A 46,158-nucleotide genomic window follows, 5' to 3' on the forward strand; every position below is an offset into this window, starting at 1 on the left:
CCACAACATGCTCAGCATCGAGGTCGCTCCGGGCGGCCCGGCCCCGACCGGCACCCCGGTCATGTCGGTCGGCTACCCCGGCGCCCGGGACGACGCGATGGACCCGAGCATGACGCCCACCTGGAAGGAGGGCGCGGTCAGCTCGCAGCAGACCCAGGACGGCATCGCCTACACCGAGGTGACCACCGAGATGGGCCACGGCATGAGTGGTGGTCCGACGGTCGACCAGCAGGGTCGGGCCATCGGCATCAACAGCCAGGCCGTCGGCGACGGCGGCAACTCCTTCAACTTCGTCGCCCCGACGTCCCGCCTCGCCGAGATGATGGCCCGCCACGGGGTCCCGACCGCGCCGAGCCCCGTCGACGCCGCGTACCGCTCCGGGATGGACCTCTACTACCAGGGCTACTACTCCGACGCGGTCGAGCAGTTCGACCAGGTCCTCGCGCTCGCGCCGGGCAACAAGGCCGCCGTGGACTACAAGAACAAGGCCGTCCAGGCGCACGACCAGTTCGGTGACACCGGCCTGGGCCTGCTCGGCTGGGGCCTGATCGGTGGCGGCACGGTGCTCGTGCTGGTCATCGGCGGGTGCGTCGTGGGCGTCGTCGTCAGCCGCCGGCGCCGCGCCGTGCCGACCGGCCCGCAGGTCGACGTGGCCCAGCCCGGCTTCGGGCTGCCCACCGGCTACCAGGTCCCGCTGCAGTACGCCCCGGCCGCCACGCCGCAGTACCAGCAGCAGTACGGCCCGACGGTCCCGCAGCAGGCCCCGGCCGGCTTCGGTGCCGCCCCGTTCGGCCAGACCGGCTCCGTGCCGGCCGCGCCCGCCTCGCCCCCCGTCGGGTTCCCGGCGCCGAGCGCCCCGGCGGCGCCGAGCACCCCGCGGCACGAGGCGACCACCGTCGCCCCGGAGGCCCCCGCGGTCGCCGTCGCGACCCCGCCGTCGGGCTACCCGGCCCCGCTGAGCGACGCCCCGGTGACTCCCGTCGCCGACGCCCCGACCGGCCCGGGCCACTGCCCGAACTGCGGCGCCGCCCGCGCCGGCGGCGCCCGCTTCTGCGGGGGCTGCGGGGTGGGGCTCGCCTGATCCACCGCACGACGACGGGCCGTCCGGCTGCTGCCGGGCGGCCCGTCCACGTGTCCGGCGAGGCGCCTACCCCGCGAGCTCGTCGCGCAGGGCGAGGATGCGGTCGACCGAGCGGTCGATGTCCTCCGGGGTGGTCGACCAGTTCGACACCGAGAACCGCAGCGCCGGGGCGTCGTCCCACACCGTGGTGCCCACCCAGCAGGTGCCGTCCGCCGCCACCGCGCGGGCGAGGTCCGCGACGTCCACCCCGCGGACCCGCACCAGGACCTGGTTGAGCACCACGTCGTTGAGGACCTCCGCGCCACCGGCCGCGAACCGGTCGGCGGCGCGGCGGGCGAGATCGCAGCACCGGTCGACGAGGTCGGCCACGCCACGGCGGCCCAGGGCCCGCAGCGCCGCGTACACCGGCACGCCCCGGGCGCGGCGGGAGTTCTCGAGCGTGCGCGTCGACGGGTCGAGCTCCCCGAGCGGCAGGTAGGGCGACGACACCGACAGGGCCGTCGTCAGGGCCGTGGCGTCCCGGACCACGGCGAGCGCCGAGTCGTACGGGAGGTTGAGCCACTTGTGCCCGTCGACCGCCCACGAGTCGGCCCGCTCCGCACCGGCGACCAGGTGGCGCCGCGAGGGCGACGCGGCCGCCCACAGCCCGAAGGCCCCGTCGACGTGCAGCCAGGCGGCCCGGTGCCCGGAGAGAACGGTGGCGATCTCGTCGAGCGGATCGCACGCCCCGGTGTTGACGTGCCCCGCCTGGGCGCACACCAGCACCGGGCCCGGCACGGCCGCGAGCGCCGACGCCAGCGCGGCGGGGAGCATCCGGCCCTGCGCGTCGGCCGCGACGCGGACGGCCCGCCGGGCCCCGAAGCCGAGCAGCCGCAGCGCCTGCACCACGGTGGCGTGCGCCCCCGCCCCGAGCAGCACCGTCACCGCCGGCGCGCCCGCCAGCCCGTCCGCCTCGACGTCCCACCCGGCGGCGGCGAGCAGCGCGTGCCGGGCGGCGGCGAGACAGGCGATGTTCGCGGTCTGCGCACCGGTCGCGAACCCGACCGCGGCGTCCGCGGGCAGGCCGAGCAGCTCGAGCGCCCAGCGCCCGGCGACCTCCTCCACGACGGCCGCACCCGGCGACATCACCGCCACGGCCGCGTCCTGGTCGGCCGCCGACACCAGCCAGTCCGCCGCGAGGGCCACCGGCAGCGACCCGCCCGTGACGAACCCGAAGTAGCGCGGGCCACCACTGGCGACCAGGCCGGGCTCGATCGCCGCGGTGAGGTGCTCGAGCACCTCGACCGCGCCGACCCCGTCGTCGGGAAGGTCCCCGAGCCGGGCCCGCAGGGCCGCGGGGTCGGCCGGGACGCCGACCGGGCGGGTGGGCAGCGAGGCGAGCCAGCGGTCGGCGAACGCGCGGGCGGCGTCGAGCGCGGGACCGTGGAGATCCACGGTCACACCGCCGAGAACACCCGGTCCACCACCGCGCGGGCGTGGCGGGTGATGCGGCGGTACTCGTCGATGCACTCGCCCGGGTCGTCCTCCGGGAAGCCGAGCGCCGAGGCGATCCCGGCCAGCTCGCGGCCCGAGCGCGGCAACTGGTCGGTCGGCTTGCCGCGGACGAGCGTGGCGATCCCGCGGGCGCGGGTCGCGGTCCGCCAGCCCGCCGCGAGCGCCTCCGCGTCCTCGGCGGTGAGCAGGTCGGCGGCCTGCAGGGCGTCGAGCGCGTCGAGGGTCGACGGCGTCCGCAACGACGGGATCGCGCCGGCGTGCTGGAGCTGCAGCAGCTGCACCGTCCACTCGACGTCGGCGAGGCCGCCGGTGCCGAGCTTGGTGTGCAGCGCGCGGTCGGCGCCGCGTGGGAGGCGCTCGGCGTCGACGCGGGCCTTCATCCGCCGGATCTCCGTCGCCTGCTCCTCTCCCAGCCCGCCCTCGGGGTAGCGGTAGGGCGCGATCATCTCGGTGAAGCGGCGGCCGAGGTCCTCGTCGCCGGCGACGGGGCGGGCGCGCAGCAGGGCCTGGCACTCCCAGGTCTGAGCCCAGCGGCGCAGGTAGTCCGCGTACGACGACAGGGTGCGCACCAGCGGACCGCTGCGGCCCTCGGGCCGCAGCTTGGTGTCCACCTCGAGGGCCGGGTCCGGGCTCGGCGCGCCGAGCGCGGCGATCGCCGACTCGACGACGCCGCGCGCGTAGGTCGTCGCCTCCTGGTCGCTCGCGCCCGGTGCGGGCTCGCAGACCGCGACGACGTCGGCGTCGGACCCGTACCCGAGCTCCCCGCCGCCGAGCCGGCCCATGCCGACGATCGCGATCGTGGCGGGCGGCGGGGTGTCGCCCGCCCGCTCCCGGACCGCCGCGTCGAGGGCGGCCTGCAGCACCGCCGCCCAGACGCTCGTCAGTGCCCGGCACACGCTCGGGACGTCGGTGAGCCCGAGCAGGTCCGCGCAGGCCACGCGCAGCAGCTCCACGCGCCGCAGCGAGCGGGCCACGTTGCCGGCCGAGCGCGGGTCGGTGTGCCGGGCGACGGCCGCGCGCAACGACTGGGCGACCTCACCGGGATCGCGGGCCACGAGGTCAGCGGACGGGCCGTCGCCGCCGAGCAGGCGCAGCACCTCCGGCGAGCGCGGCATCATCTCGGCCACCCAGCGGGAGGTGCCGAGCACGTACATCAGCCGGTCCGCCGCCAGGCCCTCGTCGCGCAGCAGGGCGAGGAACCACGGCGTGGACGCGAGCGCCTCGGAGACCTTGCGGTAGGCGAGCAGCCCGTGGTCGGGGTCGGCGGTGTGGCCGAGCTGGTCGAGCAGCACGGGCAGCAGCGCCCGCTGGATGCGGGCCGCGCGGCTGGTGCCGGCCGTCAGCGCGGCGACGTGCTTCAGCGCCCCCGCCGGCGAGCTCCAGCCCAGGGCCGCGAGCCGCCGGGTCGCGGACGCCTCGGTGAGCACGAGGTCCGAGCCGGCCACCCGGGCCACCGACTCCAGCAGCGGCCGGTAGAAGAGCTTCTCGTGGAGCCGCCGCACCCGCACGGTGGTGCGCGAGCGCTCGGCCTGCAGCACGCCGACCGCGTCCCGGCGCCCGTCCGGGCGCAACTTCGCCGCGCGGGCGAGCCAGCGCAGGCCCGCGGTGTCGTCGTCGGACGGGAAGAGGTGCGTGCGGCGCAGCCGCTGCAGCTGCACCCGGTGCTCGAGCAGGCGCAGGAAGCGGTACGAGGCGGCGAGGTTCGCGGCGTCGTCCCGGCCGATGTAGCCGCCCTCGCCGAGCGCCGCGAGCGTCTCCAGGGTGTTCTGCCCGCGTAGCGACTCGTCGCCGCGACCGTGCACCAGCTGCAGCAGCTGCACGGCGAACTCGACGTCGCGCAGGCCCCCGCGGCCGAGCTTGAGCTCGCGGTCGGCGACGTCGTGGCGGATGTGGTCCTCGACCCGCTTGCGCATGGCCCGGACGTCGGCCACGAAGTCGTCGCGCTCGGCCGCGCTCCACACCATCGGGGCCAGCGCCTCGCAGTACTCCCGGCCCAGCTCGAGGTCGCCGGCGACCGGCCGGGCCTTGAGCAGCGCCTGGAACTCCCAGGTCCGCGCCCACCGGCGGTAGTAGGAGACGTGCCCGTCGAGAGTCCGCGTGAGCTGTCCCTGCCGGCCCTCCGGGCGCAGGTTCGCGTCGACCTCGAGGAACGCCTCGGTGGCGACCCGCATCATCGTCGCGGCGAGCCGCGTCGCGACGTCCCCGGGCCCGTCGTGCACGAAGATGACGTCGATGTCGGAGACGTAGTTCAGCTCCCGCCCGCCGCACTTGCCCATGCCGATGACGGCGAGGCGGACGTCCGCGGCGCGCTCCGCCCCGACCTCGGCGCGGGCCACCGCGAGCGCCGCGGCCAGCCCCGCCGACGCCACGTCGGCGAGCTGCCCGGAGATGACGTCGACCGGCCAGAACGGCAGTTCCGGCTCGCACACCGACTGCAGGTCGGCGGCGGCGAGCAGCAGCACGTCGTCGCGCCACGCCAGGCGCAGCAGCTCCACGGCCGCCGGTCCGGTGACGCCCGCGACCGGGGCGTGGGCGTCGGGCTCCGCGCCGACCGCGTCGAGGTGGGTGCGGCAGCGGTCGGCCGCGCTGGGCAGCCGGGAGGCGTCGTGCACCCGGCCCGGGGCGAGGACGGTCCGCAGCAGCCGCCACCGCTCCGGCTGCGACACCAGGTGGTCCCCCAGCGCCGTCGATCCCCCGAGCACCCCGAACAACCGGCCGCGCAGCCCCTGGTCGACCCGCAGCGCCGCCTCGAGCTCGGACCACGACTCCCCCAGCGCGTCCCGCATCCGCTCCACGACGGAGAGCGCGAGGTCCGGGTCCGCGGCCCGCGCCAGGGCCCAGACGACGAGGGCCGCGGCCGGCACGGCGTCGTCGCCGTCCCACCAGCCCAGGTCGGCCAGGCGCTGGCCGGCGTCGGGCTCGGTGAACCCGAGACGGGCCGGCGCGCGAGCAGGACGGCGGTCGCGCGCGACGGGAGGGGTCGTCACTCCGGCGAGCCTAGTCCGGCCGGTTCCCGACGACGGGTCGCAGGACGTGCGCGTGGCGCCGTCCTGACGTCCGGTGTCAGCCGTGTGCCACGGCTGACACCGCCCGGCCGGTGCTCAGAGCGTCGGCAGGTACGTGGCCAGCTCGTAGGGCGTGACGTTGCGGCGGTAGGCGTCCCACTCGCTGCGCTTGTTGCGCAGGAAGAAGTCGTAGACGTGCTCGCCGAGGATCTCCGCCATGAGGTCGGACTGCTCGAAGGCCTGGAGCGCGCCGTCGAGGTTCTGCGGCAGCGTCTGGTAGCCCATCGCGCGGCGCTCGCCCTCGGTGAGCGACCAGACGTTGTCCTCGGCGGCGGGCGGCAGCTCGTAGCCCTCCGCGATCCCCTTGAGGCCGGCGCCGAGGATCACGGCGTAGGCGAGGTAGGGGTTGGCGGCGGAGTCCAGCGAGCGCACCTCGACGCGGCGCGACGACGCCTTGCCGGGCGAGTACATCGGCACGCGGACCAGCGCGGAGCGGTTCGCGTGGCCCCAGCACACGGCGGTCGGGGCCTCGCCGCCCACCACGAGGCGCTTGTAGGAGTTCACGAACTGGTTGGTCACCGCGGACATCTCGCGTGCGTGGCGCAGGACCCCGGCGACGAACGCCTTGCCCGTCTTGGACAGCTCGTAGGGCTCGGAGGCGTCGTGGAACGCGTTCTGGTCGCCCTCGAAGAGGCTGACGTGGGTGTGCATCGCCGACCCGGGGTGCTGGGTGAACGGCTTGGGCATGAACGAGGCCCGCACGCCCTGCGTGATCGCCACCTCCTTCACCAGGTAGCGGAACGTCATGATGTTGTCCGCCATCGTCAGGGCGTCGGCGTAGCGCAGGTCGATCTCCTGCTGCCCGGGACCGCCCTCGTGGTGGGAGAACTCGACGGAGATGCCCATCGCCTCGAGCGAGTCGATGGCACGGCGCCGGAAGTGGGGCGCGATGTCGTGGCTGGCCTGGTCGAAGTACCCGCCGGTGTCGGCGGGGACCGGCGCCGACCCGTCGTCGGGAAGGTCGCGGAGCAGGTAGAACTCGATCTCGGGGTGCACGTAGCAGGTGAAGCCGGCCTCGGCGGCGCGCGAGAGCGCGCGCCGCAGCACGTGGCGCGGGTCGGCCCACGACGGCGAGCCGTCGGGCATCGTGATGTCGCAGAGCATCCGCGCCGAGTAGTGGTCGCCGTCGGCGTCCTCCCAGGGCAGCACCTGGAAGGTCGACGGGTCGGGCTTCGCGACCATGTCCGACTCGTAGACGCGGCTGAAGCCCTCGATCGACGAACCGTCGAACCCGATGCCCTCCGCGAACGCGCCCTCCAGTTCGGCAGGAGCGATCGCGACGGACTTGAGGTACCCGAGGACGTCGGTGAACCACAGCCGCACGAAGCGGATGTCGCGCTCGTCCAGCGTCCGCAGGACGAACTCCTGTTGCCGATCCATGCTCGCGACCCTAAGGAGACGGTGTTACAGGGACGTCACAGGGGTCCCCGTCGGGACCGTGATCACCCGGTCTCGCCACACCGGGCGTTCGGCGGGGCCGGTGTCCCGTCGACGAGGTAGCGCGTGACGATGGCGTCGACGCACGGGAAGTTCTGGAACGTGGCCGTGTGCTGGTCGCCGACCTTCGTCAGCAGCGAGCCGTTCAACGCCTTCGCGAGGTCCACCCCCGCCTGGTACGGCGTCGCCGGGTCGCCCGTCGTCGAGACGACCAGCGGCGGCGCGAGCCCGGGCACCTGCGGGGTGTGGGGGCCGCCGGTGACGGGGGCCTGCGGTGGCCAGAAAGCGCACGAGTCGAGGGCGGCGCTCGCCCCCCGGCCGGAGTCGAGGAAGGGCGCGGCCGCGTTGTAGCGCTGCGCCCGGTCGAGGGCCTGGGCCGGGTCGGTCACCCGCGGGTCGTCCACGCAGCGGATCGCGGTGAAGGCGTCCTGCTGCGGGGAGTACGTGCCGTTCGGGGCGCGGTCGTAGTACTGGTCCGCGAGCCCCATGAGCGTCTGCCCCCGACCCTGCGCGAGCTCGCTGAGGCCCTGGCGCAGGTCCGGCCACAACGACGTGGCGTAGAGCGACTGGATGGTGCCCTGCTGGGCGTCGTTGTAGGAGAGCACCCGGCCGTCCGGCAGCCGGACCGGCGTTCCGATCAGCGGGCGGGTCATGGCCTGGAAGCGGGCGGTGGCCTGCGTCGGGTCGGTGCCGAGCGCGCAGCCGGGCTTGCTCGCGCAGTCCTTCGCGAACGCCTCGAACGCCCCCTGGAAGCCGCGGCCCTGGTTGACGACCTCCACGGTCGGATCCAGGTTCGGGTCGAGCGCGCCGTCGAGGACCAGGGCGCGCACGTTGCGCGGGAACTGCTCGGCGTAGGTGTAGCCGATGCGGGTGCCGTAGGAGTAGCCGAGGTAGGTCAGCTGCCGGTCGCCGAGCACGGCGCGCAGCACGTCCATGTCCTTGACGACGTCGCGGGTGCCGACGTTCGCGAGCAGGTCCGCCCCGCTGCGCTGGGTACAGCCGTCGGCGGTCTGGCGCGCGAGGTCGTTCGCGCGCTGGACGCCCGCCGGCGAGGGGTCGGTGATGTCCGCTGCGCGCTGCGCGTCCTGCTGCGCGCCGGTGAGGCACCTGATGGTCGGGGTGCTCGCCCCGATGCCGCGCGGGTCGAAGCCGACGAGGTCGAAGCGCCGGGCGACCTCGTCGCCGCGGGTGAGGAGCGCGAGCTGCGAGGACAGGCTGACCCCGGACGCGCCGGGGCCGCCCGGGTTGACCACCAGCGAGCCGATGCGCCGCGCCTGGTCGGTCGCCCGCACCCGGGACACCGCGATCTGCGCGGTCCGCCCCGACGGGTTCGCGTAGTCGACCGGCACCTCGAGCTTCGAGCACTCGAACCCGGGCTGGCCGTAGTACAGGCGGTCCTCGTCGGTGGTCGCGAACGGCAGGCACGACCCCCACGTGAGCTGCTGGGAGTAGAACCGTTCGAGCCCGGCCGGGACCGCGTCGGCGGGGGCCGTGACCGACGACGAGGCGGTCCCGGGGGCGGTCGCCGTGCCCGGGACCGCGTCGGCGCAGGCCGCCGCAGCGAGCACCACCGCGAGCAGGGCCCCCAGGCGCCACACACGTCGTCGGGAACTCCTCGGACGGATGGACCTGCTCCCCGGACGCACCCGGCCATCCTCGCAACCCCCCGGTGAGGGCCCCGTCCGGGTCCCGACCGGCGCCCGTCCTGTGAGGCTGACGACAGGATCGCCGCAGCGCAGCGCCGTGGGTGCACGCTTCCGGCGCACTGTTCCCTCTCACGTGCCCGGGGACCCGCAGCGGCGGGCCTCGAGGCAGGAGGACACGACGATGACGTCACCCGCAGAGCTGCCCAAGCGCGTCCGCATCCACCACCTGCAGCAGTGGAAGGACGCCGGCGAGCGCTGGCCGATGCTCACGGCCTACGACTTCCCGACGGCGAAGGTGTTCGACGCCGCCGGCATCCCCGTCCTGCTGGTCGGCGACTCCGCCGCCAACAACGTGCTCGGCTATGACTCCACCGTCCCGGTCTCGGTCGACGAGCTGCTCATGCTGTGCAAGGCCGTGGTGCGGGGCGCGTCGCGCTCGCTCATCGTGGCCGACCTGCCCTTCGGCTCCTACCAGGTCTCCGCCGCCCAGGCCCTCGAGACCGCGGTGCGGTTCATGAAGGAGGCCGGGGCGGCGGCGGTCAAGCTCGAGGGCGGAGCCCACTACGCGCCGCAGATCCGCGCGCTCGTCGACGCCGGCATCCCCGTGATGGCCCACCTCGGCTTCACCCCGCAGAGCGAGCACGCCCTCGGCGGCTTCCGGGTGCAGGGCCGCGGCGCCGGGGCGGACAAGCTGCTCGCCGACGCGGTCGCCGTCCAGGAGGCCGGGGCGTTCGCGACGGTGCTCGAGATGGTCCCCGCCGACGTCGCCAAGAAGGTGACCGGCGAGCTGCGCATCCCCACGGTCGGGATCGGCGCGGGCCCCGACTGCGACGCCCAGGTGCTCGTGTGGCCGGACATGGCGGGCCTCAACACCGGGCGCGTACCGCGCTTCGTCAAACGCTACGGCGATCTGGCGGGGGCGCTGACCGGCGCGGCCGAGCAGTTCTCCCGCGAGGTCCGCGAGGGCGTCTACCCGGCGGAGGAGCACTCCTTCCGGTGAGCACGGGTCGTCGGCCGTGCGGCGGGTACGCCCCCGCATGGCCGACGACACCGACACCGTCCGCTCCGAGTTCGACGACGCCGTCAACATGACGCCGAAGGAACTCGACGACTGGCTCGGCACCGACGAGTCGCAGTCCGTGGGCAACTCCTCGGGCGACGAGGAGTCCACCGGGCACTACATGGGCCGCCGGATCGTCGAGATCCAGCGCAAGAAGGTCGACGACCTCGACGACGACGACATCGCCGCCATGAAGAAGGTCAAGGGGTACGTGGCCCGGCACCTGAAGCAGAAGCCGTCGAAGGAGGACGTCGAGACCTCCACGTGGCGCTACTCGCTGATGAACTGGGGCCACGACCCCCTGAAGTGAGCCCTCAGTCCCCCAGGGCGCGCAGCTTCGGGAGCAGGTCCTCGGCGACCTGCTCCAGGAAGCGGGGTTGGTCGTCGCCCGGCCCGTGCAGCACCAGGTGGTTGAGCCCGGCGTCGACGTAGGGGCGGACCATCGCCGCCGCCTCGTCGGGGTCGGAGGTGACGATCCAGCGCTTCGCGACCTGCTCGATGGGCAGCTCGTCGGCGAGCTGCTCCATCTCCTGGGCGGTGGTCACCGACTGCTTCTGCTCGGCGGTGAGCGACAGCGGCGCCCAGAAGCGGGTGTTCTCCAGCGCGCGGTCGGCGTCGCGGTCGTAGGAGATCTTGATCTCGATCATCCGGTCGACCCCGTCGATCCCCGGGGTGCCCGCCTTCTCGCGGCCCTCGGCGAGGGCCGGCATGAGCTTGTCGGTGTAGAGCTCCATGCCCTTGCCCGACGTGCAGATCATGCCGTCGGCGGCGCGCCCGGCGAAGCGCGCCATCTGCGGCCCACCGGCGGCGACGAAGATCGGGACCGGCTGCTCCGGACGGTCGTAGATCGAGGCGTCGACGGTGGTGTAGTACTCGCCCTCGAAGTTCACCGTCTCCTCGGTCCACAGCGCCCGGATGAGGCGCACGGACTCCCGCAGCCGGGCGAACCGCTCCTTGAACTCGGGCCACTCCCGCCCGGAGACCGCGACCTCGTTGAGGGCCTCGCCGGTGCCGGCGCCGAGAATGACGCGGTTCCCGGTGAGCAGGGCCATCGTCGCGAACGTCTGCGCGATGACCGCCGGGTTGTAGCGGAAGGTGGGGGTGAGCACGCTGGTGCCGAGCTGGACCCGGGAGGTGCGCTCGCCCGCGGCGGCCATCCACGTCAGCGCGGACGGCGCGTGGCCGCCCTCGTGCCGCCAGGGCAGGAAGTGGTCCGACACCCACGCGCTGTCGAGCCCCGCCTGCTCGGCGAGGACGGCGTACTCCACCAGATCCCGCGGACCGAACTGCTCGGCAGAGGCCTTGTATCCGATCTTCACCGTCACGGTCGCGAGCGTAGTCGCCCGTCCGGAGGCTCTCAGGAGATCAGCGCGGCGAACTCCCGGTGCAGCGCGGCGACGGCCTCGTCCGCGGCCGGGACCGCGCCGGTGAACCCGACGAACCCGTGCACCAGCGTCGGGTGCTCGCGCAGCCGCGCGTCCACCCCCGCCGCGGTGAGCGCCTCGGCGAACGCCCGACCGGCGTCGCGCAGCGGGTCCAGTCCCGCGGTCGCGACGATCGTCGGCCCGAGCCCGGCCAGGTCGGCCCGCAGCGGGGAGAGCCGGATGTCGCCGCGCGGGTTCGCGGAGCCCAGGTACAGCTTCGAGCACGCGACGACGTCGCCCGCCGTCAGGAAGAAGCCCTCGCCGTTCTCCCGCACCGAGGGGTAGCGGCCCTCGAAGTCCGGCGGCGGGTAGACCAGGAGGGTCCCGACGACGGACTGGCGCCGGTCCCGACGCGCGAGCGCCGCCCCCGCGACGAGGTTGGCCCCCGCCGAGTCCCCCGCGAGGGCGACCCGGTGCGGGTCGACGTCCCAGTCCGCCGCGTGGTCGACGGCCCAGGCGAGTCCGCCGAGGACGTCGTGGAGCGGCTTCGGGAACCGGTGCTCCGGGGCGAGGCGGTAGTCCACGGCGACGACGACCGCGCCGGTGTCGTCGGCGAGCCGCGCCGCGATCGGGTCGTACACGTCGCCGCCGCCGAGCACCCAGCCGCCGCCGTGGGCGTGCACGACGAGCGCGTCCGTCCGCCGCTCCGCGGGACGGTGCACCCGCACCGGCACCGGCCCGTCGTCGCGGACCTCGGGGGCGGCGTCCGCGGGGCGGACCGTCTCGCGGACCAGGGCGGCGAAGCGGTCGCGGGCCGCGGCGATGCCCTCGTCGGTGTCGGTCCCGGCGAACATCGCCGGCTCACCGCGCTCGGCCCAGCGCGCGAGCAGGGCGGCGACGTCGGGGTCCGCGGCGGTCACGACCGCACCCTAGGGGGTGGTCCGGCGTTGCCGAATCGAGACCTGACCGACGAGCAACGCGGCGTGGGGTACGACGTCTGTGGGCATGCCGGGCTCGATCGATTCACGGACGGGCCCGGTGTCCGTCGTCCGTCTAGTGCCGATTCCCCGTGTCCGCCCGCGATCTCGAAGGACCTTGCGCTCCCGATGGCTCTGCCCTGGCCCCAGAACACCCCGACCCTCCCCCGCATCGCCGCCGTCGGCTCCGCCGAGCGGTCGCGGACCTCGTCCCTCGATCTCAGCCGGCTGCGCGCCGTGATCACCTCGCCGGTGACCGCGCTCGTCGTCATGGCCCTCGGTCTCCTCGGCCTGTTCGCCCTGCCGATGGTGGGCCTGCCCTTCGTCGCGCTCGTGGTGCTGCCGGTGGTCGTCCACCAGCTGCGCGCCGAGCAGCGCCGGAACCTGCGCCGCCCGCGTCGCTGAGGAGACACGACACCGCCCCCGGTCCCTGTGCGGGACCGGGGGCGGTGCTGTGTCCGGGGTGGGTCAGTACGTGCCGCTGGACCCGGCCGCGGCGACGAACACGACGATGAAGAACACGATGAACAGCACGAACAGGCCGATGAAGATGTAGCCGATGATCAGGCCGGCCAGCGCGAGGCCGTCCCCGCCCTCGCCCCGTTCGCGGATCTGGCGCCGGGCGATGTGCCCGCAGATGACGCCGCCGATCGCGGTGATGCCGAAGACGAACGACAACAGTGAGAGGACGAGCGAGGCGATCGCGAGCCCGTTGGTCGGCGCCGGGTACCCCTGTGCCGCGGGCGGGTACGCGCCGGTCTGCCCGTAGCCCGGCTGCCCGTACCCGGTCTGCCCGTAGCCCTGCTGGTCGTACGCGGGCTGGCCGTAACCCTGCTGCCCGTAGTTCTGTTGGCCAGAGCCCTGCTGGCCGTACCCCTGCTGGCCGTAGTTCTGTTGCTCGTAGCCCTGCCGGCCGTGGCTCGGCGGCTCCGTGTCGCTTCCCGACGGTGCGGCGGTCGGCTGGGAGGACGGCCCGGAGTAGGACGTGGGCGGCGGGTAGCCGGTGCTGCCCGACCCGGTCTGTTCACCCTGCGGCCGGGCGAACGGGTCGGCGTCCTGCGGCTCGCGGTTCGACTCGCTCATGGTCCCGTCCCGAGTGGTGCGCGGCCCCCTCGGGCCCGGCGTGATGCGGCATCATCGCAGATCGCGGGCCCGAGGACCCGACGAACGGGGCGAAACACCGGCCGTTCGGGCGGTGGCCGGTGATCACCGCACGACCCGGCGGTCGCCGACGATCACCTCAGGGCGGCTCCGGACGGCCTCGCCACGGTCGGCGCCTTCGGCGAGGGCGTCTCCACCGACGGCGGCCTCGGGGACGGCGGCTTCGGGGACGGCGGGGACGGCGCCTTCGGCGTCGGCTCGCCCGCCGACGGCTTCCCGGGCGACGGCGCCGGTGACGACGAGCCCGACGACGAGCCGGGCGACGACGTCTCAGCGGGCGGCGGCGGCGACGGGGTCGTGCTCGACGGCGGGGCGCTGGAGGTCGTGCCCGACGGGCGGGTCGTGGTCGACCCGGGCGACGACGGACGAGAGCCGTGGTCACCCGAGCCGCCGCCCGCGCCGCCGCCCGACCCGCCACCCATCGGGGACGCCGGCGCGCCCCCGGCGCGGTCTCCCCCGCCGACGGCGGCACCGCCCGTCGCGGGGGCGGGCCGCGTCGCGTCGGGGAGTTCACCCGGCCCGGCCAGCGGACCCTGCTGCGAGCGCAGCGCCACCTCGGGTGCCGGCGGGACGACGGGGGCCGGGCCCGGCAGGCCGAGGTCGGTGATCACGGGCGCGGCCGGGGCGACGGGGCCGACCCCGGGGCCCTGCGGCGTGGGCATCGAGGTCGCCCCGAGGAACGCGCTGAGGCCGTTGGTCATCGCGAGGCTGGTGGAGGTGCCGGTGACGGTCTGGAAGACGGCGGTGCTGACGGCGGCCGCGCCCATCAGCGACACGCCGGCCACGGCGAGCCGACGGCGTCGGGCCTGCGCCGCCTCGGTGTGCGTGTCCGCCGGCGCGCTGACGCGGGTCGCGACGACGCTCGGCCCGACGCCTCCGAAGAGCGCGGGCACCCCCTGCACCGACACCGTGCTCGGGTCCACCGTCCGGTCCTCCGTTCCCACTGACTCCGTCGGTCTCCGGGCCCGGCGCACCGCACGTCGGGCCGCGGCGTCCGGGCGTCTGCCCTCGTCCGGATGCCGCGTCGACAAGTCAAACGGACGGACCATGTAGTCGTCCTTCTGACGATCAGGCGGGATGTCATGCGTCCGTGTGGGCCCGGTGTCACTCCGTGCAGTGGGCAATCGACACAGCGTCAACCTGCGTCGATGTCGACCGACCGTGGCCGAACGACCGCTCGCAGCGTCACCCTTCGCCACCGCCGGGGTACTCCGACCGCCGGACCTCCCCCGATCGGCCCTACGATCCCGCCGTGTCCAGCGCGCGTACGCCCGTCCCGGCCGGCGACCCCGACCCCACCCCGACGGTGCTCGACGCCGCGTTGCGGGAGGCGGGCTCGGTGGTGGGCCGCGTGTCCTCGGCGCTGGAGAACGTGTGGGACCGCCTCTGGGAGGGCCATCTCGCCGACACCACGCGGTGGCCGCGCACCGCGCTCACGGGCGGCCGCGGCTGGACCCTCCACCGCTACACCGCCATGCCCGACGCACCCGTCGTCGGGAACCCGGTGTTGCTGGTGCCGCCGCTCGGGGCGCCGGACCTCGCGTTCGACCTGCGCCGCGGGAACAGCCTCGTGGAGTTCCTGCTCGAGCACGGCCGGACGGTCTACATGGTCACCTACGACGCCGCCTTCTGGCGCGGGCGGCGGCGCGGCCTGGAGACGTGGGTGGACGACGTGCTGCCCGCGGCGGTCGAGGCCGCGCACGCCGACGCGGACGGCGCGGGCGACCTGCACCTGGCGGGGTGGAGCCTCGGCGGGCTGTTCGTGCTGCTCACCCTGGCCGCGCACGATCTCCCGGTGGCGTCGGGGACCGCGTTCGCGGCGCCGGTCGACGTCGACAAGGTGCCGATCGTGGCGCCGTTCCGGTCGATCGCCGAGTACACCGGCGGCGCCATCTTCACCACGGCCTACCGCGTGCTGGGCGGGTTCCCCGCGTCGGCCGTCCGTGCGGCGTTCCAGCTGGTGAGCGCCGACCGCTTCATCACGAAGCCGATCACGGTGCTGACCCACCTCGACGACCGCGAGCTGCTCGAGCAGATGGAGGCGGTCGACGTGCTGATGCACAACATGGTGGCCTACCCCGGCCGGGCGTTCGGGCAGGTCTTCCACCACGTGATCCGCGGCAACGAGATCGCCCGCGACGCCGTGCGGATCGACGGGCGGCGGGTGCGGCTGGCCGACGTCGAGGACCCGATCCTGCTCATCGCCGGCGCCGACGACGGGATCGCCCCGGTGGCGAGCGTGCGCAAGGGCGTCGAGCTCCTGACGAAGGCCGCCGACCTGCGGTTCGAGGTCGAACCCGGCGGCCATCTCGGGGTGCTCACCGGCCGCCGCGCGAAGACCCACTCCTGGCCGGTGTTCCTCGACTTCATCACCGACCACGACGACTAGAACCACACCGGTGTGATTCATGCGCCGGGGCGTTCGCCGGGCGCTCGCAGGCGTGTCGTACCGTCACCGCGGCCCTGCTCCCCCGTGGAAGGACACCCAGCGTGGCCGTCACCCTCAAGGCAGCACTGCTCGACTCCGACAAGCGCGGTTTCGTGGTCACCGACCTCGAGGCGCTCGTCGACGACGAGGTCAAGGACAAGAGCGGCCTGTCCGGCGGCGTGATCAAGACCGGGTACGCCGCCGTCAAGAAGATCAAGCCGGGCATCATCTGGGGCGTCATCGACACCCTGCTCGACGAGTTCGTCGAGGCCCTCGAGCCGCACTGGACCGCCTACAACGCGTCCCCGACGGGCGACTTCGGCGCCTACCTCGCCGCGCACCCGCAGCCGGTGTCGGAGGCCCTGCTCGGTGTCACCGACCGGCGCGCGGAGAAGTCGAACCGCGCCGCGATCACGTCGGTCTACTCCAAGCTGCGCGGCAAGGCGCAGGAGAACGTCATCGAGGCGCTGCCGCGTCTCGGCGCCGTGGTGGAGAAGCACGCGGTGTGAGCTTCGCTCATGTGAGCACTTTCCGTGGCTCCAGCCACGGAAAGTGCTCACATGGCGGCTACGCCACCCCCTGCGGCAGCCGCCGAATCGTCCCGGGACCCCGCAGGTCGGCCAGCGTCGGGTAGCCGTCGACGGCCATGACGAGGTCGGTCTCGGCGAGCACCGAGCGCAGGTGGTGCACCACCCCGTCCTCGCCGCCCAGCGCCAGCGCGTACGCGTAGGGCCGGCCGAGCCCGACGGCCGTCGCGCCCAGCGCCAGCGCCTTCGCGACGTCGGCCCCGCTGCGCACGCCGGAGTCGAACAGCACCGGCACGTCACCCGCGGCCGCGACCACGTCGGGCAGCGTCTCCAGCGCCGGGAGCCCGCCGTTGGCCTGGCGGCCGCCGTGGTTGGAGCAGTAGAGGCCGTCGACCCCGAGCTCGACGGCACGCCGGGCGTCGTCGGGGTGGCTGATGCCCTTGAGCAGGATCGGCAGGTCGGTCGCCTCGCGCATCCACGTGAGGTCGTCCCAGCCGACGCTGTGCCCGAACATCCGCGACCACAGCCCGATCGCCGTCCGCGGGTCCTCCTCGGGGCTGTCGGTGAGCAGCGCGCGGAACGCCGGGTCGGAGAAGTAGTTCGCGAGGCAGTGTCCCCGCAGCTGCGGGAAGTTCGCGGTGTTGAGGTCGCGCGGGCGCCAGCCGGTCACCCAGGTGTCGAGGGTGACGACGATGCCGCGGAAGCCCGCCTTGTCCGCGCGCTGGATGAGGGAGACCGCCACGTCGCGGTCCTTCGGCGTGTAGAGCTGGAAGAACCCGGGCGTCTCGCCGAGGGCCTCGGCCACGTCCTCCAACGGATCGTTCGTCAGCGTCGACATCACCATCGGCACGCCGGTCCGGGCGCACGCGCGAGCGACGGCGAGGTCGCCGTGGAAGTCCTGGGAGCAGAGGCCGATCACGCCCACCGGGGCGCAGAACAGCGGCGTCGGGAGGTCGACCCCGCAGAACGACGTCGTGAGGTCGCGCTCGTAGGCGCCCCGCATCATCCGCGGCACGATCCCCCACCAGCCGAACGCCTCGGCGTTGCCGCGCTGCGTCCGCTCGTCGCCGGAGCCGCCGGCGACGTAGTTCAGGATCCAGTCGGGCAGGGCCGCGCCGGCCGCCGCCTCCAGATCCGCGAAGTCGACCGGCCAGCGCGGGAGCACGCCCTTGAGGCCCGCGCCGTAGATCTCGAGCTGGTAGTCCCCGTACTGAGCCACACCCCAGATGCCACCACGGCGACGGCCGTACCACCACCCGTCCTACGGTGGGGCCCGTGGACCTGGTGGCCCGGCTCCGCGCCGCCGGGTGCGTGTTCGCCGAGGAGGAGGCAGAACTCCTGCGCGACGCGACCGAGGAGCAGGTCGCCCGCCGGGTCGCCGGGGAGCCGCTGGAGCACGTCCTCGGGTGGGCGGAGTTCCGGGGCCTGCGGATCGCCGTGGCGCCGGGAGTGTTCGTGCCGCGACACCGCAGCGAACTGCTCGTCGACCTCGCGGTGGCCCGGGTCCGGCCCGGCGCCGTCGTCGTGGACCTGTGCTGCGGGTCCGGGGCGCTCGGGGCGGCCGTCGCCCGTGGCAGGAAAGCGTCGTTGCTGGCGTCCAGTGGCAGCAACGACGCTTTCCTGCCACGGGTGGAGCTCCACGCCGTCGACCACGACCCGGCCGCGGTCGCGTGCGCGCGCCGCAACGTCCCCGGCACGGTCTACACGGGTGACCTCGACGAGCCGCTGCCCGCGTCGCTGCGCGGCCGGGTCGACGTCCTGCTCGCCTCCCCGCCGTACGTGCCGACCGTCGAGATCGACCACATGCCGCCCGAGGCCCGGGAGCACGAGCCGCTCGCCACGCTCGACGGCGGCCCGGACGGTCTCGCCCTCGCCCGGCGGATCGCTGCCCTCGCCCCGGGCTGGCTCGCCCCCGACGGGGCCCTGCTCGTGGAGTGCGCCACGCACCAGGCCCCGGAGCTCGCCGCCGCCGTGCGCGGGGCCGGGCTGGCGGCCACCGTGCACACCGACGACGACGCCACCACCGTGGAGGGCCGATGGCCGACGCACTGACCGTCCTGAGCCGTCGTCGGGAGACGCAGCGCAGCGGAGCTCGACCAGCGGATCGTCGGGAAGGCCTTCCCGACGACGGGGAGAAGGTCGCGTTGGTCGTCGAGGGCGGCGGGAGCCGCGCGACGTACTCGGCGGGCATGGCCGCGGCGCTGGAGGACCAGGGCTTCGGCGGGTGCTTCGACGCGGTGTACGGGGTGTCGGCGGGGTCGCTCAACGCGGCGTGGTTCACGGCGGGGATGGCGCGCGCGGCGATGGCGCCGTGGGTCGACGCGTCGGTGATGCGCGGGACGATCTCGACCCGCCGGCTGCTGCGCGGCGGGCCGGTGGTCGACCTCGCGCACCTCGTCGAGCAGGTCTACGTCCACGAGTTCCCGATGCCGTTCGACCGGGTGCTCGCGGGCCCGTTCCACCCGATGGCCACCGACGCGGCGACCGGCGCCTCGACGGATCTGCGGCCGCTGCTCACCGGGCCGGAGGACGTCCCGCGGGCGCTGCGGGCGAGCTCGACGCTGCCCGTGCTGGCCGGCCCGCCCGTCGCGCTGCACGGTCGGCGGTTCGTCGACGGCGGGCTCGCGGAGCCGGTCGCGGTCCACACCGCGCTGGCGGCCGGGATCACGCACCTGGTCGTGCTGCGGACGCACGCGGCCGATCACGTGCCCGCGGAGCCGCCGAGCGTCGTCGACGCGATCGTGCGGCGCTGGCTGCGGCGCCACGCCCCGGGCGTCGAGGGCCCGTGGCGCGACCGGGTGACCGAGGCGGGCCGGACCGAGGCGCTGCTCGCGGAGCTGGGCGAGCGGGTGCTGCACGTCCGCCCTCCCGCCGACGCACCCGCCGTCTCCCGGACCTCGACCGACCTCGGGCTGCTCGGCGAGGCGCTGGAGGTGGGCTACGCCCAGGTGAGCACTAACTGGGGCTATGGCCCCATTGAGTGCTCACCAGGCGCAGCCACAGCGCCCGCTCGGTCGGCGAGTCCGGCTCCACGGTGTAGACGACGAGCCGCTGCTCCGGGTCGTGCGGGACCGACACCGCCTCGATCCCGAACTCGAGCCGCCCCGCCGTCGGGTGGTCGATGAGCTTCGCGACCGAGGTCCGGTCGGCGACGCCGCGGTCGTCCCACCACCGCGCCACGTCGGGGTCCGCGGCCCGGAGCTCGTCGACGAGCGCGAGGAGCCGCCGGTCGCGCGGGTGGCGCCCGACCTCGTAGCGCAGCGCACCGACGGCGGCCGCCGCGAAGTCGGGCCAGTTCACGATCCGCGCGCGAGCGTCCGCATCCAGGAAGAGCCACCGGACGAACGACTCCCCCGATTGCAGGTCCACGCCCAGCACCGGAGCCAGCAGCGGACCGGCGGCGAGGACCTCGCCCCGCCGTCCCAGCAGCAGCGTCGGCACGTGCGTGAGCGCGGTCATGAGGCGCAGCAGCCCGGGATCGGCCCGCTGCGGCGCCTCCCACCCGGCGTCCCACCGACGGGACGGGGCCGCCAGGTCGCGCAGGTGCGCCCGCTCGACGTCGTCGAGCCGCAGCGCCCGCGCGAGCGCCTCCACGACGTCGTCGGGCATGGTGCGCTGCCGACCCTGCTCGACGCGGCTGTAGTGGTCCGGGCTCAGCCCGACGAGCCGCGCGAGCTCCTCCTTGCGCAGCCCCGGGACCCGTCGTGGGCCCGGGACCGGCGTGATCCCGGCCTGCGCCGGGGTCAGCCGGTCGCGGCGGGACCGCAGGAAGGCGCCGAGTTCGGAGGGCACGGGGTCGACCCTACGGAGCAGCCGCCCGCGGAACGTGGTCATCGGATGCCCTGGCTGCGTCCCGACGTCGGGTGTGGTCTCGACGCCATGACCCGTCACGCCCTCGTCACCGGTTCCACCAGCGGGATCGGTGCCGCCACCGCCCGTGCCCTCACCGCCGCCGGCCTGCGCGTCCTCGTCACCGGCCGCGACAAGAACCGCGGCGACGCCCTCGCCGCCGAGCTCGGGACGACGTTCCTCCCCTCCGACCTCACCGGCTCCCCCGACGAGCTGCGCACCTTCGCCGCCGCCGCGACCGACGCCCTCGACGGACACGTCGACGTGCTCGTCCACAACGCGGCGGTGTGCCCGCCGGTGGACACCCCGTCGCTCTCCGACGCCGATCTCGAGGCCGCCCTCGGGGTGAACGTCCGCGCCCCGCACGTGCTCACCGCCGCGCTCGCCCCCGCGATGGCGGAGCGGGGCGAGGGCGCGATCGTCGTCATCGGGTCGTGGATGGCGCACGTCGGCCACCCGTTCGTCGGGCTGTACTCCGCGACGAAGGCCGCCGAGCTGCAGCTGGCGCGCAGCTGGGCGGCCGAGTTCGGGCCCCGCGGGGTGCGGGTGAACAGCGTGTCGCCGGGCGCCACGCGGACCCCGATCAACGACGCCGACGACGCGGTCGTCGCGGCGATGACCGCCCGCACCCCCGCCGGGCGCCCCGGTCGGCCCGAGGAGATCGCCGACGCCGTCACGTGGGTGCTGTCCGACGCCGCGCGCTACCTGCACGGCGCGGAGATCGCCGTCGACGGCGGGATCACCCCCACCAGCCTCGGCTGACGGGGCACGCGTGACCCGACCCGTCGTCGGGAACGCTCGGACCATGCGTCCCCTCGCCCTCGTCACCGGCGGCTCCTCCGGCATCGGTTTCGAGCTCGCCCAGCAGCTCGCGCAGCACGGCCACGACGTCGTGGTCTCCGGCCGCGCCGACCGCGTCCACGAGTCCGCGGCCGCGCTGCGTGGGCACGGTGGGGAGGCGTGGGGCGTCCAGGTCGACATGGGCACCCACGACGGCGTCGAGGAGTTCTGGTCGTTCGTCGCCGGCCTGGAGCGGCCGCTCGAGGTCGCGTGCCTCAACGTCGGGATCGGGATCGGCGGCGCCTTCGCCGACACCGACCTCGACGCCGAGCTCGAGCTCATCGCGATCAACGTGACCGGAACCGTGCACCTGGCCAAGCGCGTCGTCCACGCGATGCTCCCCCAGGGCCGCGGCCGGATCCTCGTCACCTCCTCGATCTCCGCGTTGCAGCCGACGCCCTACGAGACGGTGTACGGGCCGAGCAAGGCGTTCGGATTCTCCTTCGCCGAGTCGCTGCGCGAGGAGCTGCGCGAGTCGGGCATCGTCGTCACCGCGCTGCTCCCCGGGGCCACGAACAGCGAGTTCCACCACTCCGCCGGCATGGACGACACCGTCTTCGGCGACGACTCCTGGAAGAACGACCAGGCCGAGGTCGCCCGCCTGGGCTACGAGGCGCTGATGCGCGGCGACGACCACGTCATCGGCGGCGACGACGCGACCCGCCAGCAGGTCGAGGACAACAGGAAGCTCACCGAGGTGGAGAAGGCCGAGAAGCACGCGGCGATGGCGCGCCCTTCCTGAACACCGCCAGGTGGTCGGCGACCGGACCGAAGGTCAGCAGCCCGGAGTTCGCGCCGGCCACCTCCCCGGCGGCCGGTGAGCGTCGCGAGGTTCGGCCGGGAGGGGTGCGACGCGCCGGTCAGGTGTCGAGCAGGTCCGGGGCGAAGACCTCGTCGACGGTGAAGCGGTGCGCGGACAGGCCCTGCTCGTGCTGGTAGCGCAGGAAGGTGTCGAGCTCCGCGCGGTTCGCCCCGATGCCGTAGGGCCACCAGTCCTCGCCGAGGAGCGCGAGGTCGTCCTCCACGAGCCGGCTCATCCACGGCAGCATCGTGTGCACCTGGTAGAGCCGGCGGCCGGCACCGAGGTAGTGGTCGCGGGCCGCGTCCTTCGCCGCGAGGAAGCCCTCGTACGCGGCGCGGGCGAGGTCGGGGTGGTCCGCGAGGGCATCGGCGCGGACGACGACGGCGTGCATCATCGGGAACATCCCGGTCCGCCGGTGCCAGTCCTGCTCGACCGGCACGTAGTCCTCGAACAGCCGGCGCACCCCGGGCCCGCCGTACGTGGCGGGCACGTTGGCGCTGAACAGCGCGTCGATCTCGCCCGCGGCGAGCAGGTCGGACAGGGCCCGGTCGGGCTCCGCGACGATCTCGACGCCGTCCGGCGAGCGCGGCGGGACGAAGTCGAACGGGGCCATCGGGGTGTCGAGGCCGCCGATGACCCAGCGGTTGGCGGCCGGGTCGACGCCGTACTCGTCGGCGAGGATGCCCTTGGCCCAGACCCCCGAGTCCTGCCCGTACATCCCGAACTCGCCGATCGTGCGGCCGACCAGGTCCGCCGGCGTGTGGATGTCGGAGTCGGCGTGGACGTAGACGCAGGAGTGCCGGAAGACCCGGTTGGGGAAGGCGGGGACGCCGACGAACGCGCCTGGCTCCTCCTCGAGGACGCGGAGGAGGAACCCGAGGCCGAGCTCGGCGACGTCGAACTCCCGGTCGCGCAGCATCCGGGCGAAGACCTCCGGCACGATGCTCCCCGTCCGCATCTCGATCTCGTGGCCGGCGAAGCCCGCCGTGCCCTCGAACAGGGCGGCGGTCGTGTCGTAGCGCATGGACCCGACGGTGATCATGCGTCCACCATGCGCCCGCGCACACTCAGACGTCCAAGACCGTGTTGCGCTCGGATCGATCGCGCTCGACGCTGAATCGCGTGGAACTGCGGCAACTCACCTACTTCGAGGCGGTCGTGCGCTGCGGCGGGTTCACGCGGGCGGCCGAGGACCTCCTGGTCGCCCAACCGGCGATCTCCGCGCAGGTGCGGCGGCTCGAGTCGGAGCTGGGCGTCGCGCTGCTGACGCGCACCACCCGGCGGGTCGCGCTGACCGAGGCGGGCGAGCTGGTCCTGGCACGGGCCCGTCGCGTGCTCGCCGAGGTGGCGGCGGCGCGGGACGAGGCGGCGCAGGTGGCGCAGGTCGTGCGCGGTGCCGTCGCGGTCGGGACCACGGGCGTGCTGGGCGGCTTCGACCTGCCGGCGGTGCTCGCCGGGTTCGCCCGTCGTCATCCGGGGGTGACGCTGTCGCTGCGGACCGGGCTCGTCGACGCGCTGACCGACGACCTGGTCGCGGGGGCGCTCGACCTCGTGCTCGGCCCGATCCATCCGGAGCTCCCGCCGGGCACGGCGGCCACCCCGCTGGCGCCGGACCGGCTCGTGCTGCTGACCCCACCCGGACGCGAGGGCGGGGACCTCGCGGACCTCGACGGCCAGCCGTTCGTGTGCCTGCCGTCCGGGAGCGGGCTGCGCGACGTGCTCGACGGCCTGGCGGCCCGGCTGGGCGTCGACCTGCCCGTGCGGTTCGAGGCGTCGACGCCGGACGGGGTGCGCGACCTCGTGGCGGCCGGGCTCGGCGTCGCCCTGCTCGCCGGGTCGGCCGTCGACCGGCCGGGACCCACGGTCGGGGTGCACGAGGTGGTGCCCGCGACCGCGCACCCGCCGTTCGGCGTGTTGCACCGCACCCCGATGTCCCCCGCCGCCCGGGCACTGCACCTCGCGATGATCGGCGCCGGCGCACCCTGAGCCGGCGTCAGCGACCTGCGGGAGCGAGAACGAACCGGGGTCCGTCGTCGTCGGGGACGACGTCGAGCACGTGGTGGCCGGGCGGCACCAGGTCGGCGTCCACCAGGACCGTCAGGCCGTCGGCCGCGACGACGAGATCACCGGGCCGGTGGGTCGCGCCGGTCGCAAGGTCGACCGGAGCCGGACGGCCGGCGTGGACCGCGCGGACCCGCACGGTCGCGGTCGCGCTCGGCGTGGAGGGCACGGACGGCGTGGTCGGTGAGGGTGATCATGCGGCCTCCTCGTCGTCGGTCCGGACGCCGTGGTCAGGGGTCGGGCCGGTCGGCCTCGCGCCGCGCCTCCCGGGCCTCGTCGCGCTCCTCCCGCGCGGTGTCGCGCTCGCGCACGGCGACGTCGCGTTCCCGCCGGGCGTCGTCCCGTTCGGTGCGGGCGTCGTCCCGTTCGGTGCGGGCCGCGTCGAGGCTGCTGCGGAGGTCGAGGATCTCGGACGCGCTGGCGAGCGTGTGCCCGCCGTCGGCCAGGAGCCGCAGGGCGGCGACCCGGTCGAGCTGGCGCCGGGAGTAGCGCCGGTGGCCGCCGACGGAGCGGGCGGGACTCACCAGGCCCGCCGTGTCGAGGCTGCGCAGGAACGCGGGCGGGACGTCGAGCAGGTCGGCCGCCTGCCCCATTCCGTACGTGGGGTGGTCGGGATCGTCGAGGCGGTCGAGGGCCACGCGGCCGATCCTCTCCCATGCCGACCGCTGCGCCCGGACGTGCCGGACGGGGCGGGCCGTGCTGCACCCGCCCCGCCCGGTCTCGGACAGGGTCACTGATGTCTCGTCGTGGTGGTCATGGAGCTGCGGGGAGCACACCACCTCCTCCGGTCACGGCCGTCACGGACCGGTCAGGACGACGAGGCCGGGGCCTCGTGATCGGCGTGGTCGGCGTCGATCGACCGGGGCGCGGCCGCGTGCTCCACGGAGATCTGACGGGGCTTCGCCCGCTCCGCGACGGGGATCGTCAGGGACAACACCCCGTCGACGTAGGTGGCGTGGAGCCGCTCGACGTCGAGATCCCGGCCGAGGCTCAGCTGACGGCTGTAGCGCCCGCGCGGACGTTCCGCGACCAGCCACTCGCCGGAGTCGGCCGGTGCCGTGCGCTCGGCCTTCACCGTGACCGTCTGCCCCTCCGCGGTGATCTCGATCGACCCGGGATCGACGCCCGGGACGTCGAAGGCGGCGACGACGTGGTCGCCGGCGCGGTAGAGGTCCATCGGCATGCCGGTGCCGGGCTGGCCGCGCCACCCGGTGAGCCGGTCGAGGGAGCGGAAGGCGTCCACGGGGTCGTAGTTCAGCAGCACGATCGGTCATCCCCTTTCTGAGCCGCACTGCTATCTCCAGCTGACTGACGGTCATAGTTATAGGTAGATCTGCAGGTTCTGTCAACACCTTCGCTCCGGTATTGGGCGGGACCGGCGCGGGGCATCCGTGGGCATGCAGACGGCGAGACTGGGTGACCTCAAGGTGGGCCGCATCGGGCTGGGCGCGATGGGCATGTCCCACGGCTACTCGGGGGCGGGGCAGGACGACGACGAGTCGATCCGCACCATCCACCGGGCGCTCGACCTCGGTGTCACGCTCATCGACACCGCCGAGGTCTACGGGCCCTACGTGAACGAGGAGCTGGTGGGGCGCGCGCTCGCGGGCCGGCGGGAGCAGGCCGTCGTCGCGACGAAGTACGGCATGATCTCCCACACCGGCCGTGACGGTGCCGACTCCTCCCCGGAGAGCGTGCGGCAGGCCGTCGAGGGATCGCTGCGCCGCCTCGGCACGGACCACGTCGACCTGCTCTATCAGCACCGGGTGGACCCGCGGACGCCGATCGAGGAGACCATCGGCGCGGCGGCGGAGCTGGTGAGGGCGGGCAAGGTCCGCTACCTGGGGCTGTCCGAGGCGTGGATCGACACGATCCGCCGCGCGCACGCCACATACCCGATCACGGCGCTGCAGTCGGAGTACTCCCTGTGGACCCGCGAGCAGGACGAGGTGCTCCCGGTGCTGCGCGAGCTCGGGATCGGGCTGGTCCCCTACTCGCCGCTCGGCCGCGGTTTCCTCACCGGCACGATCCGCTCGGTCGCCGACTTCGACGACGGCGACATGCGCCGCAACAACCCCCGCTTCGCCGAGGAGAACTTCCGCGCGAACCTGGCCGCGGCCGACGAGGTCCGCGCGGTGGCCGACGACGCCGGGTGCACCCCCGCCCAGGCCGCCCTCGCGTGGGTGCTCTCGAAGGGCACCGACATCGCGCCGATCCCGGGGACGAAGCGCGTGTCGCGCCTGGAGGAGAACGTCGGCGCGGACGCGGTCACGCTCACCTCCGAGCAGCTCGCCCGTCTCGACGCGGCCACCCCCGCCGTCGGGGGGCACCACTCCGCCTCGCAGATGACGCTGATCGAGAGGTGACCTGCGGTCCTGTGAGTACTTTTCCGTGTCGGGGCACGGAAAAGTACTCACAGGCGCGCAGCGCACCTCCTACGAGAACGCGTCCTTCACCTTCGAGGCGCGCTCCTTCACCTCACCCTTCGCCATGTCGGCCTGGCCGCTGCGCTCGAGCTTCTTGTTGCCGGTGAGCTTCCCGGCCTGCTCCTTCGCCTTGCCCTTGACCTGCTGGGTGCGGTTCTTCGCCGTGTCGTCGACCGTCATGGTCACGACGGCACCACGCCGTCCGCCCGATCGCACCGGTACCGGACGGTAGGACGACGGGTGCCCGAGCGGCCTGGGCCGGGTGCGTCGGCGCCGCTCCGGCGTCCGCGTCGCTCCGTTTCGCCGCGCGCGGGCGTCGGGCACCTGCCGGTATGTCGCGCGCGGGATGGTTCGGACTGGGGGCGGCCGCCGCGGCGGGCGTGGCGCTGGGACGCACGGTGGTGGGGAGCGCCGCGGTCGGCGCGGGCCATCCGTGGAGGCACCGGGTGCTGGACGCGGCCTCGGGCGTGATGCAGCAGAAGTATCCGGTGGACGCGATGAGCACCTACCTCAACGGCTTCCACTTCTACGCCGACGACATGGGCCGCCAGGTCGAGGCCAGCCACTTCTGCATCCACCTGCGGCACGACCTGCACCAGTGCGTCATCTTCGACCGCAACGCCCACGACGCCCGCCTGATCGGCATCGAGTACATCGTCAGCGCGGAGCGGTTCCGGGCCCTGCCCGAGGACGAGAAGCGGCTCTGGCACAGCCAACACCACGAGGTGTCCTCGGGCGTCCTCGTCGCCCCGGGCATCCCCGAGATCGCGGAGCGGGCCTACTTCTCCGACCTGATCACCACCTACGGCAAGACCTTCCACACCTGGCAGTACGACCGCGACGACTTCCCCTACGGCATCCCCCGGCTGATGATGGCGTTCACCGCGGAGGGGCAGGCCGACGAGGCGGCGGTCCGCGACCGGGACCGCCGCCTCGGGGTGTCGGCCCCGGAGCGGCAGCGCAAGCGCTCGGGCATCCCCCGTCCCGACGTCGAGGCGGGCGCCAACGCCTGGGAGTCCGGCCGGACCGTGCAGACGCGGCTCGAGGAACTGCCCGTCCGCTCCGGTTAGTCCTGCAGCAGGCCGAGCACGTTGCCGTCCGCGTCGGTGACGGTGGCCGTGAGGCGCCCGCCCCCGACGTCCTTCGCGGGCTGGGTGACCACCGCGCCGGCGGCCGTGACCGCCGCGAGGGTCGCTTCGATGTCGTCGACGTGCCAGTAGCCGACCGGGCCGGTCATCCCGCTGTTCGGGACGAGCCCGATGTGCTGGCCAGCGACGTCGTAGCCCACGTAGTACGGGGCGTCGGCGGTCGGCTCGACGCCGAGCAGCGCGGTGTAGAGCGGCTCGGCCTTCTCCAGGTCGCTCACGGGGTGCAGCACGGTGCGGATGCCCTGGTTCGCCATGGTGTCCTCCTCGGGGTTCCGGTGTCCTTCGTGATGCTGACCCGTGCCGGCGCGCAGGTGTGACTCAGCCCCGTGGCACGTACCGCGTCGCCACCACGCCGCCGTCGAACTCCTCGCGGCTCACCGGCACGAGGTCGAGCTGCCCGTCGAGCCCGGCGAACAGCGTCGGCCCCCGGCCCACCAGGCACGGGTGCACCACGAACTCGTACTCGTCGATCAGGCCGAGCTTCGCCAACGCGAGTGGGAGCTGCACGCCGCCGCAGTACAGCCCCTCGCCCGGCTCCTCCTTCAGCCGCCGCACGGTCGACTCCAGCGCGGCGGGGCGCACCAGCTCCGCGTCCCGGTCGACGTCGTCGAGGGTGTCCGACACGACGTACTTCCGCGCCGCGTTCATCACCTTCGCGAACGGCTCCGCGGCGACCGACGGCTCGCGCCAGAACTCCATCAGCTGGTACGTCACGCGCCCGAAGAGCAGGGCGTCGGCGCGTGCGATCGTCGCCGCCGCGTGGTCGTGCAGGTCCGCGCTCGGCCGGAACGCGTCGTGACCCACGCACCCGTCGAGCGAGACGTTGATCGAGTAGCGGAGCGGTCGCATCGCAGGACGGTAGCGTCCTTCTGCAGGACCGCGAAGCGCCCGATCAGTCGATCCGCTCGGGCGGCCAGGGATCGGCCGCGTGATCACCAGTCCCTGAGCGGGCCCACGGGCGCCGCGCCAGGCCCGTCAGGGACTGTTGATCATCAGGCGGGGCCGCCCGACGCCGGACGGCCCGCGTTCGTAGGGGCGGACGAGTCGGCCTGTAAGCCGGATCCTGTGCCCACGGCCCCTCACGGGATCGTGGGTGGCGACCATCCATCTCGGCCCGTCGTCGCCGACGGGCTCCAGCGGTCTACCCGCAGGTCTCGGGCGGGCAGCCCTCGAACGACCTGCGCGACGGGCACGCCCGTCTTCTTGACCTTGCTCCGGGTGGGGTTTACCGAGCCGTCCTGGTCACCCAGGACGCTGGTGGTCTCTTACACCACCGTTTCACCCTCACCGCCGGTTCGAACCGATGGCTCGCGCCGACGGCGGTCTGTTCTCTGTGGCACTGTCCCGCGGGTCACCCCGGGTTGCTGTTGGCAACCACCCTGCCCTGTGGAGTCCGGACTTTCCTCGACGGGGACCTCGTGGGTCCCCGACGCGGCCGCCCGGCCGGCTCGTCCGCCGCCTGGAGTCTACCGACCCGGGCCCGGAGCCCCCGCCGTCCGCACGCCCGGGCCTCAGGAATGTGCCACCGACGACGCGAGGCCCCGCAGAACCGCCCGAACCGGACGCCCGCGAAAGCTCGCTGCGCCCCCGCCACCGGGCCCCGCTACCGTCCCGCCCCGTGCCGGAGACGCAGCGACGCGGAGCTCGACCATGACCGACCCGTCCGTGCTGCAGATCGTGCTGCTCGTCGTCCTCGGCCTGATCGCCGGTGCCGTCAACGCCATCGCGGGCGGCGGCTCGCTGATCGTCTTCCCGATCCTGCTGGCGGTCGGGCTGCCGCCGCTGCAGGCGAACGTGACGAACTCGGTCGCACAGTGGCCGGGGTACGCGGGCTCGACGATCAGTGCGCGGGACGACCTGGCCGGGCAACGGCGGCGCGCCGCCCTGACCTCGGCCGTCGCCGTCCTCGGGTCGGCGCTCGGCTGCACCCTGCTCCTGGTGCTGCCCGCGTCGGTGTTCGACGCGATCGTGCCGGTGCTGGTCCTGCTCGCCAGCCTCACGCTCGGGTTCCAGCCGCAGCTCAAGCGGGCCAGCGCGGCGGCCGCCCGCCGTCGTCGGGACCGGCAGGGCACCGCCCACGAGGCGGTCCCCGACCAGCGCTACCCCGTCCTGCTGCCGGTCACGTTCGTCGCGTGCGTCTACGGCGGCTACTTCGGTGGCGCGCTCGGGGTCATCCTCATCGCGGTGCTGTCGCTGCTCGTGAACGACTCGCTGCAGCGCCTCAACGCGCTCAAGGTCCTGTTGTCGCTGGTCACGGCGTCGGCGACCGTGGTCATCTTCGCGCTGTTCGCGCCGGTGAACTGGTTCGCGGTGCTCCTGCTGGCGCCGAGCACGCTCGTCGGCGGCTACCTCGGCATCCTCGTGGCGAAGCGGATGCCCGATGCGGTGCTGCGCTGGTCGGTGGTGGTGCTCGGCGTCGCGGTCGCGATCTACCTGTTCCTGAAGGGATGACCGCGCTCGCGATCGTCCTGCTGGTAGCGGTCCTCGTCGTCGCCGTCGTCCGGCCCGCCGGGCTGCCCGAGGCGACGGCGGCGATCCCGGCGGCCGCGGTCGTCGTCGGGATCGGACTCCTCAGCCCGGCGGCGGCCTGGAGCGAGATCGAGAGACTCGGCCCCACCGTCGGCTTCCTCGCCGCCGTCCTCGTCCTCTCCCACCTCGCGGACGCCGAGGGCGTGTTCACGTGGGCGGGCTCGCTGCTGCGCCGGGAGGGGCTGTTCGGCCGCGTCTTCGTCATCGCGGCGGTCACCACGGCCGTCCTCTCCCTCGACGCCACCGTCGTCCTGCTCACACCCGTCGTCGTGCGGGCGGCGAAGCGCCTGCGGGTGGCGGCGGCGCCCGCCGCCTACGCCTGCGCGCACCTGGCCAACTCCGCGTCGCTCCTGCTGCCCGTGTCGAACCTGACCAACCTGCTCGCGGTCGGCGCCACCGACCTGTCGTTCCTGCGCTTCGCCGCGCTCATGGCACTCCCCTGGCTCGCCGTCCTGCTCGTCGAGTACGTCGGCCTGCGGTGGGTCTTCCGCCACGACCTGCGGACCGAGGAGCCCGTTCCCGACGACGGGGCGGAGCCGGTCGGGGTCCCGACCTTCGCCCTCGTCGTGCTCGCCCTGACCCTCGTCGGGTTCGGCGTCGCGTCGCCGCTCGGGGTGGAACCGGTGTGGGTCGCGGTCGGCGGGGCGCTCGTCCTCGGGGCCCGGTCGCTGACGAAGCGGCGGACCACCGTCCGGAGGCTGATCGGCGCCGCCTCGCCCCTGTTCTGCCTGTTCGTGCTGGCACTCGGCATCGTCGTGGCCGCCGTCGGACGCCAGGGGCTGTCCGGACTCCTCGGCGACCTGCTCGGCGGTCTGGGTACCGGGTTCGGCGGGCTGCTCGCCGTCGCCGCGATCGCGGCCGTGCTGGCCAACGTCGTCAACAACCTGCCCGCGACGCTGCTGCTACTCGCCGCGCTGGGACCGACGGCCGCACCCGTCGTCGTGTTGGCGATGCTCATCGGCGTCGGGGTGGGCCCGAACCTGACCTACGTCGGGTCGCTCGCGACCCTGCTGTGGCGCCGCGTGATGCTCGCCGAGGGCGAGGAGCCGTCGATCGGGCGCTTCACCGTCGCCGGTCTGGTGACGACCCCGGCGGGGCTGGTGCTCGGCGTGTGCGCCCTCTGGGCGGGCGCGAACGTCCTGGGCCTCTAGGGCCGCGACGCGCACACCGCGTACATCCCCACCTTCTCGACGCCGGGTCGCGCGGCCGGCCAGTCGACGACGTCGACCATCCCGGGCGCCGCGATCGTCAGCCCGTCGAACGCGTTCAGGAGCTCGGCCCGCGAGCGCAGCGTCACCGGGTTCGCGCTGCCCCGGAACACCTCGGCGGCGGCCCGGATCCGGGAGTGCGCCACCGCCACCGCCTCGTGGTCGACGTACGCCACCCGGGCCGCCGGGGCGATCTCGTGGACGTTCCCGACCGTCGGCACCCCCGAGCCGAGGTCCAGGAACTGGTCGATCCCCCGCTCCACGCACCACTGCACGACGTGGCAAAGGTAGGCCCGGCTCGACCGCGCCGCGTGGCGGGCCGTGCGGTTGGAGGCCTCGATCCGGTTGGCGTGCTCCCGGTCCACCGCGACGTTGTGGGCGCCGCCGAGCCAGTAGTCGTACATGCGCGCGACGTTGGCCCGCTCGACGTCGACGCCGGGCGGCACGGCGGGATCGGTCACGGCAGGTAGGACGTCTCGTTGACCAGGCGCACGCTCGCGCCGCCGTCCGACCAGAAGTCCACGACCGACAGGCACGCCAGGTCCAGGTGCATCCGGAACAGCAGCGACGGGCCCGCGTCGAGGGCCAGCTTGAGCACCGTCTTGATCGGCGTCACGTGGCTGACCAGCACCACCGTCGACCCGGCGTAGCGCCCGAGCAGTCCCTGCAGCGCGCCCGACACCCGGGTCTCGACGTCGGCGAACGACTCCCCCTGCGGCGGTGCCAGTGACGGGTCGGCGAGCCACGCGGCGTGCACCTCGGGGTCCTGCTCGGCCGCCTCGCGGAACGTCAGGCCCTCCCACGTGCCGAAGTCGGTCTCGATGAACCCGTCGTCGACCTCGACCGGCAGCCCGAGCGCGGTGCCGACCGCACCCGCCGTCGCGAACGCCCGGGCGAGCGGCGAGCTGACGACCGCAGCCGCCTCCGGGTAGCGCCCGGCGACCGCCTTCGCCGCCGCGGCGGCCTGGGCACGGCCGAGCTCGGTCAGCTCCGGGTTGCCGCGACCGGAGTAGCGGCGCTCCACCGACAGCGGCGACTGGCCGTGCCGGAGCAGCACGATCCGGGTCGGCACCGCCGTCCCGCGCCCCGTCCAGGCGCCGGCCGGGTTCGCGGCGCTGGTCCCCGTCGCTCCGCCCGCCCCGGTCACTTCCCCGTCCGCACGACGATCGCCCCGCAGTTCTCGCAGCGCACGACGTCGTCGGGCGCCGCGCCCTGGATCTCCCGCAGCTCGCTGCGGTCCATCTCCAGCCGGCACGCGCCGCAGCGGTTCCCCACCAGCTCCCCCGCGCCCGCGCCGCCCCGCGCCCGGAGCTTCTCGTAGAGGGCGACGAGGTCCTCGGGGAGTTCCTGCAGCAGGGCGGTGCGCTCCTCGCCGCGGCGGACCTCGACGACGTCGATGTCGCCGAGCACGCCGTCGCGGCGCTCGACGGCGTCCGCGAGCGCGGTCCGCGCGGCGTCGTGGGCCTCGGTCTCGTGCTTCAGGTTCACCCCCGCCGCCTCCTGGCGCTCCATCACCTCGAGCTGCTCCTCCTCGAGCACCGCGCGGCGGCGCTCGAGGGACGCGAGCTCGTGCTGCAGGTCGCTCGCCTGCTTGGCCGAGACCGAGCCGTTCGCCAGCAGCTGCTGGTCCCGGGTCTCGCGGGTGCGCACCTGCTCGACCTCGCGGTCGAGCTTGGCGACGTCGCGGTCCAGGTCGGAGAGGGCGGTCTGCGCGACCACGACGGCGTCCTGGGCCGCGCGCAGGGTGCGCTCGGCCTCCTCGACCGCGGCCTGCTCCGGCAGCGTCCGGCGCCGGTGCTCGGCGCGGGAGAGCTCGGCGTCGACCGCGGCCAGGTCGAGCAGACGGCGCTGGGCGCTGGGATCGGCCTTCACGGGCCCTCCTTCACGACGTCGGGGGTGGTGGCGGCGTGTCCGCCGAGGGTCCAGGGGTCGGTGCGCCGTGTCGAGACCGTCACGGTGACGCCGGGAAGCGCGCGTCGCAGGACGTCGGCCGCCTGCTCGCACCACGGGTGCTCCGAGGCCCAGTGCGCGACGTCGACCAGCGCGGGCGCCCCGGCCCGCTGCAGGTGCTCGTCGGCGGGGTGGTGGCGCAGGTCGCCGGTGACGTAGGCGTCGACCCCGGCCGCCCGCGCGAGGTGCAGCATCGAATCGCCGGCGCCGCCCGAGACGGCGACCCGCTCGATCGTGCGGGCCGGGTCGCCGGCTCCCCGGACACCCCAGGCCGTCGTCGGGAGGGCCGCCCCGACCCGCGCGACGAACGCCTCGAAGGTCTCCGGGGCGGGCAGCGTGCCGATCCGGCCGATGCCCGACGACGGGTCCAGCTGCCCGTCCACGACGACGCCGAGGGCGGCCGCGAGCGCATCGGACACGCCGGGCGTCGCGGCGTCGGCGTTCGTGTGCGCGGCGAACAGCCCGACGCCGGCGCGGATGAGGCGGTGGACCACCGCGCCCTTGGGCTGGTCGGCCGGCACGCCGTGGACGCCGCGCAGCAGCAGCGGGTGGTGGGTGACCAGCAGGTCTGCGCCGGCCGCGATCGCGTCGTCGACCACCGCGGCGGTGGGGTCGACCGCGACGTGGACCCGGGTGACCGGCTCGTCGGGGTCACCGCAGACGAGGCCGACCGCGTCCCAGTCCTGGGCCAGGTCGGGCGGGTAGGCGGCCTCGAGGGCGGCGACGGCGTGGGAGACGCAGCGGAGCGGAGCTCGACCGGTCTGCTCGGCGAGGGGAACAGGCATGGCGGCGCCATTGTGGTCCACACCGGGACGCGCCGGGGTGATCGGGATCAGGAGAACGCGTCCCGACACGTCAGGAGGTCGGTCAGCAGCCGCCGGCGCCCGTCGTCGTCGAACCCCGCGAGCATCCGGTGCTCCACCGCGGCCACCGCCCGGCTCGCCTGCGCCAGCACGCGCCGCCCCTCGTCGGTGAGCTCCGTCGGCCGGGAGCGGCCGTGGGAGGCCTCCGCGGGACGGGTGAGCAGGTCCCGCTCCTGGAGGCCGCGCAGCACCTGGTTCATGGCCTGGCGGGTCACGAAGGTCGCGCGGGCGAGCTCGGAGTTGGACAGCCCGGGGCGCTGCCCCAGCACCTCGAGGCACGAGTACTGGGAGACCGTGAGTTCGAGGGGGCGCAGGGCGTCGTCCATCGCGCCGCGCAGGGCCGCGGCGGCCTGCTTCAGCACGTACCCCACCGACATCCCCAGGTCCCCGACTTGACGCATGTCAACATCCTGACACACACTCCGCAGTGTCAATCCAGCTGACATCGAGGAGTCGACATGGCCGTCTCCGGCCCCAGCTTCATCGCCCTGCAGGTCCGCGACCTCGAGCGCGCCGCCGCCTTCTACGCGGACACGCTCGGCCTTATCCGCGCGCCCGTCGCCCCGCCCGGGGCGGTCGTCTTCGCCACCCGCCCGATCGCGTTCGCGGTCCGCGAGCCGCTCCCCGGCGTCGACCTCGACGCCGTCGTCCCGCGACCCGGCCACGGCGTGGCGCTGTGGCTGCACGCCGACGACGCGCAGGGCCTGCACGATCACCTCGCCGCCGCGGGGGTGGCCGTACTCGCCGCGCCGACCGACGGCCCCTTCGGCCGCCAGTTCACGTTCGCCGACCCCGACGGCTACGCCGTCACGGTCCACGACGGGGCCTGAGGCGGGACACTGGGCGCCGTGATCCGACTCGTCACCGTCTGCACCGGCAACATCTGCCGTTCCCCGATGGCCGAGCAGGTGCTGCGCGTCGCCCTCGCCGACGCGGGCCTGTCCGACCGCGTGGAGGTGAGCAGCGTCGGGATCGGCCCGTGGCACGTCGGGGAGCCGATGGACCGGCGGGCCGCAGCGACGCTCTCGGCCCACGGCTACACCTCCGAGCACGTGGCGCGGCAGGTGGCCGACGACGTCATCGACGCCGACCTCCTGCTCGCCGCCACCGCCGACCACGCCCGGGACCTGCGCCGCGCGGGGGCCGACCCGGAGGCCGTCCGCCTGCTCCGCTCGTTCGACCCGGCGGCCTCGGACGGCGCGGAGGTGCCCGACCCGTACTACGGCGGTGACGAGGGCTTCGACGAGGTCCTCGCGATGATCGAGGCGGCCGCGCCGGGTGTGGTGGCGTGGGTGCGGGAGACGGAACGCATCGGAGCTCGACCCGTCGGGGAGGAGCGGTCGTGACCCGTCTCCTCGGGCGCGACGTCGTGGCGGCCCGCTCCCTCGGGTCGGTCGAGGTCTGCAGCCTCGACGACGGGCGCGAGGTGGTGGTCAAGCGTGGCGACGTCGCCGCCGAGGCCGCGGGGCTGCGCTGGCTGGCCGAGCCCGGCGTCGTCGCGGTGCCCGAGGTGCTCGACGCCGACGACGCGACTCTGCTGACGACGGTCGTGCCGCGCGGCGCGGCGTCGCGGACGGCCGCGGCGGACTTCGGGCGGTCGCTCGCGGCGCTGCACGCGGCCGGCGCGCCGGCCTTCGGGGCGCCGCCCCCGGACGGGCCGGCCGACGCGTGGATCGGGGAAGCGCCGATGCGGAACGACCCGCACGACGGGCCGTGGCTCGACTGGTACCTCGCCGACCGGGTGCAGCCCTACCTGCGGATGGCGGTCGACCGGGGCGCGCTGTCGGCATCGGCCGCGTCGAGCATCGAGGGGGCGTCGCTGCGGCCCGGGCCCGAGGAGGCGCCCGCGCGCCTGCACGGCGACCTGTGGAGCGGGAACGTCCTGTGGTCGGACGACCGGGCCTGGGTGATCGACCCCGCCGCCCACGGCGGGCACCGCGAGACCGACCTCGCCATGCTCGCCCTCTTCGGCTGCCCGCACCTCGACACGGTGCTCGCGGCCTACGACGAGGCCGCCCCGCTCGCCGACGGCTGGCGCGACCGCGTGGGGCTCCACCAGCTCTTCCCGCTGCTCGTGCACGCGGCGTTGTTCGGCGGCGGGTACGGCGACGCCGCGCTCCGAGCGGTGACCTGACACGACGGCGTCATACTGGGGAGGTGCGCTTCCTGCTCCGCCCCGGCTGGATCGCCCTGACGTTGGCGGTCGCCGGGTTCGCCTTCGGCTGCTACTACCTGCTCGCGCCCTGGCAGTTCCACCGCAGCGACGAGCGCGACGGCGCGAACGCCGCCCTCGTCCGGGCCGTGTCCACCGCGCCGGTGCCCCGCGCCGAGCTCGTGCCGCGGGGCGCGGAGCCCGACGCGGACGCGGCCTGGCGGCAGGTGGTCGTCACCGGCTCCTACCAGGGCACCGACGTCCTGGCCCGGCTCCGCTCGGTCGACGGCAGCGCGGCGAGCGAGGTCCTCACGCCGTTCCGGACGACGGACGGCGACACCCTCCTCGTCGACCGCGGCTACGTCCGCCCCGACGGTGTCGTGCTCCCGCCGGTCGCGCCGGCGCCCGGAGGCGTGGTCACGCTCGTCGCCTACCAACGCCCCGACGAGAGCCCGACCGACCGCGCCCCGATCGACCAGGCCGGCTTCCGGCAGTTCTACGCGATCGACGCCGCCCAGATCGGGCCCGTGGTCGGCGCGCCGCTGAGCCCGGGCTACCTGCAGCTGCTCCCCGACCAGCCCGGCACCGTCACCGCCGTCCCCCTCCCCCCGCCCGACCCGAACTCGTCGTACTCCTACGCCTGGCAGTGGTTGATCTTCGGGGTCATGGCGATGGGCGGCTGGGTGTACTTCGTGCGCCTCGAGTACCGCACGCGCCAGGAGCAGGAGAGCGTTCCCGACGCCGGGTCGGGGCCGGCTCCGGAGCCCGCACCTCGGACCACCGCCGACGTCCTCGCCGACCGGTACGGCCGCTGAGGGCCGACCCGAGCCGCTGGTCCGCCTGCGAGAGTCACACCACGCAGGATTCGTCGCGCCCGGGGCTGCCCCACGTCACCCCCGCGGGCCGGACCCGAGAGTCGCGGCGACGCCCGCCGTGACGAGCGCCGACGCCACGGTGACCACCCGGGAGAGCCGGACGGCCCGGCCGAGGTCGGCGACCCCGGGCGGCGGACCGGAGCCGAGGGTCGGGCGGTCCTGCACGCCGTAGGGGTAGACGGTCCGCCCGCCGAGGCGACGGTCGAGGGCGCCTGCGAAGGCCGCCTCGACGGGGCCGGCGTTGGGACTGGGGTGCCGCGCGGCGTCGGCGCGCCACGCCCGCAGCGCGCGCGCCGGGCGTCCCCCGACCACCGGCGCCGCACCCGCCGTCAGGAACGCGGCGAGGCGGGCCGGGACGCCGTTGAGCACGTCGTCGAACCGGGCGCTCGCCCACCCGAAGCGGCGGTGGCGGTCCGACAGGTGCCCGACCATGGCGTCGAGCGTGTTCGCCGCCCGGTAGCCGAGCAGTCCGGGCGCCCCCGCGACGGCGCCCCAGACCAGGGGCGCGACGACGGCGTCCGAGGTGTTCTCCGCCACCGACTCCAGCGCGGCGCGCGCCAGCCCGTCCGCGTCGAGGGACGACGGGTCCCGCCCGCACAGCGACGGCAGGCGGCGGCGGGCGGCGGCGAGGTCGTCGGCGGTGAGCTCCGCGGCGAGCGCCGACCCCTCCCCCGCGAGCGACCGCCCGCCCAGCACGGCCCAGGTGGCGACCCCCGTGACCAGCACGCGCCCGGTCCACGAACGCGCCACGGCCCGCTCGACGAGCGCGCCGCCGACCACGGTCGCCCCGACCAGGACCGCGGTGTACGCCACCCCGCGCGGTCGCGAGTCGGCCCACCACGCCCGTTCGAGACGCCCCGCGACGGCGCCGAACACAGCGACCGGGTGTCCGCGTCGGGGGTCACCGAGCACCGCGTCGGCGGCGACGCCCAGGAGCAGACCCACGGCACGCGACGACACGGCACCGATCATGACAGTGTCGGTGCCCGTGACCTTCAGCGACGAGCTCTGGGACTCCGCGGCCGACGTCTACGACGCCGTGCGCGCCCACCCGTTCCTCACCGGCCTGACCGACGGGACGCTGCCGCACGCGGCCTTCGGGTACTTCGTCACCCAGGACAGCCTCTACCTGCGCGGCTACGCCCGGGCGCTGGCCGTGCTCGCGGCGCGGGCACCGACCGAGGACGACACCACACTGTTCGCCCAGCACGCCGCGGGCGCGATCGCCGCCGAGCAGGAGATGCACGCGGAGCTGTCGGCGTCGCTGCGGATCGACCGCTCGGCGGCGTCGGCCCCGACGACGCTCGCCTACACCAGCTACCTGCTCGCGACGGTGCACGGCGGGTCGTTCGCCGAGGGTCTCGGTGCGGTCCTGCCCTGCTACTGGATCTACGCGCGGGTCGGTGAGGCCCTGCTCGCCGAGTCGTCACCCGACCCGCTCTACGCGCGCTGGATCGCGATGTACGGCGGCGACGAGTTCCAGGCGGTGGTCGACGCGGCGGTCGGCGTCATGGACCGGGTGGCCGCCGACCTGGCGCCCGTAGAGCGCTCGCGGGTGGTCGAGCACTACCGGACGACGTCGCGCTACGAGTGGATGTTCTGGGACGCCGCCTGGCGCCAGGAGGCATGGCCGGTCTGAACACGACGACGGCGGGCCCCCGAGGGGGACCCGCCGTCGTGAGATCGAGGGCTCAGACCTCGGCAACCTCGGTCGCCGCGGTGCGCCGCCAGTTGCGGTGCGCGTAGGCGGCGAGGCTCGAGGCCACTCCGAATCCTGCACCGGCAACGACGACCATCGACACGAGAACAGCAGCCATGGGTGGCTCCTCCTCACCACATGCACGCGCCGCGTCCGGTGCTCGGATCCGGATGACCCGGCCGGGGGGACGGCACTTGCGAACGTCGGATGCTGGCTGCATCCACCCCGTATGACGTGTCGATCTCGGGCCGTGTTCCATCGTCGGGCCGGTGGATCTCCGTGTGCCGTGTCACCCTGCTCTCGGAGCGGGTCTCCCATCGAGACAGGCAATGCGGACATCGCCCCGGCAGTCGACATGCGGGTTTCCGCGGCGCGGCGGATGGTTATCGGTTCGGACCGAGTGCGCGACGCGCGTTCGCGAGGCGGGAAGGACATGTCGTGACGGATACGGCGGAGGCAGGGACCGGCGGGACGCCACCCAACATCACGGTCACCGACGACGCGACGATGAAGCGGGCCGTGGGTGCGGCGGCGGTCGGGAACATCACCGAATGGTTCGACTTCGGCGTCTACGCCTACCTGGCGACGACGATCGAGGCGAACTTCTTCCCTCCCGGCCCCCTCGCGCAGATCGGCGTGTTCGCGGGCTTCGCGGTGTCGTTCCTCGTCAGACCGCTGGGCGGGCTGTTCTTCGGGCCGCTGGGTGACCGGATCGGCCGGACGAAGGTCCTCTCGATCACCGTCATCATGATGGCCATCGGGACATTCCTGCTCGGCTTCATCCCGCCGTACTCCGCGATCGGCATCTGGGCGCCGATCCTGCTCGTGCTCTGTCGCGTGGTGCAGGGCTTCTCCACCGGCGGTGAGTACGCGGGCGCGATGACGTTCATCGCGGAGTACTCGCCGGACCGTCGACGCGGCTTCTTCGGCAGCTTCCTCGAATGCGGGACGTTCATCGGCTACGCGCTCGGAGCCACCGTCGCGACCGTCATCCCGCTGATCTCGACGCCGGAGTTCGCGTCGACCTGGGCCTGGCGCATCCCGTTCTTCATCGCGCTGCCCCTCGGCATCGTCGGGGTCTACCTGCGGGTGAGGCTCGAGGAGACGCCCGCCTTCCAGACCCTGCTCTCGGAGTCCGAGGAGCGTGAGGGCCAGCAGGCCGGCGAGGGCATCAAGAAGCTGTTCGTGAAGTACTGGCCCGCGATGCTCACGGCCGGTGGGCTGGTCGTGGCGTGGAACATCACGAACTACATGCTCACCAGCTACATGCCGACGTTCCTCGAGGACAACGTCACCGCGGTCGGCGGCCAGGCCATCGACACGACCACGTCCCAGATCATCCAGATCGTGATCCTCTGGATCGGCGTCTTCGTCATCCCCGCGCTCGGGATGCTGTCCGACCGCGTCGGACGCAAGCCGCTGCTCTACGCCGGCGCGATCGGCCTGATCGTGCTCGCCGTGCCGATCCTCTACATCCTGCAGCTCGGCTCGGTCGTGCTCGTGGCCGTCGGTCTCGCCGTGATGGGGCTCCTGCTGGTCCTCTTCTCGTCGACCTGCCCGTCGACGCTGCCGGCCCTGTTCCCCACCGAGGTCCGCTACGGCGGGCTCTCGATCTCGTTCAACATCTTCGTCTCGGCCTTCGCCGGGACGACGTCGTTGATCATGTCCGCCCTCGTCCTCGGCACCGGGTGGGGCTACTGGCCCGCGGTGTACCTGATCTTCGCCGGCGTCGTCGGACTGATCGTGCTGGTCAAGCTCCAGGACCCGGCCGGCAAGCCGCTGCCGGGCTCGAACCCCGCGGTCTCGACACCCGAGGAGGCGCGGGAGCTGGCCGCCTCCGGTGCCGCCACGCGCGGCTGACCGTTCCCGACGACGGGTCCTCCCCAGGACCCGTCGTCGGGATCAGGCCGGGCGGCGCAGGACGAAGCGGCTCTCGACGACGGTGGTGTACGTGCCCGAGGAGTGCACGTAGCCCGTCGGATAGAGGGCGTGGTGCGGGCCGCCGAACTGCACGAGCTCCCAACCGTCACGGCCGAGCCGGTTGAGGTGCTCGGCGAACAGCCGGGCCCAGGGGACGCTGTAGGGCCGGTACTCCTCGAAGATCAGCTCGTCCTTCGGCCCGATCGCGTACGCCTGCCACTCGGCGGTGTCGTGGCTCGACGACGACGGGTCCAGGTCGGCCTTCGCCAGCTGGACGGCGGAGATCTCGAGGGTCGCGTACTCCCAGGCGGTCACGCCCGGCAGCCTGACACGTCGGGACCGCCGATCACGACGCCCGTTTCTGCCGGGACGTCGGCGGGACGGCGCGCGGCGGCCGCAGCGGGGACACGACCCCGCGTCGGAGGCTGGCGCGGCCCACCGGGATGCCGGCGCGCGGGCGTTCGACGTACTGCCCGCCGAGGGTCTGCGGGCCGCGGCCCGGGGCCGACGCCATGGAGTCCCCGAGCAGGAACCCGCCGGCCTTCAGGACGAGCCCGACGACCACGACGACGATGCCGAGCACCAGGTGACCGAGGACGATCGCCGCGATCCCGGCGGCCAGGGCCGCGAATCCGGTGAGCAGCAGGACCGCCGTACGCATCCTCAGCACGGTAGGTGATGGCCGCCCGGACCGCGCTGCTCTGATCGGGTCGTCCATCGTGGTGACGTGCGCGGAGCGCGCCCGTAGGGTGCGCGTGAGCGATCATCATCTGGAGGGGTGCATGAGGGAAGTCGCCGTCCGTTACGTGAACGGACCGCTGCAGGGCGTGGGTGCGGTGTCGCTGCCCGACGACGGACCGGACGAGCCGCCGCTGCTGCAGCGCATCCCGCTCCCCACCACCGAGCGCGGGCTCCGGGAGACGATGTCGCGCATGGTCGGCGGCCAGGGGCACGCCGTGTACGAGCGCACGACGCGCAACGACTCCGAGGAGTGGGAGTACCAGCTCGTCCGGGTCGAGTGAGCGTCGACTGGCGATCATCGTCCGATGGTCCGTCGGGTGATCGTGCCCGGGCGACGGTGGTCGGACGACCATCGGGGGTGCCGGTCGTCGGGCGTGACGGTCGTCGGGTGATCGTCGCCCGCGTCGGCGGTCGTGGCGCGGGCGCGAGGCCGCGGAGGAGGATGCGGCCATGACCGGAGCCGCCGCACCGCAGACCCATCCGGACGTCGTCGTGCGCCCGGCCGAGGAGGCGGACGCCGCCCGGATCGCCGACGTCTTCGGTGGGTACGTGCTCGCCTCCATCGCGACGTTCGTGGAGGACCCGCCATCGGCGGAGGTCTGGCGCGAGCGGATCGCCGCGGCCCGGGGGCACAAGCTGCCGTTCGTGGTCGCCGACCTTCCCGCGGGCCGACCGGGCGCGCCGACCGCGGGTCTGTCCGTGGCCGGGTTCGCCGCCTGCGCGCAGTTCCGCCCGCACGCTGCGTACCGCTACACGGTCGAGGACTCGGTCTACATCGCGCCGGAGGCGACCGGGCAGGGGCTGGGCGGCCGGCTGCTCGGCGCGCTCGTGGAGGGCCTCGACCGGACCGACGTCCGTCAGGTGGTGGCCGTGATCGCGACGTTGCCCGACGCCCGCCACGACACCCCGTCGATCGTCCTGCACCGCCGACTCGGTTTCGAGGTGGTGGGCCGAATGCCCGCCGTCGGCTACAAGCAGGGGCAATGGGTCGACACCGTGATCATGCAGAAAGACCTTCGCGGCGGGAGCTGAAACTGCGCCGCTCGGCCCCCGAATGCGCTCGGGGTCCTGTCGGAAAAGGTGACGGGTTGATGCCGTGTCACTTTCAGGGGAATGCGCCGCACCGCCGTCACGAGTGAGCCCCGCGTCCGTTCCATCATCGGACGCCGGATCACCTCGACGGCGTCCGACATCCCGGCCGGGCGCCCGCCGCCACGGTGCGCCCGACCGGGCCCACCCGGCGATCCCCCAGAGTGACCCTGCGACCTGCGGCGATGGTGGACGCCACCCACGGGGCGGCACGTCGGTGACGCGGCCGGTGGGGGCGCCACCGACCCTGCGCCCGATCGGGCGAAATTCGCGGTCGAAAGTTCAGGGCTCAACGGAACAACGCTCACCGCACAACGCGCTCACTCAGTGAGAGAATCGGGCGTGTTCGCACGGCTGATTCCGCCGGACGCTCGACGGAAAACCCGTTGCCTATCGTCGTCCCGGGCCCGGAAAGAGCGCGTTCGCGCGGTTGTCCGTAGCATTCCGGCCCGTGGAACCTGCTCATCGCGACCTCCTCGCGGCCGAGCCGGAGGAGACCTCCGGCGAGGTCGTGGGGTACGGGCGTGGGTCGACCAGCACGCCCAGCGAGGCAGGGGACCCGGAGGAACAGCGCGCCGCGCTGGTGGCGGCGGGCTGCACCCGACTGTTCGTGGACGCCTCGTCGGGCAAGGGCGGGGCGGCCCGCCCCGAGTTCGACGCCTGCCTCGCCTCGCTCGCGCCCGGTGACGTCCTCGTCGTCGTACGACTGGACCGGCTGACGCGGTCGCTCCCCCAGCTGGTCGGCCTGGTGAGCGACCTGCGGAGCCGCGGGGTCGGGTTCCGGTCCCTGCACGAGGGTCTCGACACCACCACCCCCGGTGGCCGCCTGGTCTTCCACGTGTTCGCCGCGCTGGCCGAGTTCCTGCGTGAGCTGCTCGTCGAGGGCACGCGCGACGGCCTGGCCGCCGCCCGCGCCCGGGGACAGCGCCTGGGCCGCCCGCCCGCCCTCTCCCCCGACCAGGTCTCCCAGGCCCGGTCCATGCTGGCCCGCCCGGAGAACTCGGTCGCCTCGATCGCCCGGCTCCTCGGCGTGAGCCGCTCCACGCTCTACAAGCACGTCCCCGAGCTCGGGGGCCGCCAGGTGGTGCCGCCGGGGCCCGAGACCGGTGCCCTCTGACCTCTCGGTCCTCTCAGTCCCCTCAGTCCCCGCGGGTGCCCGCGACGCGTCGGCCGCGCCCCGTGGCGCCGCTCCGGGCGCGGACGCGTGCCGCCCGGGCGGCCTCGCGCACGGTCGGGCGATCGGCGACGTCGTCGGTCGGCTCCGTGACCACGGTCGGGGCGTCCGCGACCGGTTGCGCGGGTGTCCGCGGCGCGGGGGCGGTTCCCGCCGGAGGCACGGACGGGGTGGGAGCCTGCGGCGCCGACCGGGGTGGCGGGGCCGGGTGCGGCCCGACCGGCACGGTCGGCGCGGCGGCCGGGACTCCCGGACGGGGCGGCGGGACGACTCCCGACGGACCAGGACGTGATGGCCCTGGCAGCGACGACCGGGACGCGATCGGCGGTGGCATCGGACCACCGGGCGGCTGAGCTGGACGCTGACCCGGCGCCGGTCCCGGCGACACGCCAGCCGTCGTCGGGACGGGCGACCGTCGGGGCGGCTGCAGCCCCGGTGCCGCGGCGGGCAGCGGCGCGGCGGGCAGCGGAGCGGCCGACTGCGGTGCGGCCGACTGCGGCGGTGCGGCCGGCGGTGGTGCGGCCGACCGCGGCGATCCGGCGGGTCGCGGTGGCGCGGCCTCAGCCCCGGCTCCGACGGCCGGGCGCCCCCGGTCGAACCACCGCAGCGTCCGACCGGCGGCCCACGCGTTGCCACCCGCCACGATCGCCACGCCCAGCGCGATGACCCCCACGGGCCACACGCCCGCGAAGACGAGCCCGAGGCACGCGAGCAGCGCGGCCACCGCGACCAGCGCGGCCGCGACCATCGTCGAGGCCGCCGCTGCGCCGGACTCGTGCACGCAGTACCAGGGGAGCCTGAGCCGCCGTCGGGAGCTCGTCACAGCAACGGCAACGGGTCGGGGCGGCCCGGGTGACGGTCCACCCTCACGGGGCGAGGCGTCGCATGCGCACGACCGCGACCCCCGCGGCGTCGAGCTCCCTCCCGGTCTCGACGTAGCCGTGCCGGGCGTAGAGCGCGAGGTTGCCGATACTGCGGTCGCCGGTCACCAGCGCCGACTCGACGCCCGGGGCGAGGTCCGCGTGGGCGGCGACGATGAGGGCTGTGCCGATTCCCTGCCCCTGCAGGTCGGGCGCCACCGAGCAGCGCGCGAAGCCGACCGGCCCGGGCCCGTCCACCCCGTGCAGCCGGACGCTGCCCACGAGTCGTGGACCGAGCCACGCGGACCACCCCCGCGTGTCCGGGCGCGCGAGGTCGACGGCCAGCTCGTCGACCGTCTCCAGCAGCGGCGGGATGGCGAAGCTCCCGTAGAGCCGGCCCTCCGACAGGAACGCCGCGTACTGGACGGTCAGTGCCTCGCCCGCGTGCTCGGGCCGCAGCCGGTCGACGACGACCGGCACCGACCCGGCGTCGGGAAGAGGCGTACTCACACCTCGGCCATGACCTCGTCGGAGGCGTCGAAGTTGGAGTAGACGTTCTGGACGTCGTCGGAGTCCTCGAGGGCGTCGATGATGCGCAGCACCTTGCGGGCGCCGTCGGCGTCGACCTCGACGTTCATCGACGGGACGAACGACGCCTCCGCCGACTCGTAGTCGATCCCGGCGTCCTGGAGCGCCTTGCGGACGGCCACGAGGTCGGTCGCCTCACTGAGGATCTCGAAGTTCTCGCCGAGGTCGTTGACCTCCTCGGCGCCGGCCTCGAGGACCGCGAGCAGGACGTCGTCCTCGGCGAGCTCGGTCCCGCCCTGCTCCTTGGCGACGATGATGACGCCCTTGCGGTTGAACAGGTAGGCGACCGACCCGGGGTCGGCCATCGCGCCGCCGTTGCGGCTCATCGCGATCCGGACCTCACCCGCCGCCCGGTTCTTGTTGTCGGTCAGGCACTCGATGAGCACCGCGACCCCACCCGGCGCGTAGCCCTCGTACGTGATCGCCTGGTAGTCGGCGCCGCCGGCCTCGGCCCCCGACCCACGCTTCACCGCACGGTCGATGTTGTCGTTCGGGACCGACGTCTTCTTCGCCTTCTGGATGGCGTCGTACAGCGTCGGGTTGGCGCCCGGGTCTCCCCCGCCCGTCCGCGCCGCGACCTCAATGTTCTTGATCAGCTTCGCGAACATCTTGCCGCGCTTGGCGTCGATGGCGGCCTTCTTGTGCTTCGTCGTCGCCCACTTGGAGTGGCCGCTCATGACTCTCCCGCCCTTCGTCGTCCGCGCGTGGCCGTGCGGCGCCGGGCCACCGCGATCCACGGGAAAGGGTGCCGACGCCGGCACGGGCGGCGAGGACCCGCTGCGGGGCCCGTCGCGCTCCTACCTCGACCGTCGAGTCTACCGGGCCCCTCTTCCCGACGGCGGGTCGTCCCCGGGCTTCCCTGGCCGGCCTCGGCTCGATAGATCGTGATCATTTCGTGATCTTCGGTGGCGGACTGGGCTGGGGTTTTCCAGCCGTGACTGTCGGGGGTTCGAACTACAGTTCGGATCATGACGGCGGAGACGGTGTTCCCGGTGGGCGACGGGGTGTTCGACNCCCCGCTGCCGCCGGTGCCGTTCTCCGACCCGCGTGACGCTCCTGGCCAGGAGTGCGAGGCCGGGCTGGTCGCCTGGCAGGCGCGGTTGGTGCACGACGAGTGGCGTCGGGCGTGCTGGATGTTGGAGAC

General features: G+C 74.2%; 51 protein-coding genes, 1 other RNA gene and 1 pseudogene (1 of these 53 cut by a window edge). 24 read left to right on the forward strand and 29 right to left on the reverse strand.

Going from position 1 to position 46,158, the window contains the following annotated elements:
• On the forward strand, window positions 1-1,081 hold the 3' portion of the coding sequence (locus A3CO_RS0128970) for a trypsin-like peptidase domain-containing protein (protein WP_018335767.1). 569 nt of this gene lie to the left of the window's left edge; the window shows 1,081 of its 1,650 coding nt (coding positions 570-1,650); its start codon lies off the left edge, out of view; it ends in the stop codon at window positions 1,079-1,081.
• Between the two features lie 66 nt (window positions 1,082-1,147).
• Here the strand turns inward: A3CO_RS0128970 and A3CO_RS0128975 are convergent, their stop codons facing one another.
• The 4 genes from A3CO_RS0128975 to A3CO_RS0128990 form a co-directional block, all read right to left on the reverse strand.
• The gene (locus A3CO_RS0128975) at window positions 1,148-2,515 is read right to left on the reverse strand and encodes a pyridoxal phosphate-dependent decarboxylase family protein (protein ID WP_033415223.1); all 1,368 of its coding nucleotides are present in this window, start codon (window positions 2,513-2,515) and stop codon (window positions 1,148-1,150) included.
• 2 nt (window positions 2,516-2,517) lie between these two features.
• Window positions 2,518-5,562, reverse strand: coding sequence for a bifunctional [glutamine synthetase] adenylyltransferase/[glutamine synthetase]-adenylyl-L-tyrosine phosphorylase (locus A3CO_RS0128980; RefSeq protein WP_018335769.1), 3,045 nt, complete (start codon window positions 5,560-5,562; stop codon window positions 2,518-2,520).
• A gap of 114 nt (window positions 5,563-5,676) precedes the next feature.
• Complete coding sequence (locus A3CO_RS0128985) at window positions 5,677-7,020, reverse strand: glutamine synthetase family protein (RefSeq protein ID WP_018335770.1); 1,344 nt, start codon at window positions 7,018-7,020, stop codon at window positions 5,677-5,679.
• 62 nt (window positions 7,021-7,082) lie between these two features.
• Window positions 7,083-8,675 carry an alpha/beta hydrolase gene (locus tag A3CO_RS0128990; RefSeq protein ID WP_018335771.1) on the reverse strand — a complete coding sequence of 531 codons (1,593 nt, stop codon included), beginning with the start codon at window positions 8,673-8,675 and terminating at the stop codon, window positions 7,083-7,085.
• A 229-nt stretch (window positions 8,676-8,904) separates the two neighbouring features.
• Here A3CO_RS0128990 and panB point away from each other — a divergent pair, with 229 nt between their 5' ends.
• Both panB and A3CO_RS0129000 read left to right on the forward strand, forming a co-directional pair.
• Window positions 8,905-9,723 carry a 3-methyl-2-oxobutanoate hydroxymethyltransferase gene (gene panB, locus A3CO_RS0128995; RefSeq protein WP_018335772.1) on the forward strand — a complete coding sequence of 273 codons (819 nt, stop codon included), beginning with the start codon at window positions 8,905-8,907 and terminating at the stop codon, window positions 9,721-9,723.
• 37 nt (window positions 9,724-9,760) lie between these two features.
• Window positions 9,761-10,093 (forward strand): DUF3140 domain-containing protein, encoded by a 333-nt coding sequence (locus tag A3CO_RS0129000; protein ID WP_018335773.1) that lies wholly within the window; start codon window positions 9,761-9,763, stop codon window positions 10,091-10,093.
• A 4-nt stretch (window positions 10,094-10,097) separates the two neighbouring features.
• On the opposite strand, the gene fgd is transcribed toward A3CO_RS0129000, so the two are convergent.
• Window positions 10,098-11,108 (reverse strand): glucose-6-phosphate dehydrogenase (coenzyme-F420), encoded by a 1,011-nt coding sequence (gene fgd / locus A3CO_RS0129005; RefSeq protein WP_018335774.1) that lies wholly within the window; start codon window positions 11,106-11,108, stop codon window positions 10,098-10,100.
• A 32-nt stretch (window positions 11,109-11,140) separates the two neighbouring features.
• A complete protein-coding gene (locus tag A3CO_RS34815; RefSeq protein ID WP_018335775.1) occupies window positions 11,141-12,067 on the reverse strand; it encodes an alpha/beta hydrolase in 927 nt (308 codons plus the stop codon).
• 186 nt (window positions 12,068-12,253) lie between these two features.
• On the opposite strand from A3CO_RS34815, the gene A3CO_RS0129015 reads away from it, so the two are divergent.
• On the forward strand, window positions 12,254-12,529 hold the full coding sequence (locus tag A3CO_RS0129015; RefSeq protein ID WP_018335776.1) for a hypothetical protein: 276 nt from the start codon (window positions 12,254-12,256) through the stop codon (window positions 12,527-12,529).
• A 63-nt stretch (window positions 12,530-12,592) separates the two neighbouring features.
• Here the strand turns inward: A3CO_RS0129015 and A3CO_RS34820 are convergent, their stop codons facing one another.
• Both A3CO_RS34820 and A3CO_RS0129025 read right to left on the reverse strand, forming a co-directional pair.
• Window positions 12,593-13,207, reverse strand: a complete 615-nt coding sequence (locus A3CO_RS34820) for a DUF4190 domain-containing protein (RefSeq protein ID WP_018335777.1) — start codon at window positions 13,205-13,207, stop codon at window positions 12,593-12,595.
• A gap of 152 nt (window positions 13,208-13,359) precedes the next feature.
• Window positions 13,360-14,208, reverse strand: coding sequence for a hypothetical protein (locus tag A3CO_RS0129025; protein WP_157647904.1), 849 nt, complete (start codon window positions 14,206-14,208; stop codon window positions 13,360-13,362).
• Between the two features lie 329 nt (window positions 14,209-14,537).
• Here A3CO_RS0129025 and A3CO_RS0129030 point away from each other — a divergent pair, with 329 nt between their 5' ends.
• Together A3CO_RS0129030 and A3CO_RS0129035 are read left to right on the forward strand one after the other, a co-directional pair.
• Entirely contained in the window at window positions 14,538-15,674 is a 1,137-nt protein-coding gene (locus A3CO_RS0129030; RefSeq protein WP_018335778.1) for an alpha/beta fold hydrolase, read from the forward strand.
• A gap of 101 nt (window positions 15,675-15,775) precedes the next feature.
• Complete coding sequence (locus tag A3CO_RS0129035) at window positions 15,776-16,222, forward strand: DUF6918 family protein (RefSeq protein WP_018335779.1); 447 nt, start codon at window positions 15,776-15,778, stop codon at window positions 16,220-16,222.
• Window positions 16,223-16,280: 58 nt separating this feature from the next.
• On the opposite strand, the gene A3CO_RS0129040 is transcribed toward A3CO_RS0129035, so the two are convergent.
• The gene (locus A3CO_RS0129040) at window positions 16,281-17,459 is read right to left on the reverse strand and encodes an alpha-hydroxy-acid oxidizing protein (RefSeq protein WP_018335780.1); all 1,179 of its coding nucleotides are present in this window, start codon (window positions 17,457-17,459) and stop codon (window positions 16,281-16,283) included.
• A 56-nt stretch (window positions 17,460-17,515) separates the two neighbouring features.
• Here A3CO_RS0129040 and A3CO_RS0129045 point away from each other — a divergent pair, with 56 nt between their 5' ends.
• On the forward strand, window positions 17,516-18,292 hold the full coding sequence (locus tag A3CO_RS0129045) for a putative protein N(5)-glutamine methyltransferase (RefSeq protein ID WP_018335781.1): 777 nt from the start codon (window positions 17,516-17,518) through the stop codon (window positions 18,290-18,292).
• Window positions 18,277-19,365, forward strand: a complete 1,089-nt coding sequence (locus A3CO_RS40530) for a patatin-like phospholipase family protein (RefSeq protein WP_085942420.1) — start codon at window positions 18,277-18,279, stop codon at window positions 19,363-19,365. The genes A3CO_RS0129045 and A3CO_RS40530 overlap by 16 nt, the downstream gene beginning before the upstream one ends.
• Here the strand turns inward: A3CO_RS40530 and A3CO_RS34825 are convergent.
• A pseudogene (locus A3CO_RS34825) lies at window positions 19,301-20,074 on the reverse strand (helix-turn-helix transcriptional regulator); the annotation flags it as partial. The gene A3CO_RS40530 and the pseudogene A3CO_RS34825 overlap by 65 nt on opposite strands.
• Before the next feature lie 3 nt (window positions 20,075-20,077).
• Here A3CO_RS34825 and A3CO_RS34830 point away from each other — a divergent pair.
• A complete protein-coding gene (locus A3CO_RS34830) occupies window positions 20,078-20,851 on the forward strand; it encodes an SDR family NAD(P)-dependent oxidoreductase (RefSeq protein WP_018335784.1) in 774 nt (257 codons plus the stop codon).
• A gap of 43 nt (window positions 20,852-20,894) precedes the next feature.
• Window positions 20,895-21,671 carry an SDR family NAD(P)-dependent oxidoreductase gene (locus A3CO_RS0129070; RefSeq protein WP_018335785.1) on the forward strand — a complete coding sequence of 259 codons (777 nt, stop codon included), beginning with the start codon at window positions 20,895-20,897 and terminating at the stop codon, window positions 21,669-21,671.
• Between the two features lie 118 nt (window positions 21,672-21,789).
• On the opposite strand, the gene A3CO_RS0129075 is transcribed toward A3CO_RS0129070, so the two are convergent.
• Complete coding sequence (locus A3CO_RS0129075; protein ID WP_018335786.1) at window positions 21,790-22,773, reverse strand: type 2 periplasmic-binding domain-containing protein; 984 nt, start codon at window positions 22,771-22,773, stop codon at window positions 21,790-21,792.
• 80 nt (window positions 22,774-22,853) lie between these two features.
• Here A3CO_RS0129075 and A3CO_RS34835 point away from each other — a divergent pair, with 80 nt between their 5' ends.
• Entirely contained in the window at window positions 22,854-23,717 is an 864-nt protein-coding gene (locus tag A3CO_RS34835; RefSeq protein WP_018335787.1) for a LysR family transcriptional regulator, read from the forward strand.
• A 7-nt stretch (window positions 23,718-23,724) separates the two neighbouring features.
• On the opposite strand, the gene A3CO_RS0129085 is transcribed toward A3CO_RS34835, so the two are convergent.
• The 3 genes from A3CO_RS0129085 to A3CO_RS0129095 form a co-directional block, all read right to left on the reverse strand.
• Window positions 23,725-23,961, reverse strand: coding sequence for a hypothetical protein (locus A3CO_RS0129085; RefSeq protein WP_018335788.1), 237 nt, complete (start codon window positions 23,959-23,961; stop codon window positions 23,725-23,727).
• Window positions 23,962-24,022: 61 nt separating this feature from the next.
• Window positions 24,023-24,430, reverse strand: coding sequence for a MerR family transcriptional regulator (locus tag A3CO_RS0129090; RefSeq protein WP_245561630.1), 408 nt, complete (start codon window positions 24,428-24,430; stop codon window positions 24,023-24,025).
• Between the two features lie 170 nt (window positions 24,431-24,600).
• The gene (locus tag A3CO_RS0129095; protein ID WP_018335790.1) at window positions 24,601-25,056 is read right to left on the reverse strand and encodes an Hsp20/alpha crystallin family protein; all 456 of its coding nucleotides are present in this window, start codon (window positions 25,054-25,056) and stop codon (window positions 24,601-24,603) included.
• Window positions 25,057-25,189: 133 nt separating this feature from the next.
• On the opposite strand from A3CO_RS0129095, the gene A3CO_RS0129100 reads away from it, so the two are divergent.
• Window positions 25,190-26,158: an aldo/keto reductase gene (locus A3CO_RS0129100; RefSeq protein ID WP_018335791.1), complete on the forward strand. Its 969-nt coding sequence runs from the start codon at window positions 25,190-25,192 to the stop codon at window positions 26,156-26,158.
• A gap of 69 nt (window positions 26,159-26,227) precedes the next feature.
• Here A3CO_RS0129100 and A3CO_RS0129105 read toward each other — a convergent pair whose 3' ends face one another.
• A complete protein-coding gene (locus A3CO_RS0129105; protein ID WP_018335792.1) occupies window positions 26,228-26,398 on the reverse strand; it encodes a CsbD family protein in 171 nt (56 codons plus the stop codon).
• Between the two features lie 152 nt (window positions 26,399-26,550).
• Between A3CO_RS0129105 and A3CO_RS34840 the strand changes: the two genes are divergently transcribed.
• Window positions 26,551-27,288: an OBAP family protein gene (locus A3CO_RS34840; protein ID WP_018335793.1), complete on the forward strand. Its 738-nt coding sequence runs from the start codon at window positions 26,551-26,553 to the stop codon at window positions 27,286-27,288.
• Here A3CO_RS34840 and A3CO_RS0129115 read toward each other — a convergent pair.
• The 3 genes from A3CO_RS0129115 to rnpB form a co-directional block, all read right to left on the reverse strand.
• On the reverse strand, window positions 27,285-27,620 hold the full coding sequence (locus A3CO_RS0129115; RefSeq protein ID WP_018335794.1) for a VOC family protein: 336 nt from the start codon (window positions 27,618-27,620) through the stop codon (window positions 27,285-27,287). The two genes, A3CO_RS34840 and A3CO_RS0129115, sit on opposite strands and share 4 nt — an antisense overlap.
• 64 nt (window positions 27,621-27,684) lie before the next feature.
• On the reverse strand, window positions 27,685-28,215 hold the full coding sequence (locus A3CO_RS0129120) for a dihydrofolate reductase family protein (RefSeq protein ID WP_018335795.1): 531 nt from the start codon (window positions 28,213-28,215) through the stop codon (window positions 27,685-27,687).
• A gap of 187 nt (window positions 28,216-28,402) precedes the next feature.
• Window positions 28,403-28,817: RNase P RNA component class A (gene rnpB, locus A3CO_RS36445), an RNA gene on the reverse strand.
• A 199-nt stretch (window positions 28,818-29,016) separates the two neighbouring features.
• Between rnpB and A3CO_RS0129125 the strand changes: the two genes are divergently transcribed.
• Complete coding sequence (locus A3CO_RS0129125; RefSeq protein ID WP_018335796.1) at window positions 29,017-29,817, forward strand: sulfite exporter TauE/SafE family protein; 801 nt, start codon at window positions 29,017-29,019, stop codon at window positions 29,815-29,817.
• On the forward strand, window positions 29,814-31,046 hold the full coding sequence (locus A3CO_RS0129130) for an SLC13 family permease (protein ID WP_018335797.1): 1,233 nt from the start codon (window positions 29,814-29,816) through the stop codon (window positions 31,044-31,046). Before A3CO_RS0129125 ends, A3CO_RS0129130 begins: the two co-directional genes overlap by 4 nt.
• Here the strand turns inward: A3CO_RS0129130 and A3CO_RS36435 are convergent.
• The 5 genes from A3CO_RS36435 to A3CO_RS0129155 are packed head-to-tail and all read right to left on the reverse strand — an operon-like array spanning window position 31,043 to window position 34,317.
• On the reverse strand, window positions 31,043-31,564 hold the full coding sequence (locus tag A3CO_RS36435; protein WP_018335798.1) for an SAM-dependent methyltransferase: 522 nt from the start codon (window positions 31,562-31,564) through the stop codon (window positions 31,043-31,045). The two genes, A3CO_RS0129130 and A3CO_RS36435, sit on opposite strands and share 4 nt — an antisense overlap.
• Window positions 31,561-32,250 carry a histidine phosphatase family protein gene (locus A3CO_RS0129140; RefSeq protein ID WP_018335799.1) on the reverse strand — a complete coding sequence of 230 codons (690 nt, stop codon included), beginning with the start codon at window positions 32,248-32,250 and terminating at the stop codon, window positions 31,561-31,563. The genes A3CO_RS36435 and A3CO_RS0129140 overlap by 4 nt, the downstream gene beginning before the upstream one ends.
• Complete coding sequence (locus tag A3CO_RS0129145; protein ID WP_018335800.1) at window positions 32,247-32,975, reverse strand: zinc ribbon domain-containing protein; 729 nt, start codon at window positions 32,973-32,975, stop codon at window positions 32,247-32,249. Before A3CO_RS0129145 ends, A3CO_RS0129140 begins: the two co-directional genes overlap by 4 nt.
• Window positions 32,972-33,838: a Nif3-like dinuclear metal center hexameric protein gene (locus A3CO_RS0129150; RefSeq protein ID WP_018335801.1), complete on the reverse strand. Its 867-nt coding sequence runs from the start codon at window positions 33,836-33,838 to the stop codon at window positions 32,972-32,974. Before A3CO_RS0129150 ends, A3CO_RS0129145 begins: the two co-directional genes overlap by 4 nt.
• A gap of 47 nt (window positions 33,839-33,885) precedes the next feature.
• Window positions 33,886-34,317: a MarR family winged helix-turn-helix transcriptional regulator gene (locus tag A3CO_RS0129155; RefSeq protein WP_026205127.1), complete on the reverse strand. Its 432-nt coding sequence runs from the start codon at window positions 34,315-34,317 to the stop codon at window positions 33,886-33,888.
• Between the two features lie 57 nt (window positions 34,318-34,374).
• Between A3CO_RS0129155 and A3CO_RS0129160 the strand changes: the two genes are divergently transcribed.
• From A3CO_RS0129160 to A3CO_RS0129175, 4 genes are read left to right on the forward strand one after another with little or no spacing between them, the layout of a single operon-like run.
• Window positions 34,375-34,746, forward strand: coding sequence for a VOC family protein (locus A3CO_RS0129160; protein ID WP_018335803.1), 372 nt, complete (start codon window positions 34,375-34,377; stop codon window positions 34,744-34,746).
• Between the two features lie 18 nt (window positions 34,747-34,764).
• Window positions 34,765-35,262 (forward strand): low molecular weight protein-tyrosine-phosphatase, encoded by a 498-nt coding sequence (locus A3CO_RS0129165; protein ID WP_018335804.1) that lies wholly within the window; start codon window positions 34,765-34,767, stop codon window positions 35,260-35,262.
• Window positions 35,259-36,050, forward strand: coding sequence for a fructosamine kinase family protein (locus A3CO_RS0129170; RefSeq protein WP_018335805.1), 792 nt, complete (start codon window positions 35,259-35,261; stop codon window positions 36,048-36,050). Before A3CO_RS0129165 ends, A3CO_RS0129170 begins: the two co-directional genes overlap by 4 nt.
• A gap of 23 nt (window positions 36,051-36,073) precedes the next feature.
• Window positions 36,074-36,883, forward strand: coding sequence for an SURF1 family cytochrome oxidase biogenesis protein (locus A3CO_RS0129175; RefSeq protein ID WP_018335806.1), 810 nt, complete (start codon window positions 36,074-36,076; stop codon window positions 36,881-36,883).
• A 75-nt stretch (window positions 36,884-36,958) separates the two neighbouring features.
• On the opposite strand, the gene A3CO_RS0129180 is transcribed toward A3CO_RS0129175, so the two are convergent.
• Complete coding sequence (locus A3CO_RS0129180) at window positions 36,959-37,915, reverse strand: cobalamin biosynthesis protein (RefSeq protein WP_018335807.1); 957 nt, start codon at window positions 37,913-37,915, stop codon at window positions 36,959-36,961.
• Between the two features lie 16 nt (window positions 37,916-37,931).
• Here A3CO_RS0129180 and tenA point away from each other — a divergent pair, with 16 nt between their 5' ends.
• Window positions 37,932-38,582 carry a thiaminase II gene (gene tenA / locus A3CO_RS0129185; RefSeq protein ID WP_026205129.1) on the forward strand — a complete coding sequence of 217 codons (651 nt, stop codon included), beginning with the start codon at window positions 37,932-37,934 and terminating at the stop codon, window positions 38,580-38,582.
• A gap of 52 nt (window positions 38,583-38,634) precedes the next feature.
• On the opposite strand, the gene A3CO_RS40165 is transcribed toward tenA, so the two are convergent.
• Window positions 38,635-38,760, reverse strand: coding sequence for a hypothetical protein (locus tag A3CO_RS40165; RefSeq protein ID WP_018335809.1), 126 nt, complete (start codon window positions 38,758-38,760; stop codon window positions 38,635-38,637).
• Between the two features lie 320 nt (window positions 38,761-39,080).
• Between A3CO_RS40165 and A3CO_RS0129195 the strand changes: the two genes are divergently transcribed.
• Complete coding sequence (locus A3CO_RS0129195) at window positions 39,081-40,502, forward strand: MFS transporter (protein WP_018335810.1); 1,422 nt, start codon at window positions 39,081-39,083, stop codon at window positions 40,500-40,502.
• Window positions 40,503-40,544: 42 nt separating this feature from the next.
• On the opposite strand, the gene A3CO_RS0129200 is transcribed toward A3CO_RS0129195, so the two are convergent.
• Window positions 40,545-40,877 (reverse strand): hypothetical protein, encoded by a 333-nt coding sequence (locus A3CO_RS0129200; RefSeq protein ID WP_018335811.1) that lies wholly within the window; start codon window positions 40,875-40,877, stop codon window positions 40,545-40,547.
• Window positions 40,878-40,908: 31 nt separating this feature from the next.
• Window positions 40,909-41,223 (reverse strand): hypothetical protein, encoded by a 315-nt coding sequence (locus A3CO_RS34850; protein WP_018335812.1) that lies wholly within the window; start codon window positions 41,221-41,223, stop codon window positions 40,909-40,911.
• 121 nt (window positions 41,224-41,344) lie between these two features.
• On the opposite strand from A3CO_RS34850, the gene A3CO_RS0129210 reads away from it, so the two are divergent.
• From A3CO_RS0129210 to A3CO_RS34855, 3 genes are all read left to right on the forward strand, one after another.
• Complete coding sequence (locus A3CO_RS0129210; RefSeq protein WP_157647906.1) at window positions 41,345-41,584, forward strand: hypothetical protein; 240 nt, start codon at window positions 41,345-41,347, stop codon at window positions 41,582-41,584.
• Between the two features lie 169 nt (window positions 41,585-41,753).
• Window positions 41,754-42,335, forward strand: a complete 582-nt coding sequence (locus tag A3CO_RS0129220; RefSeq protein ID WP_018335814.1) for a GNAT family N-acetyltransferase — start codon at window positions 41,754-41,756, stop codon at window positions 42,333-42,335.
• Window positions 42,336-42,843: 508 nt separating this feature from the next.
• Complete coding sequence (locus A3CO_RS34855) at window positions 42,844-43,509, forward strand: recombinase family protein (protein WP_018335815.1); 666 nt, start codon at window positions 42,844-42,846, stop codon at window positions 43,507-43,509.
• Between the two features lie 923 nt (window positions 43,510-44,432).
• Here the strand turns inward: A3CO_RS34855 and A3CO_RS34865 are convergent.
• Window positions 44,433-44,936, reverse strand: coding sequence for a GNAT family N-acetyltransferase (locus A3CO_RS34865; protein WP_245561631.1), 504 nt, complete (start codon window positions 44,934-44,936; stop codon window positions 44,433-44,435).
• Window positions 44,933-45,691 carry a YebC/PmpR family DNA-binding transcriptional regulator gene (locus tag A3CO_RS0129240; RefSeq protein WP_018335817.1) on the reverse strand — a complete coding sequence of 253 codons (759 nt, stop codon included), beginning with the start codon at window positions 45,689-45,691 and terminating at the stop codon, window positions 44,933-44,935. Before A3CO_RS0129240 ends, A3CO_RS34865 begins: the two co-directional genes overlap by 4 nt.
• Window positions 45,692-46,158 lie beyond the last annotated feature (467 nt).

The organism is Actinomycetospora chiangmaiensis DSM 45062, from assembly GCF_000379625.1.
In the GTDB taxonomy this organism is placed as follows: domain Bacteria; phylum Actinomycetota; class Actinomycetes; order Mycobacteriales; family Pseudonocardiaceae; genus Actinomycetospora; species Actinomycetospora chiangmaiensis.

Excerpts from the sequence above, each read along its gene's own strand:
- A3CO_RS0128985 (WP_018335770.1), bottom strand. The coding sequence starts at position 7,020 with ATGGATCGGCAACAGGAGTTCGTCCTGCGGACGCTGGACGAGCGCGAC.
- panB (WP_018335772.1), top strand. The coding sequence starts at position 8,905 with ATGACGTCACCCGCAGAGCTGCCCAAGCGCGTCCGCATCCACCACCTG.
- A3CO_RS0129000 (WP_018335773.1), top strand. The coding sequence starts at position 9,761 with ATGGCCGACGACACCGACACCGTCCGCTCCGAGTTCGACGACGCCGTC.
- A3CO_RS0129015 (WP_018335776.1), top strand. The coding sequence starts at position 12,254 with ATGGCTCTGCCCTGGCCCCAGAACACCCCGACCCTCCCCCGCATCGCC.
- A3CO_RS34820 (WP_018335777.1), bottom strand. The coding sequence starts at position 13,207 with ATGAGCGAGTCGAACCGCGAGCCGCAGGACGCCGACCCGTTCGCCCGG.
- A3CO_RS40530 (WP_085942420.1), top strand. The coding sequence starts at position 18,277 with ATGGCCGACGCACTGACCGTCCTGAGCCGTCGTCGGGAGACGCAGCGC.
- A3CO_RS34830 (WP_018335784.1), top strand. The coding sequence starts at position 20,078 with ATGCCCTGGCTGCGTCCCGACGTCGGGTGTGGTCTCGACGCCATGACC.
- A3CO_RS0129070 (WP_018335785.1), top strand. The coding sequence starts at position 20,895 with ATGCGTCCCCTCGCCCTCGTCACCGGCGGCTCCTCCGGCATCGGTTTC.
- A3CO_RS0129075 (WP_018335786.1), bottom strand. The coding sequence starts at position 22,773 with ATGATCACCGTCGGGTCCATGCGCTACGACACGACCGCCGCCCTGTTC.
- A3CO_RS0129100 (WP_018335791.1), top strand. The coding sequence starts at position 25,190 with ATGCAGACGGCGAGACTGGGTGACCTCAAGGTGGGCCGCATCGGGCTG.
- A3CO_RS0129105 (WP_018335792.1), bottom strand. The coding sequence starts at position 26,398 with ATGACGGTCGACGACACGGCGAAGAACCGCACCCAGCAGGTCAAGGGC.
- A3CO_RS34840 (WP_018335793.1), top strand. The coding sequence starts at position 26,551 with ATGTCGCGCGCGGGATGGTTCGGACTGGGGGCGGCCGCCGCGGCGGGC.
- A3CO_RS0129115 (WP_018335794.1), bottom strand. The coding sequence starts at position 27,620 with ATGGCGAACCAGGGCATCCGCACCGTGCTGCACCCCGTGAGCGACCTG.
- A3CO_RS0129120 (WP_018335795.1), bottom strand. The coding sequence starts at position 28,215 with ATGCGACCGCTCCGCTACTCGATCAACGTCTCGCTCGACGGGTGCGTG.
- A3CO_RS0129125 (WP_018335796.1), top strand. The coding sequence starts at position 29,017 with ATGACCGACCCGTCCGTGCTGCAGATCGTGCTGCTCGTCGTCCTCGGC.
- A3CO_RS0129130 (WP_018335797.1), top strand. The coding sequence starts at position 29,814 with ATGACCGCGCTCGCGATCGTCCTGCTGGTAGCGGTCCTCGTCGTCGCC.
- A3CO_RS0129150 (WP_018335801.1), bottom strand. The coding sequence starts at position 33,838 with ATGCCTGTTCCCCTCGCCGAGCAGACCGGTCGAGCTCCGCTCCGCTGC.
- A3CO_RS0129155 (WP_026205127.1), bottom strand. The coding sequence starts at position 34,317 with ATGCGTCAAGTCGGGGACCTGGGGATGTCGGTGGGGTACGTGCTGAAG.
- A3CO_RS0129160 (WP_018335803.1), top strand. The coding sequence starts at position 34,375 with ATGGCCGTCTCCGGCCCCAGCTTCATCGCCCTGCAGGTCCGCGACCTC.
- A3CO_RS0129180 (WP_018335807.1), bottom strand. The coding sequence starts at position 37,915 with ATGATCGGTGCCGTGTCGTCGCGTGCCGTGGGTCTGCTCCTGGGCGTC.
- A3CO_RS40165 (WP_018335809.1), bottom strand. The coding sequence starts at position 38,760 with ATGGCTGCTGTTCTCGTGTCGATGGTCGTCGTTGCCGGTGCAGGATTC.
- A3CO_RS34850 (WP_018335812.1), bottom strand. The coding sequence starts at position 41,223 with ATGCGTACGGCGGTCCTGCTGCTCACCGGATTCGCGGCCCTGGCCGCC.
- A3CO_RS0129210 (WP_157647906.1), top strand. The coding sequence starts at position 41,345 with ATGAGGGAAGTCGCCGTCCGTTACGTGAACGGACCGCTGCAGGGCGTG.
- A3CO_RS0129220 (WP_018335814.1), top strand. The coding sequence starts at position 41,754 with ATGACCGGAGCCGCCGCACCGCAGACCCATCCGGACGTCGTCGTGCGC.
- A3CO_RS0129240 (WP_018335817.1), bottom strand. The coding sequence starts at position 45,691 with ATGAGCGGCCACTCCAAGTGGGCGACGACGAAGCACAAGAAGGCCGCC.